This window comes from Streptomyces jeddahensis (assembly GCF_001642995.1).
In the GTDB taxonomy this organism is placed as follows: domain Bacteria; phylum Actinomycetota; class Actinomycetes; order Streptomycetales; family Streptomycetaceae; genus Streptomyces; species Streptomyces jeddahensis.
In genome coordinates this window covers 115344-171797 of the sequence record NZ_LOHS01000088.1, presented here as the reverse complement: position 1 = coordinate 171797, position 56454 = coordinate 115344, and the positions used below count along the sequence as shown (strand labels likewise).

Below are 56454 nucleotides of genomic sequence, written 5' to 3'. Positions count from 1 at the left end.
CGGGCCAGGCCGACGATCGCCCCGCGCGCGTCGGAGCGCCAGTACGGGGCGAAGAGCCCGGAGAAGGCCGGGACGAAGTAGATGCCGCCGCTGTCGTCCACGGTGAGCGAGAGCCGCTCGCTCTCGGCCGCATCGCTGATGATCTTCATCTGGTCGCGCAGCCACTGCACGGCGGAGCCGGTGACGGCGATGGAGCCCTCCAGCGCGTAGACGGGCGCGTTGTCGCCGAACTGGTAGGCCACGGTGGTCAGCAGGCCGCTCCGGGACCGGACGAGTTCGGTGCCGGTGTTGAGGACCAGGAAGTTGCCGGTGCCGTAGGTGTTCTTGGCTTCGCCGGGGGTGAAGCACACCTGTCCGACGGTGGCGGCCTGCTGGTCGCCGAGCACGCTCGTGATCGGGATGGCGGCACGGAGCGGCCGCTGGGTGCGGGTGTGGCCGTACGCCTCGGCGTGGGACGACGGGTTGATGGCCGGGAGCATCGCCCGCGGGATGCCGAAGAAGGACAGCAACTCGTCGTCCCAGTCGAGGGTTTCGAGGTCCATCAGCATGGTGCGGCTGGCGTTGGTCACGTCGGTGGCGTGGACACCGCCCTCGGGCCCGCCCGTGAGGTTCCACAGCACCCAGCAGTCGGTGTTGCCGAACAGGGCGTGCCCCTGCTCGGCGGCCTCGCGGACCCCGTCGACGTTCTCGAGGATCCACTGGATCTTGCCGCCGGAGAAGTAGGTGGCCGGCGGCAGTCCCGCCTTGCGGCGGATGACGTCTCCGCGGCCGTCGCGTTCCAGCGCGGCGGCGATGGAGTCGGTACGGGTGTCCTGCCAGACGATGGCGTTGTAGTACGGGCGTCCGTTGCGCGGGTCCCATACGACGGTCGTCTCGCGCTGGTTCGTGATCCCGATCGCGGCCAGGTCGGACGGCGACAGGTTTCCGTGCCGCAGGGCGTTCTGCATCACGGAGTTGGTCCGCTCCCAGATCTCCACGGGATCGTGCTCGACCCAGCCCGAGCGGGGCATGATCTGCTCGTGCTCCAGCTGGTGCCTCGCCACCTCGGTGCCGTCGTGGTCGAAGATCATGAAACGGGTGCTGGTGGTGCCCTGGTCCACCGCGCCGACGAAGTCCGCCATTGCTTACCGCCTCTCCTCGGAGAATGCGCAGGGTCCTGCGCCGACCGCTCAGGCCTCGGGGCCGGGGACGCGTCCGGTGGGCTGTCCTCCGCTGCCCTCGGGTCCTTCGGGGGCCGGTACGCGGCCTGGAGGCTGTGGCTCCTCGGTCGGCAGGAAGCGGCTGATGAAGGACTTGTAGAACCAGGCGCCGATCAGGCCTCCGATCAGAGGTGCGACGATCGGCACCCACCAATAGAAGCCTCCGTATTGATCTCGCCACGCTAGCCCGTACCCGGTGATGAAGCTCGCGAGCCGTGGTCCGAAGTCACGCGCCGGGTTGATCGCGTACCCGGCCAGGGTGCCCCACGCCATGCCGATGGCCACGACGATGAGGCCGACGATGAACGGGGCGAGGTTCGCCTTCGGGGCCTGGTTCAGCAGATCCGTCACGGCGAAGACCAGGAGGACCAGGATGGCCGTGCCGATGATCTGGTCACGGAAGGCTCCCCAGGTTCCGACCGGCAGATTCGGGTTGCCGTTGGACGGTAGGGTGGAGAACACGATCTGGGTCTTGAAGGTGTGGCCGGGGTCGGACTTCGCCAGCGCCTCGGTGTAGTTCCAGCGCACGATCAGGGCCGCGACGAAGGCGCCCGCGGTCTGGGCGAGCATGTAGGGCGCGACCTTCTTCCACGGGAACCCCTTGAAGGCCGCAAGGGCCAGCGTCACGGCCGGGTTGATGTGGCCACCACTGAGCCTGGCGGCGACGTACACGCCCAGAGTGACGCCCAGACCCCATCCCCAGGCGATGCTGTCATGATCACCGAGCCCGCCGGGCGGATCGGTGAGGGCCCCGCCGGCCACCACCTGGGCCACGACGCCGCAACCGAAGAGTATAAGGATCATGGTGCCGGCGAACTCCGAGGCAAGCTCCCCCACAAGCCCTGAGTTGCGCGATTTCTCAGCCATGGGACCGCTTCCCGCCGGTCCCGTGAAGGGACCGACTTGCTGCGTGCCAGAAAGATCCCGTTTCTCACCATAAGTTCCCCCGGGCTCATCCGCATCATCCGGGTGCGGACGGAGCAGTGGCTGGTGTTCTTCCTGGGGCTCTTGATGCGCCAGCCTGGAGCAATTGATGCGCCGGCCCTGCACGCCGCCGCCCCGACCAGGCGAGCTTGCGAACGCCGCAGAACGGGCGTTACCTGGAAGTATCCGGCGGTGGAGCACATATCACACCGGGCCACGGCCTAGACCGACGGCCCTCGTCGGCTGCCGGCGTCGCACGCTGCCTGTCCCGTGGCCGCGGTCCTGTCCGTCGCCGCCGGTCCCAAGCGTTCGGCGCGGAGGTGACCGAAGGTGAAAGCAGTCGTCTACGAGGAGCCCTTCAAGGTAGCGGTGAAGGACGTCGAGGATCCCCGCATCCAGCACCCGAACGATGTGCTCGTGCGCGTCACGTCGTCCGCGATCTGCGGATCGGATCTGCACATGTATGAAGGCCGCACAGCGGCCGAGTCAGGCATCGTCTTCGGCCACGAGAACCTCGGCATCATCGAGGAGGTCGGCTCAGGCGTGACATCCCTGTCCAAGGGGGACCGCGTCGTCATGCCGTTCAACGTGGCCTGCGGATTCTGTAAGAACTGCCTCGCCGAGTACACCGGGTTCTGCCTGACGGTCAATCCCGGGTTCGCCGGTGGTGCGTATGGCTATGTGGCGATGGGCCCGTTCGTCGGCGGCCAGGCCGAACGGATACGGGTGCCGTACGCCGACTTCAACTGCCTGAAGCTGCCACCGGGCGAGGAGTTCGAGACCGACTTCGTGCTGCTGGCCGACATCTTCCCGACCGGCTACCACGGGTGCGAGCTCGCCCAGGTGTCCCCGGGGGAGACCGTGGCCGTGTACGGGGCCGGCCCGGTGGGCCTGATGGCCGCCTACTCCGCATTGCTGCGCGGCGCGTCCAAGGTGTTCTCCGTCGACCGCGTGCCCGAGCGGCTCGCCAAGGCCGAGGAGATCGGGGCCATCCCGATCGACTTCACCAAGGGCGACCCGGCGGAGCAGATCAAGGAGCAGACCCAGGGCGAAGGAACGGACAAGGGCGTGGACGCCGTGGGCTACCAGGCCCAGGCCCATGACGCCAGCCACGAGGAGCCTGCGATCGTACTCAACACGCTCGTCCAGACGGTACGGCCGACCGGAATGCTCGGCGTGCCGGGCCTGTACGTACCGTCCGACCCCGGCGGTCCGGACGAGCACGCCAAGCACGGCCAACTGCTGGTCTCCATCGGCAAGATGTTCGAGAAGGGTCAGCGGATGGGCACCGGCCAGTGCAACGTCAAGCGGTACAACCGCCAGCTGCGCGACCTGATCATCGCAGGCCGGGCCAAGCCGAGTTTCGTGGTCTCCCACGAACTCCCGCTGGAAGAGGCGCCCAAGGCATACGAGAAGTTCGACAAGCGAATCGAGGGCTACACCAAGGTGGTGCTGCATCCGGCACTCGCCGGCGCGGCAGCATGAAAACCCGGGTCCGGGCGCAACAGCGTCCGGACCCACACATGAATCAAGAAAACTATTCCGTTGAACTGCCAGGTGAGGTGACGGCATTGCCCAGATCGAAGAAAGCCACTGCCTACAAAGGCACTTCACCTGAAGCGATCCGCCATCACTATGATTTCCTGGGCGACTTCTACAAACTGTTCCTTGGTCCCGAGCTCGTCTACTCCTACGGAATGTGGCAGCCCGGAGACACCCTCGAATCAGCCCAGTTGCGCAAGCTCGATCACCACGCCGAGGCCGCACGAGCCACTGGGGCGCAGCGTGTCCTCGACGTGGGCTGCGGCTGGGGCAGTCTCCTGCACCGGCTGGTGGAGACGCACGAGGTCCAGCACGCGGTGGGAATCACGATGAGTCCGGGCCAGGCCGCCTGGGTACGGAACCAGGGCTGGCCACACTGCGAGGTCCGCGTCGAGAACTGGTTCGACCACACACCCGACGCGCCGTACGACGCCATCATCGCCATCGAGGCGATCGAACACTTCGCAGGCAACGCCATGCTGCGGTCGCAGCGCATCGCCCGCTATCGCCTGTTCTTCCAGCACTGCCACTCCTGGCTGCGCCCCGGCGGACGACTGTCCCTGCAGAGCAACGCCTGGGGCGACCGCGGCTGGCTCGCCTCCATCCTGCTGCCCGCCCACGAGCGGAAGTCCGCCGGCTCGAACGGGGGACCGCCGAAACACCTCAGCCCCAAGAGCGTCTACCAGGACATCCACGACACCGTCACCAACATCCGAGAGGGCCTCCACGCCTCCCGGACCGTCTTTCCCGAGACGTTCCTGCCCTCCCTTTCCGAACTGACCACGGCAGCACGCCCCTTGTTCACGGTCCAGCAGATACGCAACGACCCGGAAGACGGCGTGCGGACCCTGGAGAGCTGGCTGGAGCGGGCCGAGGCCAACCGGGCGCGCGGTGCCGAGCTCATCGGCGAGAAGGCCGTCACGGACATCATCAGGGAGCAGCGCATCGGGCTGAAATTCCTGCGCGAGCAGCGCTACACCGTACTGCGCATGGTTCTCGAGAAAGCATGAGCCAGTGTTGCCAGGCCGGTCCTCGCGGGAGTGCGCGAGGACCGGCCTGGCTGCGCTTCAGAGCTGCGGCGCTTTGCGGGCCAGCAGAAAAGCTTGCGGTGTTTTCTCCTGGTCGTTCGCCTCGCGCACCAGGCGTGCCACCTCCCCGAGCCCGTGCCGGCCCAGCAGCCCGGCGATGTGATCCGGCGGCAGCCGGTACACGTCCAGGGACACCGCGTGGCCGTATGCGTGCTCCAGGCATACGCGCTCGTCGCCGACCTTGAAGGCCAGCAGCAGATGGCCGCCTGGGGCGAGGACGCGGTGGAACTCGGCGAACACGAGCGGCAGTTCCTCCGGTGGGGTGTGGACGGTGGAGTACCAGGCGACGATGCCGCCCACCGACTCGTCCTGCAGGTCCAGGGCGGTCATCGAACCCTCGTCGAAGCGGAGGCCTGGGTACGTCCGTCGGGCCACCTCGACCATTCCCGGCGAAAGGTCGACACCGAAGGCGTCGAGTCCGAGGGACGCCAGGTGCGCCGTGACGCGGCCGGGTCCGCATCCGAGGTCCGCGACCGGCCCGGCACCGTCGGCCCCCACGAGCTCGGCGAACGCAGCGAGCATGGCGCGGTCCAGGGGCCCTTCCATGACCCCGGGGCCGAGCAGTCTGGCGTAGTCGACGGCGACGGTGTCGTAGGACGTCCGGGTGGAGTGCAGGTGCGAGGTCTCGGTCATGGACGAGGACGGTGGCCCGGCACGACGACAGGCGGACAGGTCGAGGCGCTCGGCCGGTGGGGGACGAGATCTCCTTCCGAGTCCGCCCCCCCTATTGGAATACCCCCTGGGGGTATATGGTTGGGCTTGGCAGAGCGGGCCTTCGTATGGCCCACACTGGATTAGGGACAGGGAGAAGCGTCATGGATCACCCGACTCACGCGAGCGCCCCCGCCCACGCCGGGCATCACGGCCACGGCGACCACGGCGGGCACATGCCCGGCGGTGCGTCCTGGAGCACCGCCGCGAAGGCCACCCTGCACTGCCTGACCGGCTGCGCCATCGGCGAGATCCTCGGCATGGTCATCGGCACCGCTCTGTTGTGGGGCAATGTGCCGACCATGGCGCTGGCGATCGCCCTGGCGTTCCTGTTCGGCTACTCCTTCACGCTGTTCGCGGTCCTCCGGGCGGGCCTGAGCCTCAAGGCCGCCATCAAGGTCGCCCTCGCCGCCGACACGGTCTCCATCGCCGTCATGGAGCTGGTCGACAACGCCATCATCGCCCTGACCCCCGGCGCGATGGACGCCCACCTGTCCGACGGGCTCTTCTGGTCCGCACTGCTGGGCGGCTTCGCTGTGGCCTTCGTGGTCACGACCCCGGTGAACAAGTGGATGATCGGCCGCGGCAAGGGACACGCCGTCGTCCACGCCTACCACTGACCGCGAGGCACCGCCGGGCAAGGCCTGCTCAGCTGCCGGTCACGCCGGCTTGACCAGCGGATCCCCCCGCACCTTGAGTCCGGCCTTGTCAACTTTCCTCCTCCGCGTTATATAAGTGTGCGTAAGGGCATCGCAGACCCACTGCCGCACGAGAGGAGATGGCCGTGATGCTCATGCGTACCGACCCCTTCCGGGAGCTGGACCGCCTCACCCAGCAGGTCTTCGGGACCGTCGCCCGGCCGGCGGCCATGCCGATGGACGCCTACCGCTCCGGCGACGACTTCGTGGTCCACTTCGACCTTCCCGGCATCGACCCCGACTCGATCGACCTCGACGTCGAGCGGAACGTCCTGACCGTCCACGCCGAGCGCCGCTCCCCGGCCCCCGAGGATGCGGAGATGATCGCGGCCGAGCGGCCGACGGGCTCCTTCAGCCGTCAGCTGTTCCTCGGCGAGAGCCTCGACACCGAGCGCATCGACGCCTCGTACGACGCGGGCGTCCTGACGCTGCGCATCCCGGTGGCGGAGCAGGCCAAGCCCCGTAAGATCCAGATCACCGGAGGCACTGGACCGAAGCAGATCAGCGGCTGAACCACGGCGGCGAGGGCCACGGGAGCGGGCTGCCTGGCTCCCCGTCCGTCCTCCCGGCCCTCGCCCCGTCCACGACGCTTCGGCTCATCGATCTCCCGCTCGGCTCATGCGATCACCGCCCTGAGGCGATCGCTTGCCGTTAGTCCCGCGGGCCCGCGGGTACCCGGCCTCCCCGGCCGGACCTGGGGGAAGACCGGTTGTCCGCTCTCCCCGGCTCCGCCGCAGGCATCACGGCGAGAGGACGACGGTCATGAGCGACGCACAGCAGGAGAACCCCGTCGAGAAGTACCCGCAGCCGGAGTTCCCGCAGCAGGACCAGCCGCACCCCGGGCTGACCGGCAGTATGGCCCCGCGGCCCGATCACGGTGAGGAGTCCTACCGGGGCAGCGGGCGGCTGAAAGGCCGCCGCACCGTCATCACCGGCGGTGACTCGGGGATAGGGCGGGCCGTGGCGCTCGCCTTCGCCCGCGAGGGCGCCGACGTCCTGTTCAGCCATCTGGCCGAGGAGGAGAAGGACGCTCAGGAGACCGCGCAGCTCGTCGAGGACGCCGGGCGGCGGGCGGTGCCGGTGGAGTGCGACATCCGGGAGGAGAGCGCCTGCCGGAGCCTGGTCGACCGTGCGGTCGCGGAGTTCGGCGGCATCGACGTCCTGGTCAACAACGCCGCCTACCAGATGGCGCAGTCCGAGGGGATCGAGGCGATCACCACCGAGCAGTTCGACCGTGTGATGCGCACCAACCTCTACGGGATGTTCTGGCTCTGCAAGATGTCCCTGCCGCACATCCCCGAGGGCGGCAGCATCATCAACAGCACGTCCGTGCAGGCGTACAAGCCGAAACCGCATCTGCTCGACTACGCCACCACCAAGGGCGCCATCGTCACGTTCACCCAGGGCCTCGCCGCACAGCTGGCTCCCCGGGGCATCCGCGTCAACGCCGTGGCGCCCGGCCCGGTATGGACGCCGCTCATCCCGGCGACGCTGCCCGACACCACCGAGTTCGGGAAGCAGTCCCCGCTGCAGCGCCCGGCGCAGCCCGCCGAGATGGCCCCCGCCTACGTCTTCCTCGCATCCGAGGAGGCGAGCTACATCACGGCCGAGATCCTCAACGCGACGGGCGGCGTCCCTCTGCCGTAGCCGCTGCACTACGGTTGGCCGCCGCCGGGCGGGGCGGTTCGTCGCCGCCAGGCTGGGCACTCGTGCGCCGTGGCATCCACGGCGCCGGATCACCGCATCCGCCTCCCGGTTCTGCGAGCAGAGCTGCTCAAACAGACCTTCGTGCACTGGCGTTTCCCGCCGGACGAGGTGCAGAAGCTGCTGCCCGACGGCCTCATCGTGGACGAGTGGGACGGCGCGGCCTGGGTCAGTCTCACGCCGTTCCTCATGGCCGGTGTGCGTCCGGCGTACGTCCCTCTGGCACCGTCCCTGGCCCCTTTCCCCACGACCAACCTGCGCACTTATGTGCGGTGGCCGGGTGGGCGGGACGGGGTGTGGTTCCTGTCCAGCGAGGTCGCCAACCCCGTGATGCTGGCCGCCCGCGTGGTCGGCGCGCCGTACCACGTCGCCGACCTCAGTGTGACCGAGGCGGATGACACCGTGTCCTACGCGGGCACCCGGCGAGGCGGCGGGCCCTCCTACCGCCTGGTCGTCCGCCCAGGCCCGCCCATCAGTCCGACGGAGCTCGACATCTGGCTCTGCGGGCGCTGGCGGGCCTACACCTGGCGACTGGCAACGGTGTTCGAGATTCCCATACGGCACGCCCCATGGGCGCTGAGCAGCGCCACGCTGGAGGACCTGACGGAGAACCTGATCACCGCCGCGGGCCTGCCGCCTCCCGGCGGCGAGCCACTCGTCCACTACTCCGAGGCCATGGGAAACGTCCGCCTGGGGCCGGCGCGCCCCGCCTGGTTGCAGGACCTCGTCTCAGGTGCCTGATACGGGACCAGTTTCGGCAGCAGGCCGACGGGAACCCGGACTTCGTTCGGAGAAGGTAGGTGATCCCCGTGCCAGGCCGTGAAGAGCTCCCTTCGACGCTGCGGCGCTCACCCGAGGACGCGCAGCGCACCTGGATCAAGGCGCACGACTCCGCCGTGGAGACGTACGGGGAAGGCGAGCGGTCACACCGCGTGGCCTACAGCGCGCTGAAGCACAAGTACGAGAAGGTCGGCGACCACTGGGAGCGGAAGGAGAAGGGCCGCAAGGGCCCGTCCGATCCCCGGGCCGCCACGCCGCGGGACAAGGAGGCCCGCAGCGGCGAGGGGGTCGACGAGCAGGCATCGAAGGAGCGGCTCTACGAAGTGGCCGGCAAGCTGGACATCGACGGCCGGTCGCGGATGAGCAAGGCCGAGCTGCTGGACGCCATTCGCAAGGAGAACCGCTCGCGGACGCGCAAGGCGCGCGAGCGCTGAGAACACTCGGGTAGAGCTGAGAGCGCTCACAGCGACGGAGACCCGTGACCCGGGCCGCTGGGCCGGCGGCCCGGGTCACGCTCGTCCCGGGTACGGGCACCGACCGACCGAGCCACGGGGCAAACCGGCGAACCGAGCTGCAGACGCCAGCGCTGTCAGTCCCGTCAGGGTCGGCGCCAGGAGTCGTTCTCCAAGTGGGAACCGGCCTGCGGGCCCATGCGGAGCATGCCGCCGTCCACGACCCAGGACGCGCCCGTGACATAGCTCGCGTCATCGCTTGCCAGGAACGCGATCACGGCGGCGACCTCCCGCGCGTCACCGGGCCGACCGAGGGGTACGCCGGGCCGCCGCTCCGTCCGGACGTCCGTGTCCTCCTGGCCGGTCATCGGCGTGGCGATCTCGCCTGGTGCCACGGCGTTGGCGCGGATGCCGTGTTCGGCCAGTTCCAGCGCCATGACCTGGGTCAGCAGTCCGAGCCCGCCCTTCGCCGCGCAGTACGGCGCGGCGCCCACGCGCGGCTGGTGCTCGTGAACGCTGGTCACGTTGACGACGGCACCCCCGCTCCCCTGACGGATCATGCGGCGGGCCGCCCGCTGGGTGCACAGGAAGGGGCCGACGAGATCGACGTCGATCACCTGCTGCACGGTGGCGTGGTCGAGGTCGAGGAACGGGGTCATGGTGCCGGTGCCCGCGTTGTTGACCAGCACGTCGATGCGGCCGAGTCGATCGGCGAGGCGGTCCACGGCCTCGGCCGCATCGGGCAGCCGGGTGAGGTCCATCTGCTCGAGTTCGGCGCGGCGGCCGAGCTCGCGCACCTCGGCGGCCGTCCCTTCCGCCCCTGCGAGGTCGCGGTGCCAGGTGATGCCGATGTCCATGCCGTGGGCCGCGAGGCGGACGGCGGTGGCGCGCCCGATCCCGGAGTCCGCGCCGGTGACCACCGCGACCCGGGTCACGGCTTCGCCCGTGGCCTCCGGCGGGCTCGTGTCGCTGGGGTTCATCTGCTCAGCCTTCCACTCCGGTCGCATGGTGCGGCGCACCCACGGGCTTGGATTCCGGTGAACCGCGCTGTCGCAGATAGATCGAGAGGATGGCCATGGACGCGATGGCGAGGAATTCGGACTGCCAGTTCTGCAGCGTTCGGCTCCAGAAATCGGCGGAGACGATGTAATCCGGCCAGCTGATGGGCGGCTGAAGCTGCCTCAGCTGTTCCTCGTTGTAGGCGGAGACACCGGTGATCGACTGGGCGAGCCAGGAGAGGACGAAGATGGCGCCCATCACCTGGCCCAGCGAACTCGCGTACACCTTGAGGCGCATGCCTCCGGCGGCCGCCCAGCGTGGGGAGTCCGGTCGTGCGTGCGGGCCGACGCGCTGGTCCTTGTCGGATTCCACACCGATCTTGTCCACGCTCTTGGACTCCGGCGAGCCGCGCTGGACCAGCCAGACGGTGAGGAAGACGTAGAGGAAGAACTGCAGGTATTCGGACTGCCAGTTCTCCATGACGTCGACTCCGAAGTCGGAGGAGGCGATGTAGTCGCCGATGCTGACGGGCTGGAGGCCGTCTGCGGTGAGCTGGTTGTTGAATTCGGCGTGTCCGGCGAAGGCCTGTCCGATCACGGCGAGGAGGAAAGCCGTCCCGAAGGCCAGTCCCAGGCCGTTGTCCCGCAGAAAGCGCCGCACGGTCATCGGCGCAGCACCCCCAGCGTGATGCAGTAGGCCAGGCCGCCCGCGATCACCAGCAGGCACAGCGTGAACATGACGCGCATGAGGCCCTCACCCGCCCTTCAGCGTGCACCGGTAGGGGCGCTGCGGGCGCGGGGTGCACCCGGCCGCGACGACCTTCCAGCCGCCGGGGAACTGCGACAGGAACAGGGTGTCCGCCGGGAACACGACGCGGGCCTGCCGTCCGGCGACGTCGACGCTCTGGACGTCTTCCGGTACCGCGTCGGCGGACGGCACCTCCTCGTCCAGGATTCCCTGCGCGCACGACTTCTTGGCGGACTGCGCGACCTCCTCCCGGGTCTCCGGCGCCAGCGCCTGGCATACGGCGCCTCCGTCCCGCACGCCCAGGGCCCGTTCGAAGTCCAGGGCCGCCGCCATGGCCGCCGTACGCCGCTCCTCCACCGCCCCGCACCCAGTCGTCAGCACCAGGGCGGCTCCGGTCGCCGCCGCTGCCCCCCACTGCCATCGCCATGGCATCCAAATGGCCTCCCGTCCGGCGCTCCACGGGCGTACCGACGGACGGTAACGCCGCTCGGCCGCAGGTCCCGGCTGCCGCGCGTGGGGTGCGGCGGCCGTGTCCCTCCAGTGGCGGACAGGTGGCGGGGCGGCATCCGTCAGAGCCGCCCTTCGGCCATGCGGACGCGGGGCGCGGAGGGCCGGTCGTCCGGTGGACCGGACGGCTGCCGCTGTGGGAGCCGCTCGAGGGCGTCGAGCACTTCGTGCACCGTGATGCGCAGCAGCCGTTCATCCGGGCGGTCCCCGTGGGGGTCCCCCGGACGTACGTCGTCGTCACCCTCATCGGGATGCCACAGGACGCGGTGCATCGGCGAGGGCGGCGGCCCCCACAGCCGCGGTGAGACCGGCCCGAAGAGGACGACGGACGGTGTGCCGAGAGCGGTGGCCAGGTGCCCGAGTCCGGTGTCGCCGACGACGACCGCGCGGGCATGGGCCACGAGGGCGGCCAGCCGGCTGAACGGCACGTCGTCCTCGCCGCCGAGTACGTCGTCGGACGGCAGGCCCGCCTGCCGGGCGACCTCGTGCCCCAGCCGCCCCTCCCCCGCCCCCGCGGTGACGACGATCCGGTGGCCGGCTGCGCGCAACCCCCGAGCGACGGCCGCGAAGCGCTCGGCCGGCCAGCGGCGTGCCGCGGAGTCCGCACCCGGGTGGACGACGACGCAGCCGGGGGCGGACGAGGGCGCCTCGGGGGCGGGGATGCGTAGGTCGTCGGGGTCGGCCGGAATGCCGTACCAGGTGAGCAGGCGGCACCAGCGGGGTCGTTCGTGTTCGTCGGCGCGCCATGCGGGGCCGGTGATCCACGGCGTGTCCGGGTGCGCGTACGCAAGCAGCCTGCCCGGCTGCAGGGTGGCGAGCAGCAGGTGGCTGGGCGGCCCGTTGCCGTGGAGGTCCACCGCGATGTCGGGCGGCGGCCCCGCCCACTCGATCCGGGCGGGCACGGCCCTGCCCGCCGCGGTGGTGGGGAGCAGGCGGTCGACGGCTCCGGTCGCCGCTGCCGCCTCGGCCGTGCGGGCGGGTGCGGCCAGCACGAGTTCGTGACCGGGATGGGCCCTTCGCAGCGCGCGGAGCGCGGGCACGGCGGTGAGCAGATCGCCCAGCCCGAGGGCTCGAAGGACGAGCAGGCGGGGTGGAATGGCGGGCCCCTTGGGGTGTGCGCTCGCTGTCCAGCCGCACCGCACACACTCCGAGCCGTCGCCGACCTGCGGGTACGGAGTGGTGTTGCTGCAGGGCACCGTCATCGGCGGAGCCTCGGTGTGAGAGGGGCCAGTGCCGCGCGGCGGGCCAGTTCTGTGGTGGAGCGGCCGTCCAGGTAGGGCAGAACGATGGCCTGGCCGCCCCACTCCCGCAGTGCGGCTGCCTCGGGCAGTGCGTCGGCGCTGTAGTCGCCGCCCTTGACCCAGAGGTGCGGGCGCAGTTGGCGGAGCAGCGCCTCGGGCGTGTCCTCGTCGAAGACGGCGACGGCGTCCACGCAGCCGAGTCCGGCCAGGACGCGTACGCGGTCGGCCACGGGGTTGATTGGCCGGCCGGGGCCCTTGAGGCGGCGGACGCACGCGTCGGAGTTGACGCAGACGATCAGGCAGTCGCCGGTGCGCCGGGCGTTCTGCAGCAGCCCGACGTGTCCCGCGTGGAGGAGGTCGAAGCAGCCGCCGGTGGCCACGACCGTGCCGCCGCGGGCGCGGACGGACCGGGCGAGGGCGTGTGCGTCGGTGAGATGCCGTTCGTGGCCTTCAGGCGGCGGCGTGCGCTCCGCCGTCTCCCACAGGTCCCGGTTCCCCGCCCCGCCCGCGGCGACGAAGTCCGCCGCTTCGGCCACGGCCCGCACGACGGCTTCCTCGGGCAGGCCGCCGTCGGCGAGGGAGGCCGCGGCCGCGGCGGCGAAGCAGTCGCCGGCGCCGCACGGGTCACCCTGCGCGGGCTGGGGCGCGGGAACGTAGAGCGGGTTGTCGCTTCCGGCACGCGCCAGGATCGCTCCGCGCTCGCCCAGCGTGACGGCGACGGCGGCGGCCCTCCAGCGCTCGGCCAGCCTGGAGCCCCTCCGCGCGTGGGCGCGCAGCGACTCGTCCGCGTCCTCCACACCGATGAGGGAGCGCGCTTCCGTCGAGTTCGGCGTGGCCAGGCGCACGCCGGGGACGGGCGGGCCGCCGCGCGGGTGCGGGTCCCACACGACCGGGACGCGGCGGGCGGCATGGGCGAGTTGGTGCCGGACGGCGGCGGCGGTTCCCCGGCCGTAGTCGGCGACGAGGACGGCGCGGGCCTCGGCCAGTGCGGCGCGCACGGCGTCGCCCGCCCGCCCCGGGGTGCCGCCGCCGCGGTCGATGCGCACCAGCGGGCGGTTCCCGGCCCGTACCCGGGTCTTGACTGCGAGCGTACCGTCCAGGGGGAGTTCGACGAGGCGGAGGCGTGGCTCCAGCATGGCGCGCACGGTCTCGCTCGCGGGGTCGTCGCCCAGCGCCGTGACGAGGACGACCTCGCGTCCGGCCGCCCGTGCGGCCAGGGCGGCGGCGAGGGCGGCCCCGCCGGGACGGCTGTGCTCGCTCACGACGTCGACGACGGGTGCGGGCGCGTCGGGGGCCAGGCGGGTGGCGTCACCGTCGATGTCCTGGTCCAGCAGGGCGTCACCGACGACGACGAGCGGCGGGCGCTGGGCGGTCATGGGGACCTCCTCGGTGTCGGGAGACGACTGCGGTCAGGGGCGGCCGCGCGGGCCGGGGCGCGTCCTCACGCCGCTCCCCAGTGCCCGTGTTCCACCTGCTGCAGGACCGGCTGGGTCGCGGCCGGCACAGCGGAACGGGCGGCTCCCGTCGCCTCGTCGAAGGCCTCGCACAGCAGGTGGAGGGCCACCAGGTGGGCCTCCTGGACGGTGGCGGTGCTGGACGAGGCGATGCACAGGCAGTCGTGCGCATGGGCGGCGAGCGGGTTGGGGCGGGGGCCCGTCATCGCCCACACGCGCAGGCCTGCCTCGTGGCCTGCGGACGCGGCGGCGAGGAGGTTCGGACTGCGTCCCGACGTCGACATCAGCACCAGTACGTCGCCTGGCCGGCCATGGGCGGCGACCTGACGGGCGAACAGCTCCTCGAAGCCGTAGTCGTTGCCGATGGCGGTCACGCTGGAGGTCTCCGCGTGCAGGGCGATCGCGGAGTACGGCGGACGGTCCGCGCGGTAGCGGCCGACGAGTTCGGCGGTGAGGTGCTGGGCCTGGGCGGCGCTGCCGCCGTTTCCGGCGGCCAGCAGCCGGCCGCCGAGCGGAAGGACCGCGGCGAGGTGCAGGCCCCACCGGGTGACCTGGTCGAGGCCGTGCTCCCGGAACCGGGCCAGGGCGTCCTGGATCGACTGGCAGTGCTCGTGCGCCGCGTGGAGGGACGGCGAGTGGAGAGGTTCGGTCATGGCTGGCGGTCCGGCCTGCCGGCGTCCGCACGGACGGCGGCGGTCCCGGCCCGTACCCCCTTCGCGAGTGTGAGGTCGGTCAGCGGCCGGTTGCGGTCCTGCGTCACGCCGCTCCGGGAATTCCCGCCGGGCGCCGTGCCAGGACGTCCCGGTAGACGGCCTCGGTGGCCGCGGCCACCCGGTCCCATCCGTAGCGGGCCAGGACGCGCCTGCGTCCCGCCGCGCCGCAGGCGGCACGCTGCACGGGGTCGTCGAGCAGTTCGCCGACGGCCTGGGCGAGGGCGACGGGGTCGCGCGGCGGTACGAGCCGGCCCGTGCCGGGGTCGGCCACGGTGTCCTGCTGTCCGCCGACCGCGCTGGCGACCACGGGGGTTCCGCAGCCCATGGCCTCGAGCGGCACGATGCCGAAGGGCTCGTAGTACGCCGGGCAGAGCACGAGGTCGGCGCTGCGCAGCAGGGCGGGGACGTCCTCGCGGGGCAGCCCGCCGGTGAAGCGGACGCGGTCGACCACGCCGAGGTCCTGGGCCAGGGCGCGCAGGCGCCGTACTTCTGGATCGCCGTCGAGGTGGTCGGCCAGAGGCCCGCCGGCGATGACGAGTTCGGCGTCCGTCAGCAGGGCGAGCGCGGCGATGGAGACGTCGGTGCCCTTGCGCGGGACCAGCCGGCCGACCTGGACGAGCCGGTGGCGGCCGGGGGTGCGCGGTGCCACCGGTCCCTGCGGTGTAAAGCGTTCGGGGTCGACACCGCACGGCACGATGGCCGTCCGGCCGGGGGACAGTCCCATGGCGGCCAGTTCACGGACCTCGTCGCGGCAGGTCGCGATGATGCGGTCGCAGCCCTCGCCGACGGTGGTCTCCCATCCGATCCGCTCCGGAGGGCTGGTGTCGGCCTCCTTCTGGTGGCGCCGCTTCACCGTGCCCAGTGCGTGATACGTGTGCGTGAAGGGCAGGCCCAGCTCGCCGGCGGCCTGGAGCGTGGCGATGCCGGACATCCAGAAGTGCGAGTGCACCATGTCGGGCGGTTCGCTTCCCCACTGCCCCGCCAGGTGGCGGCCGAACTCGGGCATGTGCGGGAGGAGTTCGTCCTTGGGTATCGATCGGGCGGGTCCGGCGGGTACGTGCCGTACCTCGACTCCCGGCCGCAACGGCACGGATGGTGGCAGCTCCGGCGCGTCGCGGCGGGTGTAGACCGTGACCCGGTGGCCGCGGTCGGCGAGCGCCCCGGCGAGCTGGGCGACGTGGACGTTCTGGCCGCCCGCGTCCACACCGCCCAGGACCGCGAGTGGGCTGGCGTGCTCCGAGACGAGCGCGATGGCCAGACCGCCGGCGCGGTCGTCGCGCGCGTCCTTGCGCAGGTCACTGCCCAGGTCGCTGCGCGTCTCCGTGCGCGGGGTGTTGCGCGTCTCCTTGCGCGGGGTGTTGCGCGGCGTGTTGCGCGTCATCAGCGGGTCACCTCCTCCATCAGCCGCTCCCAGTCGCCCAGGAAGCGCTTGAGTCCGTACCGGTCGAGGGCCGCGCGGCGGGCCCGTGCTCCGTCCTCGGCCGCGGCTTCGGGGTCGTCGAGATAGGTACGGGCGGCCCGGGCGAGGACGTCCGGGCGCGTCGACAGCACCCCCGCGCCGGGCGGCACAGCCTCGACCGCCTCGGTCGTGGCCAGGGCGACGACGGGCATCCCGAGGTGCATGGCCTCGAGGAGGGAGAGCCCGAGCGAGGTCCAGCGCACCGGGTGCAGGTAGAGGCGGCGCTGCGCCATGGCCGTGTGCAGCTGCGACTGAGGGAGGTCCTGGGCGCGGCAGCGGTCAGGGGGCAGTCCGAGGTGCCCGGCGAGCCCTTCGGTCCGCATGCCGAAGACATCGAGGGGTGCCGCCTCGCTCAGCGCGGACAGCAGGTCGGTTCCGGTGTAACGGCCGCGGCGTACGGGCTCGTTGACGACGACGGCGGCACGTTCGAGCCTGCCTGTGTACTGGTGGCCGGGGTCGACGATGCCGTGTTCGATGACGGCGGTGCGGGTGCGGCCGTTGTCCCAGAAGAGCCGGTTGAAGTGGGTGACGTGCACCACGACCAGGTCGTCGCGGTCGGCGCAGGGATGGCGGCTTTCGGGGACGTTCCGGTCTGGAGCGTTGTGCTCAAGGTAGACGGCGGGCACGTCGCGTCCGGGGCGGCGGCCGCCGAGCCAGCGCTCGGCCAGGGCGGCCTCGTGCGGCCGCTGCAGGATGACCAGGTCCACAGGCGTGTCGCGCAGTTGTTCAGGCGCCATTTCGACGGCGGAGGAGGGCCAGGAGAACGTACGGGCCCGGCCGCGGCCTTCAGGGCCGCGGTCCGGCAGGACCGGCAGCAGATAGGTGTGCGGACCCTGGACGAACGACGTGGTCCAGGAGCCGTGCACATGCCAGATCAGGATGTTCATGCGGTCACCTCCGGATGGCTGCAGGACCGCCTTCCGCCGCCACCAGCGAGGCGACGGCATCGAGCACGTCCGCATCGGTCACCGAGTCGAGGCAGGGGTGTCCCGGTACCGGGCAGATGCGGGCGCGGGTGCCTGCGCACGGCGCGTCCTGCCGGCCGAGCAGGACGTGCGGTACGCGGTAGGGCGCCCAGCGTTCTGCCGGTACGACGGGCGCGAAGAGGCAGACGACCGGGGTGCCGACGGCCGCGGCGAGGTGCGAGGGGCCGGTGTTGCCCGTCACCACGGCGCGCGCCCCGGCCAGCACCCCCGCGAGCTCCGGGAAGCCGGTACGGCCGCCGAGGTCGAGGGCGCAATCCGCGGCGACGTCGGCGGTGAGTTCCTTCTCCGCTGGGCCGCCGGTGACCACGACGCGGTGGCCTGCCGCGTCCAGCGCGGCGACGGCGCGCGCGGCCCGCTCGGGGCTCCAGGCGCGGGCCGGCACGGCGGCCCCGGGGTGAACGACGACGTACGGATCGGTGCCGGTGAGGGGCGTGGTGTCGGGAGGCTCGACGATGTGCAGGGCTCCGTCGTCGCCGGGCGGGAGGGCGAAGCCGGCCGCCTCGGCGAGGTCGAGAGCGGCGCGTGCCTCGTGCCGGTGCGGGACTCGGTGGTGCCGCAGGTCGAGGAGCGATCCGGGGTAGTGCTCGCTGTCCGCGCCGACCCAGGGGATGCCGGCCGTTTTCAGGAGCAGGGCGGCGGGGAGCGGGCTCTGGTGGTAGGAGGCGAGGACCAGGGCGCGGTCGAAGCGGCGGGCCGCCACGGCATCGACGAGCGCGTCGACGGTGTCACGCCGGACGGGGCCGGGGTCGAGTCCCACCCACGGTGCGTCGTACACCAGCACCTCGTCCACGCCGGGCAGCAGCCGCGCAGCGCGTTCGCCGAGCGGGCCGCACAGGACCGCGGTGTGCGCGGAGCCCGCGGCGACGGCCCGCACGGCGGGAGAGGCGAGCAGGACGTCGCCGGCGCTGTCGAGCCGGACGACGAGGGTGCGGGGCCGCGCGCGGTTCCCGGCCAGGTGCCCGGTCAAGGGGCACCTCCCGCCCGTACCCGGCGGCTCAGCAGACCCTGCACGGCGGTCAGCAGGTCGGGGGCCGTCTCCGGGGCCTGGGCGATCTCCTGTCGCAGGGTGATCTCCGTGGGGACCAGGACGCCCCGCGCGCCCGCCGCGCGCGCGGCCTCCATGTCGCTGCCGATGTCGCCGATGACTGCGGCCTGGCGCGGGTCGACGCCGAGCCGTGCGCAGACGGCGAGGACGAGACCGGGGGCGGGCTTGCGGCACGTGCAGCGATCGTCGGGGCTGTGCGGGCACACGGCCCAGATGCCGACGGGGCCGAGCAGCTCCTCGACGCGTCGCTGCACGGCCACGACCTGAGGGCGGGCGATCAGGCCCCGGCCGACCCCCGACTGGTTGCTGACGACACCGACCGGCAGGCCGTGGGCTCGTACGGCGTCGAGGGCGGCACGGGCCGTGGGCATGGGCCGTACGCGTGCGGGGTCGCCGTTGTAGGGCACGTCCTCGATCAGCGTGCCGTCGCGGTCGAACAGCACCGCGGACGGCAGGGGCCCTGCCCGGGGACGCGTGTGTGCGAGCTGCCGGTGGCGGGCGCCTGCGGCGAACAGCCACGGACCGCTCTGGGCTGTGGCCCCTGATGCCAGTGGGGCTGATGTGGCCATCACACCCTCCTGGTATCCGTATGAAGCGCCACCAAACGTAGCGTTCGATGACAATCAGCGGAGAAACACCCGAAACCCCTGGCGGGCGCGGGCGTCGCACTACGCGCGCGCATCGAACGCCGTCCGGTCCGGTGCAGCGGTCTGCCGGGGACGAGGGCGGCCGTCGTGGCGCTGGACGAAGCCGTGAGTCCAGAGGCCCTTGACCCAGTGGGCCGCCGCGACCGGCGGGATGAGCACGCTGCTGGCCGCCATCGTGGCGATCTCGTCGCGGGTCCGCGGCCCGGGCAGGATGCGCGCCACGGCGAACTCCGCGGTTCCGGCCAACCACAGCGCCGCTGTCACGGCCGCCGTACGCCGACGGCCCGCCGCGGCGCACACCAGGCCGGCCGCGGCTGCCGCCGTGACGGCGAGGTGCCGGGGCAGGCGGCCCCGCGGCGCGCCGGCCCGCTCCCACCAGTCACGGCCGTGGATGCGGTTCATCAGCACGTCGTCCGCGTTGCCGGCCTGCGTCCTCACCGACACCCAGCGGTCCGCGGGCCGGACCGGATGGGTCGTACGGCGCCGGCCCACGGTGAGCTCCCAGCCCGCATCGGCGATCCGCAGCGCCAGGTCGGCGTCCTCGCGGAAGGCGCGGGGAAAGCGCTCGTCGAACCCGCCGACGGCCTCCAGGCCCGCGCGGCGGTAGGCCATGTCCGCCGTGATCCAGCGGGCCGTGGCCAGCCCGGCGGTGTTCCGTTCCCAGTCGGTGGCGCGCCGGTCCTGCGGGAGCGGGACGCTGATGCGGCCCTGTATGCCTGCCGTACGGGGACCGGCCGCCGCGAGGTCGGCGGCGAGGTCCGCAGCCCAGGTCGGACTGGGCACGACATCGTCGTCGAGGAAGGCGATCCAGGGCTCGGGGGCTGCTGTCCATCCGGTGTTCCGGGCTGCGGCGGGACCGGCGGCGCGGCCCCGGACGATTTCGACGAGCGGCCGGAGCGCGTCGGGTATCGCGTCCGCCGGCGAGGACGGCTCGCCGGGCGGCCGGCGGTCGTCGACCAGCACGATCCGGCGCGGGCGCGGCCCTTGGCCGGTGGCCAGTGCACGCAGGCACACGGACAGGCTGGGGCGGCCCAGCGTGGGGATGACGATCGCGTACGCGGGATCCGGGCCGTCCCCGCGGGGCCGGTGCCCTTGGTGCCCGCTCACCGGCCTCCCCCGTCGTCCGCGGCCGCCCCCTCCGAGCGCCCGCCCGCGAAGAACACCCCGCGGCGGACCACGAACGGGCCGATGGCCAGGAGGTCCACGGGGGCGGATCCGAAGCACTCGAGGGCGTCGCGGGGATCGTCGACCATCGGGCGGCCGGCCGTGTTGAGGCTGGTGTTGACGACGACGGGCAGGCCCGTCAGCCGTTCGAAGCAGCCGAGCATCCGGGCCACCAGCGGTTCGGTGGCCGGGTCGACGGTCTGGATGCGGGCCGTGCCGTCCACGTGCACGACGGCCGGGATGCGCTCGCGCCATTCGGAAGCCACGTCGTGCACGAAGAGCATGTACGGGCTGGGCAGCGGGCCGTCGAAGATCTCGGCCGCGCGGTCGGCCAGCACCATGGGCGCGACGGGCCGGAACTGCTCCCGCCCCTTGACGTCGTTGAGCCGCTCGAGGTTGCCCGAGCGCCCGGGGTGGGCCAGCAGGGAACGGTGTCCGAGGGCCCGCGGACCGTATTCGGCGCGGCCCTGGAACCAGGCGACGATGGCGTCGTCGGCGAGCGCCTCGGCTACCGTCTCGGCGACGTCGGCGGGGCGCTCGTAGGGCACGGCGGCGGTCTTCAGCCAGGCCTCCAACTCGGCGTCCGACCAGCCGCGCCCGAGATCGGCGCCCGCCATCGGCTCGGTGTGCTCGCCGCCTTCCGCCGCCAGGTACAGGGCGCCTCCGAGCGCGGTCCCGGCGTCACCGGCGGCGGGCTGCACCCACACCCGGTCGAACGGACCTTCCCGCGCGATACGGGAGTTGGCGACGCAGTTGAGCGCCACTCCCCCGGCCATGGTGAGGACCCGGTCGCCGGTCTGCCCGTGCAGCCAGCGGACAAGATCCAGCAGCGTCTCCTCCAGGCACACCTGGGCGCTGGCCGCGAGGTCGGCGTGGTCCTGCGACCACGCCTCGCCGGGCCGTACCGGACCGCAGAACTCCGTCCACGGCACCCCGGTGGCATGGAAGCCGCCGTCGCCGGTGGCGTACACGTACTTCCGGAGCTCCGGCAGCATCCGCGGGGTGCCGTAGGAGGCCAGGGCCATCACCTTGTACTCGTCGGAGGAGCGCAGGAAGCCCAGGTGCTCGGTGAGTTCCTCGTAGACGAGGCCGAGGGAGTGCGGCAGCCGCTGGCCGTGGAGGGGTTCCAGGTGGTCGCCGACACGCCGGGCGGCCAGGTGCGATGTGGCTTCGCCGCGGCCGTCGAGGACCAGTACGGAGGAGGGTTCGGCGTCCGGGGCGGCCAGTGCGCTCGACGCGGCGTGCGCCATGTGGTGGGGGACGAACCTCACCTTGCGGGGGTCGAGCCCGGGAAGCGCGGTGCGCAGGAAGCGGGGAGCCTGTTCGGCGTACATGAGCCGCAGGTGGTCCCAGGGGTCGTCGAGCCCCATCTCGCCAGCCGGGCGGGCCAGGGCCGGGGAGAAGGAGTACGCGACGGCGTCCAGGTCCTCGGGCCTGAGACCGGCCTGGCGCAGACACCATGAAGCCGATTTCTCCGGGAGTTCCCAGGCGGAGAACGGCACCGGCCGCTTGCCGTGCTTGCGCCGCGTGAACCGTTCCTCCTCCGCCGCTGCAACGGTGTGCCCGTCGATGACGAGAGCGGCGGCCGGGTCGTGGAAGAGAGCGTTGATGCCGAGAACGCGCATAGGGGTGCCCTTTCGGCGGCCCGGTGGCCGCGGTCGGTCACTGACGGCGTGAGGGGGCGGGCGGCTCGGCGGATCAGCCGGCCTTCTGCCCGCGGTACCAGCCGATCGTCCGGGCGAGGCCCTCGTCGGCGGAGATCTGCGGCTCCCACTGGAGCTTGTCGCGGGCAAGCGTGATGTCCGGGCAGCGCACGGCGGGATCATCGGCGGGTCGCTCGATGAAGCGGACGGTGGAGTCCGATCCCGCCAGTTCAATGATCTTGTACGCCAGGTCGAGCATCGTGATCTCGTCGGGATTGCCGATGTTGACGGGCCCGGGCAGATCGGATGCGGCCATGGCGAGGATGCCGCGCACGGTGTCGTCGACATAGGCGAGGGAGCGGGTCTGCCCCCCGTCGCCGGTGACGGTGAGCGGTTCGCCGGCCAGCGCCTGGCGGACGAAGGTGGGCACCGCGCGGCCGTCGTACCCGCGCATGCGCGGGCCGTAGGTGTTGAACAGCCGCACGATGCCTGTTGCGGTGCCGTGCACCCCCGCCTCGGCTGTGGTGAGCGCCTCGCCGAACCGCTTGGCCTCGTCGTACACACTGCGCGGTCCGACCGGGTTGACGTTGCCCCAGTAACTCTCACTCTGCGGATGCTGCTGCGGATCGCCGTACGCCTCCGAGGTGGAGGCGAGCACGAAGCGTGCTCCGTGACGGCGGGCGAGCATCAGCGCGTTGCGGGTGCCCAGACTGCCGGTCTCGAGCGTGTGCAGCGGCAGGCGCAGATAGTCGGCGGGCGAGGCCGGGGACGCGAAGTGCAGGACGAGGTCGGTGGGCCGTGCGATGTCGAACGGCTCGGTGACGTCGGCCCGCAGCAGGCTGAACTCCGGCCGGCCCGCGAGCTGGGCCACGTTCTCGGGCGTACCCGTGCAGAAGTCGTCGACGCAGGTCACAGCGGTTCCCTCGGCGATCAGCGCGGTACACAGGTGCGAGCCGACGAAGCCGGCTCCGCCGGTGACCACGGCGTGTTCCCAGCGAGGGGAGGGTGCGGCAGCCATGGAATCTCCCTCCGGCGACGGTGACTCAGGTGCCCTTGCCCTTGAAGACGGCCTGCTGGACCTTGTCCGGGCCGTCGAACTCCTTCTCGCGCAGATGGGAGATCGTCTCGACGACCTTCTGGTCGGCCTTGTTCTTCTTCGCGAGCTCGGTCAGGTGCTCCCGGTCAGTGGGATAGGTGGCGCCTTTCAGGGCCTTCTGCAGATCGGTGGGGTTGATCTCGGCCATGAGGTCCTCCGAGAGTGCGGACTCTGTGCGCCGGGCGGACCCGTGAGGTTCCGCTACGCACTGTTGCGCTCCGCCGAGTACCCCCACCTCTGTCATGAAATCACGCTTCTGACACTTCTACCCCTTAGGCCACTTTCGCCCCTTTTTCCTGAGGGTGTTCGTGGAGGTGGTAGACGGCGAAGGCCCGCCGGATGACCGGCTGGGCGACGTTGCGGACCCGTATGCCGCCGCTGGTGATGCCGTGCTCCGTGCCCTGGTGGGCGTGGCCGTGGACGGCCAGGTCGGCCCCCGCCTCGTCCATCGCCTCGGCCAGCAGATAACTGCCGAGGAAGGGATAGATCTCCAGCGGCTCCCCGGCCAGCGTGTCCGGCACCGGCGAGAAGTGCGTGAGCGCGATACGGAAGGCGCAGCCTGCCTGCTCCAGCTGCTCGAGGGCGGTGCGCAGACCGTCCGCGCAGCTGCGGGTGCGGCGTACGAAGGACTTCATCTCGGGCTCGCCGAACTCGCTGCCGCAGCGCCCCGCGAACCCTCCGCCGAAACCCTTGGTCCCGGCCACGCCAACCAGCGCGTCGCCCACCTGGAAGACGGCGCCCTCGCCTTCCAGCACGGTCACGCCCGCGCTGCGCAGGATGTCCGTCACCTCCTCCGGCCGCTCGTCGTGGTGATCGTGGTTGCCGAGCACGGCGACCACCGGCACCGGCAGCCCGGCCACCTCGTCGGCGACGATCTGCGCCTCGTCGGGCTTGCCGTGGTGGGTGAGGTCTCCGGCCAGCAGCAGCAGGTCCGCGCAGTCGTGCAGGGTGTCGAAGGCCGGGCGGAACAGTCCGCGGCTGTCCCGCCCCATGTGGATGTCCCCGACCGCCGCGACCCGGATCATGAGATCTCCTCGGAGTGGTCTGGAGCGGTGGCGTCGGCCAGCGCGATGTCGGCTCGTACCGGCATGTCCGGCAGCTCCTCGGCGGCGAGGCGGAGGATCGCCTCGCGTTCCTCCGCGGTGGGCGCGGTACCGGTGATGTGGATCGTGTCGCCCCGGGCCTCGATGCGCATGCCGAGCTCGGCCAGCTCCTCGCCGACGAGCCGCTCCTGAAGGCGGGCGATGCGGTACTCGGTGTTCCGCGCCGTCGCGCCGGGCTTGCCGGCAGCCGCGTCAGGTCCGGTCGCCATGGCTGTCCTCCTCCGGCTCGATCACGGTCTCCGGCTCGATCACGGTCTCCGGATCGATCACCTTCTCGGGCTCGATCACGTGCAGACGTTCCAGCAGGTACAGGAAGGCGTCGGGCATGGGTTCGTCGCCGCACTCGCGCCGTATCCGCGACCAGTCGATCTTCTCCCGAAGGGTGCGGGCGATCGGCAGAACCGCACTGAAGTCGCAGTGGTGCTCGCTGAACGCCTTGAGCCGCCCGAGCAGCAGGTCGGTCGCGGTCAGGACGGGCATGCGGACCGACTCCACCATCAGCTCCTCGGCCCCGTTCAGCAGTTCACGGCTCACCGGAGCGCGTGCCATCTGGAAGATCAGGTCGATGTGCTGTCCCCGGCACCGGGCCTTGAGCAGCCAGTCCTCCGGCGGCTGGAAGACCTCCAGGCCGGCCTTGCGCAGCGTGGCGGCGACGGCCTCGGCGTCCTCGGGCAGCACACAGAAGTCGACGTCGTGCTGGAGCGTCGCCGGGCCGCCGTGGGCATACGCCGCCACGCCGCCGGCCAGCGCGAAGGGGTGCTCGCCCGCCTTCAGGAGGGCGGCGACCTCCTTGGCCGCCTCCAGGATGGCCTGCGTGCGGTCCGGGGGCAGCTCGTCGGCGTCCGGGCCGGCGTCGTCGCCACCCGCCCGACCTGCGCCCCGTACCTTCATGGCGTCACTCCCGTGCATCGCTCGTGACTCCCCTGCTCCCGCTCCATGCCGGCGTCGCCTCGTCCCCCGTCCCTGCCCTGGCCTCCCTGTCCCGGCCTCAGGGCCAGGACGGCTCGCTCCGCGGCACCACCACGAGCTCCGGCACCACGCTGCCCGCCGGTACGGACAGGGCGTACAGGACGGTGTCGGCGACGATGTCCGGGCTCTGCAGCTTCGAGGTGTCCGCGTCGGGGAAGCGCTCGAGCACGAACGGGGTCTCCATGCCGCCCGCGATGATCCCGGTGACACCGATGCCCAGGCAGTCCCGCTGGGCTTCCTTGAACAGCGTGTGTGTGAAGGCCCGCAGCCCCGACTTGCTCGCCGCGTACGGCCCGGCCTCGGTCCACGTGCGGTTCGACGCCGTGGAGAGGACGTTCACGATATGCCCGTGGCCCCGGGCGACCATCCGCCGGTACGCCTCCAGGCACAGGTACATCGGCCCCAGCAGGTTGGTGGCGACCACGCGGGTGACCTCGTCGGCCGTCAGATGCTCGACCGGTTTGGAGACGTCGACGGCGGCGTTGTTCACCAGGACGTCCACCGGCTGCGCCCGGCCGTCCAGCTCCCGGAACAGCTCCGCGGCAGCGGCGGCGTCGCGCACGTCCAGCTCCGCGAACCCGGCGTCGTACCCCTTCTCGGTGAGGGCGGCGCAGAGTTTCTCCGCCTCGTCCCGGCGGACGTCCGCCACCGTCACCGACGCGGCGGCTGCCGCCAGGCGCCGCGTGATCGACGCACCGAGACCGCGGGCACCGCCGGTGACCAGCGCGTGACGGCCGCCGAGACCCGGCCGGTCCGCCCCGCTCACCGTTCCTCGTCCTGCTTCTCGACGCCCTTCAGGGCTTCATCGTGCGCGGTACCGCCCTCCGTCTGGTAACCCTCGCGGGAACTGGCGGTCCCGGGGATCGCACGGTCCTGCGCCGTGCTCTCCGCCCCCGAGTGGGCGCCGGGCTCCTCCTGGCTCCGCGCCCGCTGTCGCGCTCGAGCGCCCGCACGGGGCTCCTTCGGGTCCTTCGAGGACTTACGGCTCATGGCGTGCTCCTCACGTACGACGCGTACGACCGGAACGCAGCACGACGCAGCGCCTACGACCGGCCGGTACGACCAGCCGTCGAGTTGCCCGCGGGAGGGGCTTGAAACGGGACGGGGTTGTCACAAGCCCGTCCGGCGTGGCAACAAGCCCGTCCGGCGTTTGAGGACGAGCATGAGCGGCACCACCAAGCCCGTCCGGCGTTTGAGGACGAGGCCGTCAAGGCCGAAAGGGGGCCCGGGGGCAGAGCCCCCGGGACGGGAAGGGAAGGGGCGGAGGGGGCGAAACCCAGGATCCCCGCCGGGGGGCGTGGGCCCCCTGCGCTGAGGGGGCGGGACCCACGCAGCCCGGCAAGGTCTCGGCCAGAGCGCTGACCGCCGCGCTCAGGCCGCAGTCGAAAGCTCGCGCACCGGAGCGGACGCAGCCGCCGGGCCATCGAGGCCTGCGGCGCCCCTGCGACCCGTGTGAAGACGCGTCTGAAGCACCCCGCCCGCACCGATCGCCCCCACGATGACCAGGCCACCCGCAACGAGGGCCCCCCGAGGCCCGGCCCACTCCATGAGCAACCCGAGCAGCGGCGGCCCTGCCAGCCCCCACCCGGTGCTGGCGCTGCGCCAGACACCGAGCACGCGGCCGCGCATGTGCGGCGGCGGATCGGTCTGCAGCAGCGTCGTACCGGCCGTGTCGGAGACCGACTCGACCACAGCCATGGGCGCCACCAGCAGGATCAACAGGAAGAGGCTGGGCGAGAGCCCGGCCGCGACCTGGAGCAGCGCACCGGTGGCGGCCAGCCCGGCCACCAGGCGGACGGAGGGCCGCTGCATACGCCCCGCGATCACGGCACCGGCGATACCGCCGACGGCCAGCACCGTCGAAACGGTCCCGAACTCCTCGGTGCCTCCGGCCAGCGGCCCGGTGACCAGGACCGCGAGGGTGAGGCTGTAGTTCCGGCCGAAGACGGCGCTCACCGCCGTGATGCCGGCGAGGGCGACCAGCCGCGGTCTGCGCAGAAAGAACACCAGGCCATCGCGGGAGCCGGTACCGGCACCGGACGAGGGGCGCTTGCCCCGTCGTGCCGGCCGCCGCGCCGCGCGCGGCGCGGGAGCCGTGCGGGTGCGTGTGGCGGGATCCGCCGGGCGCAGAAAGGGGATGACGGCCGCGACGAAGAGGAAGGACAGCCCGTTGGCCGCGTAGGCGACCGCCGTACCGAAGCCTGCCACCGCCACACCGGCGAGCGCGACGCCGATGAGCCGCCCGGCGCTGTGCACGACGGAGCCGAGGGCGATGGCGGACGGCACGTCCTTGGTGGGTACGAGGTCGTTGCCCAGCAGGGCCGTGGCGGGTCCGTCGACCGTGGCGATCAGGCCGGTCACGGCGGCCAGCACCATGAGCAGGGGCATGGTGAGCAGGTCGAACGCCACCAGGGCCGCCGTGGTGAAGGCGACGGCGCCCAGCACCGCCTGGCTGGCCGCGGCCGTGAGCTTGCGCGGCCAGGCGTCGACCGCCGCGCCGCCGGCCAGTCCGAGCAGCAGACCGGGCGCGGCCTGCACCGACAGCGACAGGCCGGTGGCGGCGGCGGAGCCGGTGATCTGCAGCACGAGCAGGTTCTGCACGGTCAGCTGCATCCACGTCCCCGTGTTGGAGACGAGGTTGGCGAAGGACCACCACCGCATGCTGCGGTGGCGCAGGCTGCGCCACGGGGCACGGTCCTCGCCCCTGTCGGGGCCGGACCGGCGCCGCTTACTCCGACCGAAGAACGACCGGGACTCCGGCTCGCCGGAGACGGATCGTGACTCGCGCCGGCCGGGCGCAGAGCGGGGCTCGGGCACCGAGCCGGACTCGGGCACAGAGCGGGGCTCAGGCACAGAGCCGGACTCGGGTGCAGAGCGGGGCTCAGGTATCGCAGGCAAGGCTGAAGGCTTCATCGCAAAGGCACGTCAGGGCTCGGGTCGCGGATGCGGGGGCAGAAAAAAGACCCCGGTTCGCGGGGCGGCTGACGACTGCGGCAGCGATGCCCCATCCTCACAGACCGAGCAGCCGCGCGACTCACCCGCGACACCGCCGGACCTGCACGCCGGCCCGAACTCACCACCCCCACCGGCGCTTTGGCACTGCTCGTGGCTTTGCTCACAAGAAGTGGTGCTGCGCCCGGACGACTGGCCCGCCCGGAAGAGGGAACCCGGGATTCCCAACCAGGCCGTGGGAAGCGTCACATGAACGACCAGTGGATGCGCGACAACGCGCTGCGGCCGGCCGATCTCGAGGAGATCTCCGCAGCGCTCACCGAGCGGGCCGGGCGGCTACGCGAGGAGATGGCCGCGTCGGACGTGGCCGCGGCGGCACTGCGCGCCGACTGCGACCTCGACGCCGCCGATGCGGCGATCAGGAGCACCACGGAGCAGCAGCTCCGCGTGCGCAGAGAAGAGGCGCGCGGCCTGCTGGAGCAGACCCTCGCAGCCCTGGACCGCCTGCGGAACGGCAGCTTCGGCGTCTGCACGTCCTGCGGCCGCCCGATAGCGGCAGCGCGCCTGCGGGCCGTCCCACACGCGGACCGGTGCACCGCCTGCACCCGTACGAGCGAGCCGCCGCGTAACCGGTGAAGGTGACCTGCTGTTTCGGCCGAGGCGAAACGGGTTACCGGCATGAGGTCCGTTCCGGAACGGAAGGCCTGACCCCATGGACCGGCTGAACCATATGTCTCACATGTCCCATACGTCGGCAGTGACGCTGCACGTGAACGGGGTGCCGCAGGAGCTGGTGGTCGACCATCGCACCACCGTCCTCGACGCGCTCCGCGAGCACCTGGGTCTCACCGGAGCGAAGAAGGGCTGCGACCACGGGCAGTGCGGCGCCTGCACGGTCCTCGTGGGCGGCAGGCGGATGAACAGCTGTCTGCTGCTCGCCGTGGCTCAGGACGGCACCGAGATCACCACCGTCGAAGGGCTGTCGGACGGCGAACGGCTACATCCGGTGCAGGATGCCTTCCTCGAACGTGACGCCTTCCAGTGCGGCTACTGCACCCCGGGCCAGATCTGCTCGGCCGTCGGCGCACTGGCCGAGATGGCGTCGGGTTGGCCGAGCGCGGTCACGGACCCGGGCCCGGCCGGTGCGGCGCCTGCGCACGACTCGACCAGCGCCGTGCCTCTGGACGGCCTGGCCGACCTGGACGACAAGGAGATCCGGGAGCGCATGAGCGGCAACATCTGCCGCTGCGGCGCGTACGCCAACATCGTCGCAGCAGTGCGCGACGCAGGGAGACGCGCAGGACACGCCGTCGGCGCCCCCGCCGTCGACCCCGCCCTCGACCCCGCCGCCCACCGCGCGGAGGCTTCGCGATGAAGGCCTTCCGGTACGAGCGGCCCACGCAGGCCGGAGCAGCCGTCGCCGCCCACGGTGGCGCTCCCGACGCCCGGTACCTAGGCGGCGGCACGAACCTCGTCGACCTGATGAAGCTCGGCGTGGAGTCGCCCGGCCTCCTGGTCGACGTGAGCGGACTCCCCCACGGCCTCATCGAGACCACAGCCGACGGCGGTCTGCGCATCGGGGCCGCCGTACGCAACAGCGACCTCGCCGCTGACCCGCGCGTCCGCGCCCGCTACCCGGTCCTCTCCCAGGCCCTGCTCGCGGGCGCCTCCGGGCAGCTGCGCAATGCCGCCACCGTCGGCGGCAACCTCCTGCAGCGCACCCGCTGCCTCTACTTCCAGGACGTCGGCAAGCCGTGCAACAAGCGCGAACCCGGCTCGGGCTGCCCGGCGCGGGAGGGTGTGCACCGCGACCTGGCGATCCTCGGCGCGTCACCGCACTGCGTCGCCACCCATCCCTCCGACATGGCCGTCGCCCTCGCCGCGCTGGAAGCCGCCGTACTGGTGCACGGGCGGCACGGCACACGGACCGTACCGCTCACCGAGCTGCACCGGCTGCCGGGCAACCATCCGGAACGGGACACGGTCCTCGAGCCCGGCGATCTCATCACCCACATCGAGCTGGGGCCGGTGGAGGAGGCCGCGCGCTCGGTCTACCGCAAGGCCCGCGACCGCGCCTCGTTCTCCTTCGCTCTGGCGTCGGTCGCCGCCGCCCTGGACGTACACGACGGCACCGTGCGGCGGGTACGGCTCGCCTTCGGCGCCGTGGCCGCCAAGCCGTGGCGGGCGTGGACCGCCGAGGAGCGGCTACGGGGCGCCCCGGCCACCCCGGAGTCGTTCGCCGCGGCCGTCGACGCGGAACTGGAGGCGGCAGAGCCCCTGCGTGACAACGGCTTCAAGATCCCGCTCGTCCGGAACCTCGCCGTCCGGGCACTGACCGACCTCGCCTCCGAACGCTCCAGCGCCGGGGGCCGTGACCCGGAGCCCTCGCGATGAACTGCCCGACGAGCCCCACCCCGCAACGCACCACCACCGCGACCGGCGCCCCCGTCCGCGCGGAGGGCCGCGACAAGGTCACCGGCGCTGCCCGGTACGCGGCCGAGTACGCCCCCGACGCGCGCCTGTACGCCTGCCCGGTCCCGGCTGCGATCGCCCGGGGCAAGATCGTGGCGATCGACTGCGGCCGGGCACTCGCCGAACCCGGCGCCCTCGCCGTCCTCACCCACGAGAACGCGCCCCGCCTGGGCGAGACCGGCGACCGGACCCTCGCAGTCCTGCAAAGCCCCTGGATCGCACACCGCGGCCAGTACGTCGCCCTGGCCGTCGCCGAATCGCTGGAGGCCGCCCGGGCGGCCGCGACAGCCGTACGAGTGGAGTACGCGCCCGAGCACCACCAGGTGCTGCCCGGCCCCGACCACCCGGATTCCTCCGTCCTGGAGGAGGCGGACGACGACGCTCCGGAAGGCTGGCAGCGCGGCGACGTCGACCGCGCGCACGCGGCGGCGGAGGTACGCGTCGACGCCGTCTACCGCATTCCCGCCTTGCACAACCACCCGATGGAGCCACATGCGGCGACGGCCCTCTGGACGGATGGAGGCCGGCTCGTCGTGCACGACTCCAGCCAGGGCGCGGGATGGGTGCGCCAGACGCTGTCGGAGCTGTTCGAGATGGACCGGGACCGGATCACCGTCGTCTCCGAGCACGTGGGCGGGGGCTTCGGTTCGAAGGGCACGACGCGGCCGCACGCCGTGCTCGCGGCCATGGCGGCGCGCCACGTGGGCCGCCCGGTGACGCTGGCGCTGCCCCGCAACCAGATGGCGGCCGTCGTCGGCTACCGGGCCGCGACGGAGCAGCACGTAAGGATCGGCGCGACAGCCGACGGCCGGATCTCGGCGCTGGCCCACGAGGTGGTCTCGTACCACTCCACCATCGGGGACTTCGTGGAGCAGGCGGCGAAACCGGCACGGTCGATGTACGCGAGCCCGCACAGCCGCACCTCGCACCGCGTCGGTCCTCTCGATGTGCCGCCGCCCTCGTGGATGCGGGCACCCGGCGAGTGCTCGGGGATGTTCGCGCTGGAGTCGGCCATGGACGAACTCGCCGTCGCCTGCGGCCTCGATCCCGTTGAACTGAGGATCCGCAACGAGCCGGACCGCGACCCCGCATCGGGACTGCCCTACAGCAGCCGTCACCTGGTCGAGTGCCTGCGCGAGGGTGCACGCCGCTTCGGCTGGACCGCCGGCCCCCGGCGCCCCGGCACCCGGACCGAGGGACGCCTGCTGATCGGCACCGGCGTGGCCGCCTCCACCTACCCCGCCGATGTCGAGCCGTCGGAGGCCGAGGCCCACGCCGACGCGTCCGGGAACGTGCGGATCCTGCTGAACGCCACGGACATCGGCACCGGCGCGCGCACGGTCCTCGCCCAGATCGCGGCCGACGTACTCGACGTGCCTCTGGACCGGGTCCGCATCGAGATCGGCAGCAGCGACCTTCCGTACGCACCGATCGCGGGCGGATCCACGGGGACGGCGTCCTGGGGCTGGGCCGTGCACAAGGCGGCGGTCGCCCTGGCGGCACAACTCGCCGACCACCAGGGCCGCTTCCTGGCAGGTGGCCTGCGGGTGTCGGTGAACACGGAGGACGATGTGGCGGCCCGTTCGGCGCAGTACGCCCGGCGGTCCTTCGGAGCGCAGTTCGCCGAGGTCCAGGTGGACCGGGACACCGGCGAGACGCGCCTGCGCCGCCTCCTCGGCGTGTTCGCCGCGGGCCGCATCCTCAACGCCCGCACGGCCCGCTCCCAGTTCATCGGCGGCATGACGATGGGCGCGTCGATGGCCCTGCTCGAACACAGCACGATGGACCCGGCGTTCGGCGACCACGCCGAGCGAGATCTCGCGTCGTACCACGTCGCCGTGGCGGCGGACGTCCCGGACATCCAGGCGTACTGGATCGAGGAGGAGGACCCACACCTCAACCCGCTCGGCGTGAAGGGCATCGGCGAGATCGGCATCGTGGGCACGGCGGCGGCCGTCGCGAACGCCGTCTACGACGCGACGGGGGTGCGGGTGCGGACGCTGCCCATCCGGGTCGAGTCGCTGCTGACCCGTATCGACGCACCGTAGGGGGTCGCAGGAGCGCCGAGCGCCCCGATTGGAAATGGGATCCGTTTTCAAATAATCTCTGCGGCGACCCACCCAGAGAGGACCGGAACCCATGGCCGTACCCAAGCGAAAGATGTCCCGCAGCAACACCCGCCACCGTCGCGCCCAGTGGAAGGCCACCACCCCGCAGCTCGTGCCGGTCACGGTCGACGGCGCCACCCATCTGGTGCCGCAGCGCCTGGCCAAGGCGTACGAGCGCGGTCTGCTGACCCCCGAGGGCCGAGGGGTATGACCGCTCGCCTGCCGGTCACCGTTCTGTCCGGCTTCCTCGGGGCGGGCAAGACCACGCTGCTCAACCACGTCCTCGGCAACCGCGAAGGCCTGCGTGTGGCGGTCATCGTGAACGACATGAGCGAGGTCAACATCGATGCCGCGCTCGTGCGCGGCGGCGAGGCCGCGCTGTCACGGACCGAGGAACGCCTGGTCGAGATGACGAACGGGTGCATCTGCTGCACGCTGCGCGAGGACCTGCTCGAGGAGGTCGACCGGCTCGCCCGCGAGGACCGCTTCGACTACCTGCTCATCGAGTCGAGCGGCATCTCCGAGCCGATGCCCGTCGCGGCGACGTTCGCCTTCCCTCGCGACGACGGCGCCACGCTCGGCGATCTCGCCCGCCTGGACACCATGGTCACGGTCGTCGACGCCGCCAACTTCCTGCCCGAACTGGAGGGCGGTGACGGGCTCGTGGAACGCGGACTCGACCAGTACGAGGATGACGAACGCACCGTCAGCGACCTGCTGATGGACCAGATCGAGTTCGCTGACGTCATCGTGCTCAACAAGCTCGACCTCGTCGACACGGCGAGCGCCGACCGGCTCCGGGCAGCCCTGACCCGTCTCAACCCGGTCGCACGGATCGTGCCCGCCACCCACGGGCGCGTCGGCCTCGGCGAGGTCCTCGGTACCGGGCTGTTCGACATCGAGCGTGCCCAACAGGCCCCGGGCTGGGTCATGGAGCTGAACGGCGACCATGTCCCGGAGACGGAGGAGTACGGCATCTCCAGCACGGTGTTCCGCTCCGGGACGCCGTTCCATCCAGACCGTCTCTGGACGTTCGTGACCGAGGAGCTCGACAGTGGAGCCTTCGGACAAGTCCTGCGCTCCAAGGGCTTCTTCTGGCTGGCGAGCCGTCCTCAGGTGACCGGCCTGTGGTCGCAGGCGGGCTCCGTCGCGCGCTTCGAACCCTCCGGTGCCCGAGACGCCGAGAGCCCGGACGGCCAGGAACTGGTCTTCATCGGCACCGGACTGCGGGCAGAGGCACTTCAGGCCGCCCTGACCGACTGCCTCATGAAGGAAGGCGAGGTCGTCCCGGCCCACGATCGGTTCCCCGCGTGGGAGACCCATGGGATCGACGACGCCTGTGAGCACGAACTCGCCGAAACCGCACCGCTGAAGTGACCACGCCGTCCGCGGGGCCCCGGACAGGCCCCGCGGACGTGTCGTCAGACCTCGCACAAGGGTCCGCCTCGAGCCTTCTCGACACCGGCGCGACTTGACGTGGCCGCGCCACACCAATGGATACGTCACTGGCATGACCTTGTAACACTCCTGACGGAGGCTCGTGGGGCATCACCGGTCCCACGAGCGACTCACCCCCCACGTGGCCGGTCGACGGAACCGATGCGCCCCGGCCGCCTCTTGAGCCGTGGGCCCGGGTGAGGAGGAATCTGATGGCTCAACAGGCATCCCGCCGCGACTTCCTGAGATCCGTCGGGATCGCGGGCGGCGCCGGAGTGATGTACTCGGCGATGGGCGCCCTGGGTCTGGCGCCGGTCCCCGACGTACGGGCGGAGGAGTACCGGGCGCCCCAGCGGGGCGACTTCGCGCTGACCGGGCGGAGCGGCAAGAAGGTCCTCATACTCGGCGGCGGCATAGCCGGCCTGGCGACGGCCTACGAGCTGGGCAAGGCGGGCTACGACTGCCGGATCCTGGAGGCCAAGGACCGCCCGGGCGGCCGCAACTGGACGGTCCGCGGCGGCACCACGCTGACCGACCTGGACGGGCGCACCCAGACGGCGTCGTTCTCCAAGGGCCAGTACATGAACGCGGGCCCTGCCCGGCTGCCGCAGTCCCACGTCACCCTCGAGTACTGCCGTGAACTCGGCGTACCACTCGAGGTGTTCACCAACCAGAACGCCAACGCGTACATCTACCACGAGAACAGTGCCGCCCTCGCGGGCGAGGCCATTCGCTGGCGTACCGCGAAGGCCGACGTCTACGGCTACGTCTCCGAGCTGCTCGCCAAGGCCACCGACCGGGGCGCCCTGGACAAGGAGCTCACCGCCGACGACAAGGAACGGCTGATCGCCTTCCTGCGGAACTTCGGCGCCATCAAGGGCAAAGCCGACGGTTACGCCTACGCGGGCACCGACCGGCGCGGCTACTCGGCCGAGCCAGGCGCTGCCTTCGAGGAGGGCACGGTGCTCGGCCCGGTTCCGTCGATGGCGGACGTCATCGCGAGCGGCGTCGGCCAGCGCTTCTCGTTCGAGCTCGGCTACGACCAGGCCATGCTGATGTTCCAGCCGGTGGGCGGGATGGACGCGATCCCGTACGCGCTGGCGAAGGCGATCGGCCAGGACCGGATCACCTACGGCGCCAAGGCGCTGGAGGTCAACGATCTCCAGGACGGCGCCGAGGTCACCTACGAGGACGCGCAGGGCCGCACCCGCACCCAGCGCGCCGACTTCGTCGTGGCAGCGGTCCCGCCCATGATCATGGCCCGGCTCCGGCACAACCTGGGCGCGGACATCACCGCGGCCCTGAAGTACGCCGTCCCGACGCCCGTCGGCAAGATCGGGCTCGAGTACCGCAGCCGCTGGTGGGAGACGGACGAGCACATCTACGGCGGCATCACGCCGACGGACATGGACCTGGCGACCATCTGGTACCCCTCGTACGGCTACCAGGGCCGCCGCGGCACGCTCATCGGCTACTACAACTTCGGCGCCAACGCGATCGCGTACAGCGACCTGCCGCACGCCGAGCGACTGGAGCGCGCGGTGAGCCGGGGCGTGAAGATCCACGGCGACAAGTACCGCACCGAGCTCGACAAGTCCTTCAGCGTGGCCTGGCACCGTACGCCCCACATCGAGGCCGGATGGGTGGGCTGGCCCTCGCAGACGGGCCCCGAGTACGCGCTGCTCAACAAGCCCGCGGGCCACGTCTACTTCGCCGGCGACTGGCTCAGCCATGTCATCGCCTGGCAGCACGGCGCGTTCACCTCGGCCCGCAAGGTCGTGACGGACATCCACGAGAGGGTGATGGCTGCATGAAGCGGTCTTCGAAAGTGCTGATCGGTACGGCCCTGACCGGGTCCCTCCTCACGGGCGGCACCGCGCTGGCGGACGCCCAGGGCTGGTGGCCCGGCCCGAAAGAGGTACGCGTGATGCTGCCCGACGGGCAGTCCAACCCGGCGATCGCGAACGGTGTGGCGACCGGCGGGGAGGTCGCCGCCTACCAGAGCAGCGGCCTCGGGCCGACCGCGCTCAACCCGTCCGCGCCGGAGGGTACGCCGGAGCGCTACACCGACCCCTCGCTCACCGAGGGGGCCGAGGGCGTCACGGTCACCGAGGCGCAGGCGCTCGTCGTGCTGCGCAACATCAAGGCGAACCTCGAGGCCGCGGGCCTGACACCGGCCGACGTCATCACGATGAAGTGCTACCTGATGAAGCCGCCGGGAGCCGAGAGCGCCGACTACGCGGGCTGGAACCGCGCCTACCGTCAGTACTTCGCCAACGTCGACCTGAAGTCGAACGAGGTGGTCTCGGTGCCGATGGGCACCTCGCCCGCGAAGCCGCCGCTGCTCGCCAACAGGGCCCGCCCGGCGCGCGCCACGATGGAGGTCGCCTCGCTGGCCGTGAAGGGATGGCTGGTGGAGGTAGAGGTCACGGCGGCGTACAAGAAGCGCTGATCGGCGCGCGCAGTCGCTGCGGGGGCGCAGCCCGTGATCGGGCTCGGCCCCCGCAGGGGCGCGTTTGCGCATGTGCGGGGTTCCAATAGGGTGCTGGTGGGAACTCGTGTCGACGTCACCATGACGGCGAAGGTGGTGGGCACGATGGAGTTGCCGCTGGTCGTGGGCGTCGACGGATCGGCCTCGAGCCTTCGCGCCACGGACTGGGCCGTCGATCACGCCCTGCGCCACGGGCTGGCGTTGCGGCTGGTCAACGCCTCCCTCTGGGAGCGCTACGAGGTCGCGCAGCACCGCGCGGAACGCCCGTCCGGAGAGATAGCCGCCGAGAACATCGTCGCGGCAGCCGCCGAACGCGCACGGTACCGCAATCCTGATCTGAAGATCTCGACCGAGGTGGTGCGCGAGGACCCGGTGCGGGCGCTGCTGCAGGAGGCAGAGGACGCATCCGCGCTGGTCCTCGGCTCGCACGGGCGCGGCGAGGTCGCCGATCTGCTGCTCGGCTCGGTCGGTCTGGCGGTGGCGGCGCGCGCCCACTGCCCGGTGATCATCGTGCGGGGCGACGACTTCAGTGTGCGGTCCGGGCACGGGCACATCCTGCTGGGTGTCGGGGACCGCTCCGCACCGGCGGCCGTGCACTTCGCCTTCCGCGAGGCCGAGGCACGCCGCTGCACCCTCGATGCCGTACGTGCCTGGCGCACCCCCGCCCTCGAAACCCTGGAGCACCCTCTCGAGGCAGCCGCCGGACACCCGCGCTCTGCCGCCGAGCACGCCCGGCTCCACGAGAACGAGGCGTCGGCCCGGCTCGACGAGGCGCTGCGGGAGGCCGCCCGGGAGCATCCGGGGGTGCGTGTGCGCCGCGCCACCGTCGAAGGCCCGGCCCGCAAGGTGCTGGTACGCCGCTCGGCAGCGGCTGACCTCCTGATCGTCGGAGCCCAGCGCCGCCCGGGGCATCTCGGTCTCCAGCTCGGTGTGGTCGGCCATGCCGTGCTGCACCACGCCGAGTGCCCGGTCGCCGTCGTACCCCAGCCGGCGTAGCGCCTCCGAGAAGGGAATGCGGCCATGCGACAGAGCGGGACGGTCGGATTCTGGCGGTGGCGGCGCAATCCGCTCAAGCGCCGCTCCGACGTCGTCGAGGCGTGGGTGCTCCTGATCGTCGCCGTGCTGATGCTGTGCGGTCTGCCCCTGGCGGGCGTACTCGCCGGTCTGCACGTCGACGACGAACTGCAGCACCAGCGTGAGGAGCGGCAGCGCACCACCGCGGTGCTGGCCGAGGACGCGAGGGCGTGGCAGGCGGGCAGGTATGCGCGCTACCAGGCGACCGTGCGGTGGAAGGCATCCGACGGCACGGAGCACACGGCGGTGGCGGACGTCGGGCCGGAGAGCAGGGCCGGTTCCACGACCTCGATATGGACGGACGGGAAGGGCGAGCTCACCGGCGAGCCGCCCACCGAGGCCCAGGCGGCGAGCGCTGCCGCCCTGGCCGGGGTGCTGACCATGGGCGGAGCGGGTGCGCTCGTGCTGGGTGCGCACTGGGTGGTGCGGCTGAGCCTCGACCGGCACCGCGCCGTCGCGTTGGACCAGGAGTGGGCCCGTGTCGGACCTCAGTGGGGCACGCGGCACGCCTGAGGCAGGTGTCAGACCTGCACGCCCGGTACGCCGTCCTCGACCACGACACTGGCCCGCGTGCTGATGGGCGCCCCGGGCCTGGTGACGTACGGCAGTACCCGGAAGTCGCTCGTCCAGCGCTCCCGGTCGACGTGGACGCGCACATAGCCTCGCTGGCTGTTGAACAGCTTCATGTGCGGGTTGGCCGCCAGGAACTGCTCGCCCTGGGGCGTCATGTCGGCCCCGTCACCGCCGCTGGTGAGGGACGTGCCGACGAACTCGCTGCCCACGGTGCGGGATTCGGGGTCCGCGAAGTCGCGCTTGAGGTCGACGGCGTAGTTCTGGTGGCGGTCGCCGGTGATGACGACGAGATTGCGTACGCCGCGCGCGTCGGCCTCGGCGAGCAGCCGGTTCCGCTCGGCGACATAGCCGTCCCAGGGGTCGAGCCAGACGAGGGTTTCCGGGCCCGGATCGTGGTCGGTCTGCCCCATCGGTGCCTGGTTGCCGAGGATCTGCCAGCGGGCGGGCGAGTGGCTGAAGCCCTTGAGCACCCAGTCGCGCTGCCGTGCTCCGAGGAGGGTGCGGTCGGGGTCGAAACGGTCGGTGCAGGTCGCGGACATGCCGTTGCCGCAGGGCTGGTCGTCGCGGTACTGGCGGGTGTCGAGCATCGTGAAGTCGGCGAGCCGGCCGTAGGCGAGCCTGCGGTACATCTGCACGTCGGGGCCCTGCGGCAGCTGGGTGTGGCGCAGGGGCGCGTGCTCGTACAGGGCCTGGAATGCGGCGGCCCTCCGCAGCAGGAAGGTCTCGGGATTCTCGTTGTTCTCGGAGATCTCGTCGGCCCAGTTGTTCTCGACCTCGTGGTCGTCGAACGTCATGATCCACGGGAAGCGGGCATGCGCCAGCTGCAGCGGCTCTTCGGACTTGTACAGCCCGTACTGGAGGCGGTAGCGGGCCAGATCGACGGTCTCCGTGTGGAACCGTGGATCGGTGGTCACGCCGCGCTTGTTGGTCTTGATCCCGTACTCGTAGAGGTAGTCGCCCAGGTGCACCACCAGGTCCAGGTCCTCTTCGGCCATGTGCTCGTAGGCGGTGAAGTAGCCGTCCTGCCATGCCTGGCAGGACGCGAAGGCGAACTTCAGCTCGCGGGGATCAGACCCGGCTGCGGGAGTGGTTCTGGTACGGCCGACGGGCGAGAACTCGCCGCCCACCCGGAAGCGGTAGAAGTACGCGCGGTCCGGCTCCAGACCGGTGATCTCCGGGTGCACGGAGTGGGCGAGTTCGGGCGTGGCGACGGCGCTCCCCCGGCGCACCACGCGACGGAACCGCTCGTCCGCGGCCACCTCGTAGTGGACCCGTACGGGCGTGGCGGGCATGCCGCCCATGCCGTCCTCGGCGAACGGGTCGGGCGCCAGGCGCGTCCACAGCACCACGCCGTCGGGCAGCGGTTCGCCCGACGCGACGCCGAGCGTGAACGGGTTGCCGGTCAGCGCGGGCGCGGCGTACGCGGAGCCGGAGCTCCACGCACCCGTACCGAGCATGAGGGCGGCGGCACCCGCACCGCCGTAGCCGAATATCTGCCGCCGGGACACGGGACGTACGACCACAGGGTCCTCCTTGGCTGTTCGTTGCGAACCGCCAGAACCCTGGTGTCAGTCGATGTCATGCGCACGCCGCAGGCGTGTCCGATGGCGGAGGAATACGTGAACATGGCAGCCGTCTCGCCCGCGTGCCTGCACACGCGGCCATGACGGCCTCTCAGGAGCGGCCGCCTCCGCGGTAAAGGTCCAGTTCGCCGTCGAGTTCGACCGCGAGCACCGTCGCGTGCTCGTCCAGGTCGGCGGCGGCCGGGGCGTCGATCCACAGCACGCCGGGTGCCTCGTGCAGGCCGCCGATGACCTGGTGGCCGAGTCCGGTGCCTGTGCCGAGCACGCTCACGCGGTGTACGGGCGTGCGCAGGCCGCGTACGCCGATCGGGCCGCGGGGGATGTCGAACAGCACCAGATAGAGGGTGCGGCCGTCGGCGGACAGGGTGCTGGGACCGTAGTGGTGCCCGGCGGGCAGGCCCCGGACCGTGCCGTACACCGCGTCCGCGTGCCTGGCGATCCACGCGCCCAGGCCTTCCAGGCGCTCGACCTGCTCGGCCGGGATGGTTCCGTCCTCCTTGGGGCCCACGTCGAGGAGCAGATTGCCGCCCGCCCCGATGGTCTCGGTGAAGTAGCGGACCAGCTGGCCTGTGGACTTGTGGTTGTGGTCGTGGTGCTGGTAACCCCACGAGTCGTTGATCGTCAGGCACAGCTCCCAGGGGCCGTCCGGGGGCACGATCGGCACGCCCTGCTCGGGTGTCGCGTAGTCGCCATGGCTGAGCATCCGTGCGTTGAGCACGCACTCGGGGACCTCGGAGCGGATGAGGTCGGCGAGCTCGCGTATGCGCCACTGCTCCTCGGTGCGCTCCCACTCGCCGTCGAACCAGAGGAGGTCGGGGCGGTAGCGGGTGCACAGTTCCCGGACCTGTCCGTCGCGGTAGTCGAGGTAGCGCGCCCAGGCCTCGAGGTCCTCCTGTTCCTTGGGGACTTCGGCGTACGGGTTGTCCTCCTGCTCGGGCGGGCGGCCCTCGTAGCGCGTGGAGGCGTAGTCCGGGTGGTTCCAGTCGCTGTGGGAGTAGTAGAGGCCGACCTTGAGGCCCTGCTCGCGCAGGGCCTCGGCGTAGGGGCCGACGAGGTCGTGTCCGGCCGGGGTGTGCCGGACGACGTTCAGGTCTCCCAGGGCGGTGTCCCACAGGGCGACGCCGTCGTGGTGACGGCTCGTCAGGACGGCATAGCGGGCTCCGGCGCGGGCGAAGAGGGCGGCCCACTCCCGCGGGTCGTACGCGGCGGCCGTGAAGCGGTCGAGCTGCGCCATGTACTGGTCGTGCGGAACGTCCCCGTCGAAGAACGACCATGACTCCTGAACACCGTCGACGGCGTAGATGCCCCAGTGGATGAAGATCCCGAGTTTGGCGTCGGGGAACCACGGCTGCATGGCCATGTATCAGGCCCTCCCGAACCGCAGGGTGAGGACCTGGAAGGGGCGGAGGTCGACCGTGACCGTACCGTCCTCGGCGGTGGTCGGCGGCTGGGCGTCGGCGAGCGGGCGCTCCAGCAGGTCGGTGACCGTGACACCGGTGTGCTCGAAGCCGGGGCGCACGGTGGTGCGGGTGCGGCCGCCGAGCGATTCGTAGAGGCGCACGATCACGTCGCCCGAGCGGTCGTCGGCGAGCTTGACGGCCTCCACCACGGCGGCCGCGCCGTCCGTGGTGACCAGCGGCTCCACGGCCGTACCCCCCTCGGCGACGCGCAGCGGCAGGTTGAGCGCGTAGCCCTCGGCGATGGCGTCCTCGACGGTCGCGCCGGGGAGCAGGGCGTACGTGAAGCGGTGCCTGCCCTGGTCGGCCTCGGGGTCGGGTACGCGCGGGGCGCGCACCAGGCTGAGGCGGACGGTCGTCGTCGTGCCCCCGTCGTCGCGGGTCGTGCGGCTGACGTCGTGTCCGTACGTGGAGTCGTTGATGATCGCGACGCCGTACCCGGGCTCGGCGACGTGCACCCAGCGGTGGCCGAACACCTCGAAACGGGCCGCTTCCCAGCTGGTGTTGGTGTGGGTCGGGCGGTGTACGTGGCCGAACTGGATCTCGGCCGTGGAGCGGTCGGCGTGGATGTCGATCGGGAAGGCGGCCTTGAGGATCTTCTCGGCCTCGTGCCAGTCGATCTCGGTTTCGATGTCGATACGGCGGCTGCCGGCGCGGACCGTCACCGTCTGCACGATGCGGGAGCCCTTGCCGAAGGTGCGCTCGACTCGTACGGCGCCGAGCAGGGGGCCCTGCTCGGTGACGGTGACCGACTCGGCGTCGAGGAGGTCGGTGAAGCGGTGCTTGTAGTGCTTGTCGATGTCCCAGGCGTCCCAGTAGTTGGGGAGGTCGGTGTGGAGGCGGAGGAGGTTGCCGGCCGCGTCCGGGGCCAGGACCTCGCGGTCGGCTGTCAGATCGCGTACGGACGCCAGTGTGCCGTCCTCGGCGAACTCGACGCGGACGAGGCCGTTGTCGAGGACTCCGTCCTCGGTCACCGTCACCTTGTGAGGGGGCTCGGCGTTGCCCAGGGGGGCGGTGCCGCTGGGTGGGACCTCGACGTAGGTCGTGGTGCCCTCGGGTGTGCGGATGACCTCTGCGCGGTCGAAGGGGCTCGTGTTGTACGCGAACGCACCCGCCGTCGTGGGCTGTGCCCACCCTCCCCCAGCTACCGCTGGGGGTGCCCCCAGCCCTGCGGAACGATTGCCCACAGCGGTAGCGGCTGCCAGCGCCTTGATCGCCTCCCGCGTGAGGTACTCCAAGTCCTTCGCCACGCGCGCGTACTCGGCCTCCGCCTCCCTGTGCACCCACGCGATCGATGAACCCGGCAGGATGTCGTGGAACTGGTGGAGGAGGACCGTCTTCCAGAGGCGGTCGAGCTTCTCGTACGGATAGGCGTAGTCCGGCGCGTGGAGTGCCGCCGCCGTCGCCCACAACTCGGCCTCCCGCAGCAGGCGTTCGCTGCGGCGGTTGCCCTGCTTGGTACGGGCCTGGGACGTGTACGTGGCCCGGTGGAGCTCCAGATAGAGCTCGCCCGACCACACCGGCGCGTCCGGGTATTCGGCGCGGGCGGCCGCGAAGAAGTCGTCCGGGTGCTCGACGACGACCTTCGCCGAGCCCTCCAGGTCGGCGAGGCGGCGGGCGCGTTCCATCATCTCGCGGGTGGGGCCGCCACCGCCGTCGCCGTGCCCGAAGGGCGCGAGTGAGCGCGTGCCACGGCCCTTGTCCTGGTAGTTGCGGACGGCGTGGGCCATCTCCTTGCCGGAGAACTCGGCGTTGTAGGTGTCGACCGGCGGGAAGTGGGTGAAGATCCGCGTGCCGTCGATGCCCTCCCACCAGAAGGTGTGGTGGGGCAGTTTGTTGGTCTGGTTCCAGGACAGCTTCTGGGTCAGGAACCACTCGTTGCCCGCCAGCTTCGCGAGCTGCGGATACGCGGCGGTGTAGCCGAACGAGTCCGGGAGCCACACGCCCTTGGTCTCGATGCCGAACTGGTCCATGAAGAAGCGCTTGCCGTGCACGAGTTGGCGGGCGAGGGCCTCTCCGCCGGGCAGGTTGCCGTCGGCCTCCACCCACATGCCGCCGACCGGCGCCCACTGGCCGTTCTTCACGGCCTCGTGAATGCGCTCCCAGACCTTCGGGTAGTTGTCGCGGACCCACTCGTACTGCTGCGCCTGCGAGCAGGCGAAGATGAACTCCGGGTACTCCTTCGCCAGCGCGGTGACGTTGGAGAAGGTCCGGGAGGTCTTGCGCTTGGTCTCGCGGATGGGCCACAGCCAGGCGCTGTCGATGTGCGCGTGGCCGACGGCCGACAGGGTGTGGGCGCTGGCGTGCGCGGGCCGCTCCAGGACGCCCTTCAGCAGCTCCCGCGCGTCCCCGGCCGTGCCCGGGACGTCGTCCAGGTCCAGCGCGTCCAGGGCCCGGTCCAGCGCGTACATGATGTCGTGGCGCCTCGGGTCGTGCTCGCCGAGCTCCAGCATCAGTTCGCGCAGTACCTGGAGATCCAGGGAGAGGTGCCAGACGTTCTCGTCGAGCACGGCCAGGTCGGCGCGGGCGAAGGTGTAGAGGGGCTGGCGTCCGGCGGTGGACTTGTCGCCGAACCATGTCGGGCGGAAGCCGTTCGCGAGGATGTCGGGGTTGGAGGCGGCCTCGATGAGGAAGTCGACCTGCTCGCCGCCCGCCGCCGGGTGCGCGATCGGTACGTACTGGTTCTGCGGGTTGACGGCCTTGAGCGGGCTGCCGTCGAGTGTGTGGACGAGGGCCTCGGCCTGGCCGCCCGGCCAGTCGCCCACGAAGCCGAGGTCGAAGACGGCCTCGACCCGCTTGCCCGCCCACTCGGCAGGGACCTCACCCCGGACCCTGAACCAGGTGGTGCCCCACGGCGGTCCCCATGGGGTCCCTACGGCGAAGGGCTCGTACGTCGCGGACTGCGCCTCGGCGAAGGGCACCGGCTCGTCGGGCACCTCCCAGGCCTCGACCGCGAAGGGGACGGAAGCGGCGTGGACGGCGGGCTGGATGCGCTGTTCCAGGAGGCGCTGCACGCGCTCCTCGATACGACGGCGTTCGTCGTGCATGAGAGGGCTCCTACTTCCGGTTCAGGTAGGCGAGGCCGGGGTGCTCGCGCGTGTAGCGGTCGACGAGGCGGCGGGCGACGGTGACGGAGTCGACGAGCGGGTGCAGGGCGAAGGCCTTGACCGCGGTGGCGCGGGAGGCGCTCTCAGCGGCGGCCATGACCTCGCGCTCGACGGCCTTGACGCTGCACACCAGGCCCGTGGCGTGGTCCGGCAGGGGCGCAACGGACACGGGATGGGCACCGCCCGCGTCGACGAAGCACGGCACCTCGATGACGGCGTCCGCGTCGAGAGGGGACAGGGTGGTGCGGTTGCGGACGTTGAGGATGAGCGTGGTGCGCTCGTTCCTGGCGATGGCGCGCATCAGGGAGAGCGCGACCTGCTCGTAGCCGCCGGACTCCAGGTCGCAGGCGTCCCGCTCGCCGACGCCCGCGACCTCGCGGTTCTCCGCCATGTACGTCGCTTCACGCTCGGCGCGGGTCCGGTCCCAGGTGGCGAGGGCGGGCGCTGCGGGGTCCTTCATCTCCTCGTAGAAGCGCGACTGCTGGTCGTGGAGGAAGGCGCCGCGGGTCTGAGCAGCGCACTTGTAGGCGCTGACGGCTTCGCGGTTGAAGTAGTAGTAGTGCAGGTACTCGTTGGGGATCATGCCGAGGGACTGCAGCCATTCGGCGCCGAAGAGCTTGCCCTCCTCGAAGGACTCGAGGAGCGCCGGGTCGGCGAGCAGGCGCGGCAGCGCGTCGCGGCCGTCGAGGTACAGGCCGCGCACCCAGCCGAGGTGGTTGAGGCCGACGTAGTCGATCCACGCCTTGTCCGGGTCGCCGCCCAGGACGCGCGCGATGCGGCGGCCGAGGCCCACCGGCGAGTCGCAGATGCCGATGACGCGGTCGCCGAGGTGGCGCGACATGGCCTCGGTGACCAGACCGGCCGGGTTGGTGAAGTTGATGACCCAGGCGTCGGGCGCAAGCCGGGACACGCGCTGGGCGATGTCGACGGCGACGGGCACCGTGCGCAGGCCGTACGCGATGCCGCCCGCGCCCACCGTCTCCTGCCCGAGGACGCCCTCGGCCAGGGCCACGCGCTCGTCGGTCGCACGCCCTTCGAGGCCGCCGACGCGGATCGCGGAGAAGACGAAGTCGGCGCCGGTCAGCGCCTCGTCGAGGTCGGTCGTGACGGTGACCTCCGGGGCGTCCGCGATGCCTTCGGCCTGTTCGGCGAGCACGCGGGCGACGGCGGCGAGGCGTTCGGCGTCCAGGTCGTGGAGGGTGAGACGGGTGACGCGGCCCTCGGCGTGATCGCCGAGAAGTGCCCCGTAGACCAGCGGCACGCGGAATCCTCCGCCGCCGAGAATCGTCAGCCTCATGCCTGAACCACCTTTGCGCCGGCCTCCTCGAACGCGGCGCAGGTGGCCGCGTCCGCGGAGGCGTTGGTCACTACTACGTCCAGCTCTTCGGGCCCGCAGACCTTCGCCATGCCCGTACCGGGGAACTTCCCCGCGTCGGCGAGGAGCACCACCTTCTCGCTGGCCTTGATCATCGCTCGTTTGACCGGGACCTCGACCACCGTGGTGTCCATGACCTGGCCGCCGGGGCGTACGCCGCTGGTGCCCATGAACAGCCAGTCGGCGTGCAGCTGGCGGAGGTTGTCCTCGGTGAGGAAGCCGACGAGGGAGCGGTACTCGCGGCGGACCATGCCGCCGAGCAGCACCAGTTCGATGGCGGTGTCGTCGGCCAGCTCCTCGTACACGACGAGGTTGGACGTGATCACGGTCAGCCTGCGGCCGTGCAGCCGGCGGGCGAGGCGGTAGGCGGTGGTGCCTATGTCCAGGAGCACCGACTGGCCGTCCTCGATCATCTCCGCCGCGCGCGCCGCTACCGCGTCCTTCTCGGACACGCGGATCTCGGCGACCTCGGCGAAGGGCTGGTCGCCCTCCTCGACGACCGCGCCGCCGTGGACACGGGTGAGGAGCCCCATCTCCTCCAGCTTCACCAGGTCGCGCCGCACGGTGGCGGGGCTCACGCCCAGTTGCTCGGAGAGATCCGCGACGGCCGCCGGGCCGCCGGATCGCAGGGCACGCAGGATCAGTTGGTGTCGTCGCTCAGCCAGCACGCGATGAACACTACTCGTCAATCGCAATCATTTCTATGCTCATCTTCGCTCAACTCTTGCCAAGCAGCCGAGCAGGGCGCACGATCCTGTGCACGCACTTGCAGATAGTTGACGAGAGGATGCGGTCGTGCATGAGCCGCCCCTGCTTTCGGACCGGGTCGAGGACGCCCGGCCGGACGTGCTTCTCACCGGGCTGCTCTTCTACGACGTCGTCATGACGGGGCTGCCCAAGCCGCCGACCCCGGGTGAGGAGATCTGGACGGACGGCATGGGCTCCGGCCCCGGCGGCATCGCCAACCTCGCGGTGGCCGCCGCCCGTTACGGCCTCGCCACCTCGCTGGCCACCGTGTTCGGCGACGACTTCTACGGGACGTACTGCCGCACCATCCTCGCGGAACAAGAGGGCATCGATCTGTCCCTGTCCCGTACGGCGCCGGGCTGGAACACACCCGTCACCTTCTCGCTGGCGCAGGGCCACGACCGGGCCCTGGTCACCCACGGCCAGGAACCCCCGTACGCGCAGGACGAATTGATGGAGGGCATGCCGCCCGCCCGGTCCGCGATCGTGCACATCGGCTCCGAACCGCAGGAGTGGATCGCGAAGGCCTCGGCGGCCGGGACCCGGATCTTCGCCGATGTCGGCTGGGACCCCACCCAGCAGTGGTCCACCGGCATCCTCGACCAGCTCTCCCTGTGCCACGCCTTCCTGCCCAACGAGGGCGAGGCGATGGCCTACACGCGTACGGACACCCCGGGCGCGGCTCTCCGTAGGCTCGCCGAGCTCGTGCCGGTGGCCGTGGTCACCTGCGGCCGCGACGGCGCCCTCGCCATCGACCAGACGACCGGCGAATACGCGCAGGTCCGGGCCCTCGACATCGACGTCCTGGACGCGACCGGCGCCGGCGACGTCTTCGGTGCGAGCTTCGTCGCCGCGACCCTGGGCGGCTGGCCCCTCGCCGACCGGCTGCGCTTCGCGGGCCTCGCGGCGGGCCTGTCCGTACGGCACCACGGCGGGGCGCTCGCCGCGCCCGGCTGGTACGGCATCGACCAGTGGTGGCGGACCACCGGCAGCAACGACCCCGAGCTCTCCCGCGCCTACGGGTTCCTGGAGGACCGCATTCCGGCGCACCCCGGCGCACCCGTGGCCCACGCACCTGTCACCCCCCACTCCCCCAGCGATTCCGTCTCGTAGACATTCAGCGCATACGCAGACATTCAGCGCACACACCCGAAAGGCGGTGGGAGCAGTGCACCTCTCGCGAAGAGGGCTGCTTCGAGCGGGCCTGGCCACCACGGCTGCCGCGGCGCTCGGCGGCACCACAGCCGGCTGCTCGGTACCCAGCGGCTCCACCGGCCGCGACATGACCCTCTGGTACTGGACGGGAGGTCTCAGCGACAAGGTCGTCGCCAAGGCCACGTCCCGCTTCACGGACGTCGACCTCAAACCGGTGCAGATCGGCGGCTACTTCCGCTCCAAGCTGCTCACGACCATGGCGGGCCGCGCCTACGTACCGGACATCACCGGCCTCAAGGGCGAGGACATGGCCTCGTACCTGCCCGACGCCGACCAGTTCGTGGACCTGCGCACGCTGGGCGCCGACAAGCTCAAGGACCAGTACCTGACGTGGAAGTGGGAGCAGGGTGCCACGCCCGACGGCCGTCTGATCGGCTTCCCCATCGACACGGGTCCCGTCGTCCACTTCTACCGCGCCGACGTCTTCGACAAGGCCGGGCTGCCCACCGAACCGGCCGACGTCGCCAAGGAGATGGACACCTGGGAGAACTACTTCGCTGCCGGTGATCGACTGCGCAAGAAGATACCGGGCGCCTTTCTGCTCATCGACGGACTCGCGGTGTTCGAGAACGTGATCAATCAGGGCACGCAGCGGTACGTCGACGAGGACCGGCACTTCATCGGCGACCAGGAGCATGTGCGGCGGGCCTGGGCCCTCTCGCTCGAGGCCGACCGCCGGGGCCTGCTCTCCGACATCGTCAGCGGTACGCCGGACGGCAACGCGGCTCTGGAGAAGGGCCTGCTGCCGAGCCAGATCGGCGCCTCCTGGGCGGCCGGCGACCTCAAACTGAACGTGCCCAAGACGAAGGGCAAGTGGCGGGCGGCCGCCATGCCGGGCGGATACGCCAACAACGGCGGCTCGTTCCTCGCCATCACCAAGACCTGCCGGGAGCCCGAGCAGGCCTTCGAGATCATCACGTGGCTGCTCAACCCGGACAACCAGACGCGCGGCTTCGTCGACGCCTCGCTCTTCCCGTCGACCCCGGCCTCGTTCGAGCAGAAGGCCATGCGGGAGCCGGACCCGTTCTTCGGCGGCCAGGTCACGATCGACGTCATCGGCCCCGCCGCCGAGAAGATCCCCGTCGCCTACAACAGCCCCTACGACGTCGCCCTCGGCCAGCCCATCAAGGACGAGCTGAAGAACGTCACCGCCCTCGGCAAGAACCCGGACCGCGCCTGGAGAGACGCCATGAACAAGTGCCGGCGCATCGCCGACCACCTGGGGGTGAGCTGACATGGCCACCGCACCCACCGCGCCTGTGATCGAGACTCCTGGCCCGGCCGTCACCGGGGCGGGCGCCATACGCCCCAAGCCGCGCTCCATCCTCGGCTACTGGCGGCTGTACCTCGCCATCTCGCCCTTCTATCTGCTGTTCCTGTGCTTCGGCCTCATTCCGGTGGGCTTCTCGCTCTACCTGTCCTTCCACCGGTGGGACGGCCTGGGGCACATGGAGTACGCGGGCCTGTCGCAGTACCGCTATCTGCTCGGCGACGCGCAGTTCTGGCACTCCATCAGCAACACGCTGATCATCTGGGCCATCGCCACGCTCCCGATGCTCTTCATCGCGCTGGTGGCCGCGGTGATGCTCAACTCGGCGGTGCGCTTCAAGAGCGTCTACCGCTTCGCGTACTTCCTGCCGAACGTGACCTCGGTCGTCGCCATCGCGATCATCTTCGGGTCGATCTTCAGCACGAACTTCGGCCTGGTCAACGCCGTACTACAGGGTCTCGGCCTGGACCAGATCGCCTGGCTCAACACGCCCTGGGGCATCAAGGTCGCGATCGCCTCGCTGATGACCTGGCAGTGGACCGGCTACAACGCGATCATCTTCCTCGCCGGCCTGCAGACCATCCCGGGTGAGCTGTACGAGGCCGCGCGGGTGGACGGGGCCGGGCCCGTGCAGACGTTCTTCCGGGTCACCGTGCCGCTGATGCGGCCGGTCATCCTCTTCACTCTCGTCGTGTCGACGGTCACCGGCCTGCAGTCGTTCTCCGAACCGCAGGTGCTGCTGCAGACCACCAGCAACACCTCGACCTTCGCGGGCGGTCCGGACAACGCCGGCCAGACGATGGTCCTCTACTTCTTCCAGCAGACCTTCGACAACAACGACTTCGGCTACGGCGCCGCGATCGCCTGGGGCATCTTCCTGATCGTCGGCATCTTCTCGATCATCAACTGGCGCCTGGTCCAGCGCCGGGAAAAGTAGAGGGAGACCGGCCATGACCGTCACGGCAGACGTCATGAAGGACGCACAGGGATCGCAGGACGCCCCAGGAACGCGGGGCACGAGGCCCATCAAGGGTGCACGGCCGCGAGGGATCGCCCTGCACCTCACGCTGATGCTCGGCGTCCTCGTCTCGCTCTTCCCGTTCTACTGGACCGTCGTCATGTCGACACACACGTCGACCGAGATCTTCCAGTTCCCGCCGAAGCTGCTGCCCGGCTCGCACTTCGACGACAACCTCCGTCACCTCTTCGACAGCATCGACTTCTTCGGATCGATGCTGAACTCCCTGATCGTCGCTTGCTCGGTGACGTTCCTGGTGCTGTTCTTCGACTCGCTGGCCGCCTTCGTCTTCGCGAAGTTCCAGTTCCCCGGCCGCCGGGCGCTGTTCGTGATGATGATGGCGATCTTCATGGTGCCCGCCCAGCTCAGCGCCATCCCGCAGTTCGTGATCATGGCGCGGATCGGCTGGATCGGCTCGCTCACGGCGCTCGTCGTGCCCGCGGCGGCCAACGCCTTCGGCATCTTCTGGATGCGCCAGTACATGAAGAGCGCGATCCACGACGAGCTGATGGACGCCTCCCGGCTGGACGGCTGCGGCTTCATGCGCCAGTACTGGCACGTGGCGCTCCCGGTGGTCCGCCCGGGCCTCGCGTTCCTGGGCATCTTCACCTTCATGGGCCAGTGGAACGACTACGCCTGGCCGCTGATCGCGCTGGTCAACCCGGACCATGTGACGCTCCAGGTCGCCCTCTCCCAGCTCAACGGCGTCCACGGCACCACCGACTACGGAATGGTGATGACCGGCGCCCTGCTCGCTCTGATCCCGCTGCTGATCGTCTTCGCCATCGGTGCGCGCCAGATGATCGCCGACCTCGCCAAGGGGGCCATCCGCTGATGGACGGGCAGCCGCTGTTCCCCGTACGCCCTTGGGAATCCCCCGAGACCACGGGCTGGCGGCGGCTGCCCATGCACGCGGTGGACCGCAGGTCCGGCAGTGTCCCGCTGGACGGCATATGGCGCTTCGAGCTGCTGCCGACCCCATCCTGCAGGACCTGTCCGACGGGCGCCCCGCCGGACCCGGCACGGTCGGCACGGGGAGCGCGTTCACCGAGGGGGTCGCCGCTCCCGGCTACCCCTGGGCGTACGGCGGCGACTTCGGCGACGCACCCACGACGGCGCCTTCTGCGCTGACTGCCTGGTCTCCCCCGACCGCACCCCGAAGCCCGCGATGTACGAGCACCTTGGATCCTCCCCTCCCTGAAGGGAGGGGATTCCTGGCTCAGGCTGCCTCCTGGAGCAGCGCTCCAGGAGGTCTTCCGCCATCAGCACCAGCCGGGTTGAGACCAGCCCGGACGAGCATCACGTGTGCGGAGTTCTTGTCCCTCGGGGAAGAGGCTCCGCACGCGGTGCAGGTGTAGGTGCGCTCACCCAGCGGCTGGGGGTCCCCCCACGCCCTTAAGGCAGTGGGGGAGCGTGCTTGGCTCTCGCATCGCAGTGCGCGCAGTCCATCGTGGTGTGCGCGGGATGTACGAGGCGGATGTCCCGCCCATGCTTGCGGCCCATCTCGATCAGAGCGGCCTTGGTGGCGCCGATGGCGGCGTCAGCGGCCTTGCGGGCCATGGTGCTCTTGGCCAGGAACTTCGGACGGAAGTCCTCGACCGCGATGGCGTCGTGGTCGCGGACAACCTTCTTGGCCCACTTGCGGCCGGTGTCCTCACGCTGCCTAGCGACCTTTTTGTGGGCCTTCGCCCGCACTTTCTTCGCCTCGCGGTAGCCCTTCGAGGCCGCCTGGCCCTTGTTCGGCTTGCGGCGGGCCATCATCCGGTCGTACCGGGTCAGCTTCGTCTGGGCCTTCCTGCCGTGCTCGGCATGCGGCAGGTCGTGCGCGTCGGACGTGGTGGTCGCGGTCTCCTTCACACCCCAGTCGACGCCGAGTGCGCGGCCGGTCTCCGGCAGGGGCTGGACCTGGGCGGGGACGACAACCGAGCAGTACCAATGCCCGAGGCTGTCCTGGTACACGCGCACCGAGGACGGCTCAGCCGGCAGTGCCCGCGACCACACCACGGTGACGACGATGCCCCCGGCCAGGTGCAGCCGGCCGTCCTGCAACCGGAACCCGCGCCGGGTGTAGTTGAGGCTCGGCAGTGCCTCGCGCTTGATCTTCCACTTCGGCATCCCGGACCGCCGTGCCATAGGCAGGCGTGCTGTGATGTCCTTCTGCGCCTTGCCGCGGGAGCGGCCGAAGTCGCGGATGATCCGCTGCTGGGGAACCGACGAGCCCTCACGCAGCCACGGCGTACGGGCGCGGGCTTCGGTCAGCATCTTGTTGAGTTGAGCCGGGCCGCACGTGGCCTTGTTGTGCAGGTGTACGGCCCTGGACTTGGCGACACATTCGTTCCACACCCACCGGCATCGGTCCCACTCCGCCGCCAGGGCGGTGCGGGCGGTGGACGACACGCGAAGCCGGTAGGTGTAGCGGGCATGCCCGGCCTCCACAGCCGCCCTCAGCTCCCCCATCTCGCCCCCTCACGGTCCCCGGCCCAGACGCCACGGCATCCCTAGCCCTCCATGACCATAGGTACGACGGCCGCACACACGTACCCCGATCCCACGACCATCACCCCGACCAGCGATCACAGGTACGCGCGTTCGCATCACCCCAGCGGTGCCGGGCAGCGGTACGGACGCTCCGCGCCCTTCACCGGATGCGATTCCCTCCCCGGCGTGAACGCCGGGGCCTCCTCGCAAGAAACAGGTGAACTCGCCGCCCCCGTACGGCTGTCGTACGACGGCGGGCACCTGCGGATCCACAACCGTCAGCACTTCCGCGATCTGTCCTGGCTGGCTGCCGAGTGGGTGGTCTCCGACGAGGAGTCCGGCAGGCGGACCGCCCCGGCCGCACTGCCGCATGTGCCGCCGGGCGGGTCGGCCGTCGTCGAGCCGCCCGCGGAGTTCGGCGCGGACCACGGCGGCGGTGGCGAGGCCTGGCTGACGCTGCGCGTGACGACAGCGGGAGTCGAACCGTGGGCGGGCCCGGGTACAGAGGTGTGCACGCCGCAGGTGCGGCTGCGGGAACGCCCCTCCGCGGACGTACCGGTACCGCTCCCGGCATCGTCCGGTCCCGCCGTCGACGTCGACGCCGAGGGCCGTCTTGTCCATCCGCTGATGACCGCCCCACCCGTACTCAGCCTGTGGCGCGCGCCCACCGACAACGACCACCTGGGCGGAGTCGCACGGCGCTGGCAAGAGCTGGGCCTCGACAGACTCGTACGCAAGCCGCTCTCGGCAGAGAGCCGGGCCGGCCGCGTCACGGTGCTCGCCGCATACGCGACCGCCGCGGGCACGGTCGAGCACCAACAGGTCTTCAGCCTGCTCCCCGACGGCGGCCTGCTCATCGAGGAGACCGCCGTCCTTCCCGAGGCGCTGACCGATGTCGCGCGGGTCGGCACGGTCTTCGAGACGGTGGAGGGTCTCGACCGGATGGAGTGGTACGGGCAGGGCCCCTGGGAGACGTATCCGGACCGGGCAGCGGGCGGCGCGGTCGGCCATCACAGCGCCCGCGTGGACGCCCTGTTCACTCCGTATCTGCGGCCGCAGGAGAGCGGGGGACGGTACGGCGTACGCGGCTTCTCGTTGCGGTCGGACGCGGATGCCGGTCTGTCCGTTCGGCTGGACGCCCCCTGGCAGGTCTCGGTCACGCACTACCGGGCCGCGGATCTCGCTTCAGCCTCGCACCACGACGAGCTCGTCCCGCTGCCGCACTGCGTGGTCCACATCGACGCGGCCCACCGCGGCCTCGGCACCGCGTCCTGCGGACCGGACACCCTGCCGCGCTACCGGGTGGGCTCCGGCGTCCATCGGTGGGCGTGGGTGCTTCGCGTGCTGTGAAGGCAGCAGCCTCAGCCAGGAAAGCCAGGAAGGCGAGCGGCCCAGGGCACGAAGGGTGGCAGCCCTCAGCCAGGAATGAAGTGCGCATACTAGGTCATACGTAGGTATCCCGCGTTCGTCTTTCGGCGAGAGTGAGGCGGCGATCATGAACAACGGCCAGGTGGCGATGGCCTTCACCAGCGGCTACCTCATGGGGCGCAGCCACAGGATGCGGTGGGCACTCGCGCTTGCCAGTGCCGCGGCCGGCAGGCGCCTCGCGGCCGGTCACAGCCCACTGGACACCAAGAAGCTGATGGGCTCCGAGGTCGGCAAGCTCACCGAGGACTTCCGCAGCCAGTTGATGGCCGCGGGCAGGCAGGCGGCCGTGGCCGCGGTCAGCCAGCGTATGGACGCGCTGAGCGACCGTCTGGAAGAGCGGACCTCGGCGCTGCGCACACCGGGTGGCGGCGGGAAGGCCGAGAAATCGAAGGCGCGAGACACGGAGCAAGCGGAGAAGTCGGGGCCTGGGCCTGAGCTGGCGGAAGAGGCCGGCCTCGGGCAAGTGGAGAAGACGGCGCGCCAGCAGGCGAAGAAGACGCGGCCCGCGGACGAGGTCAGGAGGGTGAAGCACGCCGTCGGCGACACGGCGGGGAAACCAGCCGGCCGCACTGCCAAGGCCGTGAAGAAGGTCGCCACCAAAGGGACGCACCGGCGAAGCCAGGGGTGAGACACCATGGCTGGGCAATCAGTCGAACAGCGCGCGACCGGCGGGCTCGGCACCCTTGCCAGGGATCTGCCGACCGAGCGCCTGATCCACGACACTCAGGAGCTGATCGGCGCGCTGAGCGGGCGAGCCGTGAGCAGACTGACCGAGCGTGCGAAGGGCGGCACGCTGGCGGGCAAGGCCGTACTGAAGCCGCTCCTCAAAGCCGGCGTGCGCCAGGCCGCGGACAAGGCCAAGGAGGCCGTGTCGGGCGCCCGGCCTGCTCGCAGCGGGAGGAACGCACTCAAGGCCACCAATATCGTCGAGGAGATCGATGTCGGCGTGCCGGTATCCGTCGCCTACAACCAATGGACCGAGTTCGAGGAGTTCCCCTCCTTCATGAAGAAGGTCCGGACGGTCGAGGAGACCTCCGCCACGGAACTCGACTGGAAGGCCAAGATCTTCCTCTCCACGCGCGAGTGGCATTCCGAGATCATCGAGCAGGTGCCTGACAAGCGGATCGTGTGGCGCTCAAAAGGGGTGAAGGGATACGTGGACGGTGCAGTCACCTTCCACGAAGTAGCCCCCGACCTCACCAAGATCCTGCTGGTGCTCGAGTACCACCCCAAGGGACTGTTCGAGCACACCGGAAACCTCTGGCGAGCCCAGGGCCGCCGGGCTCGTCTCGAGATGAAGCACTACCGCCGTCACGTCATGACCCGGACCCTGCTGCACCCCGAGAAGGTCGAGGGCCGGCGGGGCGAGGTGCACGCGGGCAAGGTCGTGCACCGGGACGAGGCGGAGCGCGAGCAGGAGCCCGAGGAGGAGTACGCGGAAGACCAGGAAGAGGAAGAGGAGCCCGAGGGAGAAGAGGAAGAGGAAGAAGAGCTCGAGCGCGACTACGGAGAAGAGCCTGGCGACGCATACGAAGCGGAGCCGGAGGAAGGGCCGGAGGACGAGGCGGAAGAAGACGAGTACGAGGACGAGGCCGAGGGCGAAGCTACGCCAGAGGACGAATATCCCGAGGACGAAGACGAAGACGAAGAGGTCTACGCCGAGGAGGAGCGCCGGTGACCGAGAACCGGCGCAGTGCTGGGCAGGTGGCCGCCGCCTGCCCAGCACTCTCGTGGTCCTCCACCCACGGAATCAGTAGGCGAACGCGTCCACCCCGGTGAGCTCGGCGGACAGCGCCCACAGGCGCGCGGCCTGCTCCGGGTCGGTCGCGTAGTCGCGTACGCCGACCCACTCGCCGTCGTCCTGGGCGGGCTCGGCGATGTCGCAGTCCTCGCAGTAGACGCCGCCCATGCCCTGCAGCTGCGGGGACGTCGCCGCCCACACCTGTGTCGCGGCTCCCTGCTGGGGCGTCTTGAAAGCCGTCGGATCGACCAGTTCGCCGGACTCGTCGATCCAGCCCCGGTCGATCATCTCCTGCTGGTCGAGGTGACGCTGCAGCGGAGTGAGGATGCCACCGGGGTGCAGCGCGAACGCCCGTACACCGGCGTCCCGGCCAAGCGCGTCGAGATGCACGGCGAACAGCACGTTGGCCGTCTTCGCCTGTCCGTAGGCCTCCCACTTGTCGTAGCCGTGCTCGAAGTGGATGTCGTCCCAGCGGATGCCCGACAAGTGGTGGCCTGCGGAGGACACGGCGACGACGCGGGCCCCGCCGGGCGCGATCGCCGGCCACAGCCGGTTGACGAGCGCGTAGTGCCCGAGGTGGTTGGTCGCGAACTGGGCCTCCCAGCCGGGGCCGACCCGGGTCTCGGGACAGGCCATGATCCCGGCGTTGTCGATGACGATGTCGATCGTGCGGCCGGAGGCGAGGAAGCGGTCGGCGAAGGCGCGCACGCTGTCGAGGTCGGCGAGGTCCAGTTCGTCGACCTCCGCACCCTCGATGCCCGCGACCGCCTCACGGGCGGTCGCGGGCCGACGGGCCGGTACGACGACATGGGCGCCGGCGCGGGTGAGCGCACGCGTGGTCTCGAGCCCCAGGCCCGAGTAACCGCCGGTGACGACCGCGAGCTTGCCGGAGAGGTCGATTCCCTGCAGGACGTCGTCGGCGGTGCTCCGCGCGCCGAATCCCGAGCCGATCTTGTGCTGAGGAGTTGCCATGCCCGGGATGCTACGAATGTGAGTGCACTCCAGGGCAAGCCGAACCGCGGCACCGGCACAGGACGCCGCGCGGATCCTCGATCAG

General features: G+C 71.1%; 52 protein-coding genes and 3 pseudogenes (1 of these 55 cut by a window edge). 25 read left to right on the top strand and 30 right to left on the bottom strand.

Annotation, left to right across the window (positions count from 1 at the left end):
* Both glpK and STSP_RS19900 read right to left on the bottom strand, forming a co-directional pair.
* On the bottom strand, positions 1-1121 hold the 5' portion of the coding sequence (gene glpK / locus STSP_RS19905) for a glycerol kinase GlpK (protein ID WP_067279716.1). It extends 397 nt beyond the left edge of the window; 1121 of the gene's 1518 nt are visible here — the first part of the coding sequence; it begins with the start codon at positions 1119-1121; the stop codon falls past the left edge of the window.
* A gap of 48 nt (positions 1122-1169) precedes the next feature.
* Positions 1170-2066, bottom strand: coding sequence for an MIP/aquaporin family protein (locus STSP_RS19900; protein ID WP_067279713.1), 897 nt, complete (start codon positions 2064-2066; stop codon positions 1170-1172).
* A gap of 387 nt (positions 2067-2453) precedes the next feature.
* Between STSP_RS19900 and STSP_RS19895 the strand changes: the two genes are divergently transcribed.
* Both STSP_RS19895 and STSP_RS19890 read left to right on the top strand, forming a co-directional pair.
* Positions 2454-3608: a glutathione-independent formaldehyde dehydrogenase gene (locus STSP_RS19895; RefSeq protein ID WP_067279711.1), complete on the top strand. Its 1155-nt coding sequence runs from the start codon at positions 2454-2456 to the stop codon at positions 3606-3608.
* An 86-nt stretch (positions 3609-3694) separates the two neighbouring features.
* Entirely contained in the window at positions 3695-4675 is a 981-nt protein-coding gene (locus STSP_RS19890; protein ID WP_408646332.1) for an SAM-dependent methyltransferase, read from the top strand.
* 57 nt (positions 4676-4732) lie between these two features.
* Here STSP_RS19890 and STSP_RS19885 read toward each other — a convergent pair whose 3' ends face one another.
* Complete coding sequence (locus STSP_RS19885; RefSeq protein WP_067279706.1) at positions 4733-5386, bottom strand: class I SAM-dependent methyltransferase; 654 nt, start codon at positions 5384-5386, stop codon at positions 4733-4735.
* Positions 5387-5568: 182 nt separating this feature from the next.
* Between STSP_RS19885 and STSP_RS19880 the strand changes: the two genes are divergently transcribed.
* From STSP_RS19880 to STSP_RS19860, 5 genes are all read left to right on the top strand, one after another.
* Entirely contained in the window at positions 5569-6084 is a 516-nt protein-coding gene (locus tag STSP_RS19880; RefSeq protein ID WP_067279705.1) for a DUF4396 domain-containing protein, read from the top strand.
* A gap of 167 nt (positions 6085-6251) precedes the next feature.
* Complete coding sequence (locus STSP_RS19875) at positions 6252-6674, top strand: Hsp20/alpha crystallin family protein (protein WP_067279822.1); 423 nt, start codon at positions 6252-6254, stop codon at positions 6672-6674.
* Between the two features lie 250 nt (positions 6675-6924).
* Positions 6925-7809 (top strand): SDR family oxidoreductase, encoded by an 885-nt coding sequence (locus STSP_RS19870; protein ID WP_067279702.1) that lies wholly within the window; start codon positions 6925-6927, stop codon positions 7807-7809.
* 69 nt (positions 7810-7878) lie between these two features.
* Positions 7879-8607 (top strand): YqjF family protein, encoded by a 729-nt coding sequence (locus tag STSP_RS19865; protein ID WP_067279701.1) that lies wholly within the window; start codon positions 7879-7881, stop codon positions 8605-8607.
* Between the two features lie 68 nt (positions 8608-8675).
* Complete coding sequence (locus STSP_RS19860) at positions 8676-9080, top strand: ChaB family protein (RefSeq protein WP_067279819.1); 405 nt, start codon at positions 8676-8678, stop codon at positions 9078-9080.
* A 164-nt stretch (positions 9081-9244) separates the two neighbouring features.
* Here STSP_RS19860 and STSP_RS19855 read toward each other — a convergent pair whose 3' ends face one another.
* From STSP_RS19855 to STSP_RS19760, 20 genes are all read right to left on the bottom strand, one after another.
* Positions 9245-10078, bottom strand: a complete 834-nt coding sequence (locus STSP_RS19855) for an SDR family oxidoreductase (protein ID WP_078067339.1) — start codon at positions 10076-10078, stop codon at positions 9245-9247.
* A 4-nt stretch (positions 10079-10082) separates the two neighbouring features.
* Positions 10083-10763: a DUF6766 family protein gene (locus STSP_RS19850; RefSeq protein WP_067279699.1), complete on the bottom strand. Its 681-nt coding sequence runs from the start codon at positions 10761-10763 to the stop codon at positions 10083-10085.
* 87 nt (positions 10764-10850) lie between these two features.
* Positions 10851-11276 (bottom strand): hypothetical protein, encoded by a 426-nt coding sequence (locus STSP_RS19845; RefSeq protein ID WP_067279697.1) that lies wholly within the window; start codon positions 11274-11276, stop codon positions 10851-10853.
* 137 nt (positions 11277-11413) lie between these two features.
* On the bottom strand, positions 11414-12553 hold the full coding sequence (locus STSP_RS19840) for a glycosyltransferase family 9 protein (RefSeq protein WP_078067331.1): 1140 nt from the start codon (positions 12551-12553) through the stop codon (positions 11414-11416).
* Positions 12550-13968 carry a D-glycero-beta-D-manno-heptose 1-phosphate adenylyltransferase gene (rfaE2, locus tag STSP_RS19835; RefSeq protein ID WP_067279696.1) on the bottom strand — a complete coding sequence of 473 codons (1419 nt, stop codon included), beginning with the start codon at positions 13966-13968 and terminating at the stop codon, positions 12550-12552. The genes STSP_RS19840 and rfaE2 overlap by 4 nt, the downstream gene beginning before the upstream one ends.
* A gap of 65 nt (positions 13969-14033) precedes the next feature.
* Positions 14034-14699: a D-sedoheptulose-7-phosphate isomerase gene (locus STSP_RS19830; protein WP_067279691.1), complete on the bottom strand. Its 666-nt coding sequence runs from the start codon at positions 14697-14699 to the stop codon at positions 14034-14036.
* Positions 14700-14802: 103 nt separating this feature from the next.
* Positions 14803-16140 carry a glycosyltransferase gene (locus STSP_RS19825; RefSeq protein WP_078067330.1) on the bottom strand — a complete coding sequence of 446 codons (1338 nt, stop codon included), beginning with the start codon at positions 16138-16140 and terminating at the stop codon, positions 14803-14805.
* On the bottom strand, positions 16140-17105 hold the full coding sequence (locus STSP_RS19820; protein WP_067279689.1) for a glycosyltransferase: 966 nt from the start codon (positions 17103-17105) through the stop codon (positions 16140-16142). Before STSP_RS19820 ends, STSP_RS19825 begins: the two co-directional genes overlap by 1 nt.
* Positions 17106-17109: 4 nt before the next feature.
* Positions 17110-18171 (bottom strand): glycosyltransferase family 9 protein, encoded by a 1062-nt coding sequence (locus STSP_RS19815; RefSeq protein WP_232789718.1) that lies wholly within the window; start codon positions 18169-18171, stop codon positions 17110-17112.
* Positions 18168-18818 (bottom strand): D-glycero-alpha-D-manno-heptose-1,7-bisphosphate 7-phosphatase, encoded by a 651-nt coding sequence (locus tag STSP_RS19810; protein WP_078067329.1) that lies wholly within the window; start codon positions 18816-18818, stop codon positions 18168-18170. Before STSP_RS19810 ends, STSP_RS19815 begins: the two co-directional genes overlap by 4 nt.
* 99 nt (positions 18819-18917) lie before the next feature.
* Positions 18918-20003, bottom strand: a complete 1086-nt coding sequence (locus tag STSP_RS19805) for a glycosyltransferase family 2 protein (protein ID WP_107441348.1) — start codon at positions 20001-20003, stop codon at positions 18918-18920.
* Positions 20000-21685 (bottom strand): carbamoyltransferase family protein, encoded by a 1686-nt coding sequence (locus STSP_RS19800; protein WP_067279687.1) that lies wholly within the window; start codon positions 21683-21685, stop codon positions 20000-20002. The genes STSP_RS19805 and STSP_RS19800 overlap by 4 nt, the downstream gene beginning before the upstream one ends.
* Positions 21686-21758: 73 nt before the next feature.
* The gene (locus tag STSP_RS19795; RefSeq protein WP_067279686.1) at positions 21759-22721 is read right to left on the bottom strand and encodes an NAD-dependent epimerase/dehydratase family protein; all 963 of its coding nucleotides are present in this window, start codon (positions 22719-22721) and stop codon (positions 21759-21761) included.
* 25 nt (positions 22722-22746) lie between these two features.
* A complete protein-coding gene (locus tag STSP_RS19790; RefSeq protein WP_067279684.1) occupies positions 22747-22947 on the bottom strand; it encodes a DUF2795 domain-containing protein in 201 nt (66 codons plus the stop codon).
* A 124-nt stretch (positions 22948-23071) separates the two neighbouring features.
* Positions 23072-23824 carry a metallophosphoesterase family protein gene (locus tag STSP_RS19785; protein WP_067279682.1) on the bottom strand — a complete coding sequence of 251 codons (753 nt, stop codon included), beginning with the start codon at positions 23822-23824 and terminating at the stop codon, positions 23072-23074.
* Positions 23821-24111, bottom strand: coding sequence for a hypothetical protein (locus STSP_RS19780; protein ID WP_067279681.1), 291 nt, complete (start codon positions 24109-24111; stop codon positions 23821-23823). Before STSP_RS19780 ends, STSP_RS19785 begins: the two co-directional genes overlap by 4 nt.
* Entirely contained in the window at positions 24095-24793 is a 699-nt protein-coding gene (locus STSP_RS19775; RefSeq protein WP_067279680.1) for a nucleotidyltransferase family protein, read from the bottom strand. Before STSP_RS19775 ends, STSP_RS19780 begins: the two co-directional genes overlap by 17 nt.
* Before the next feature lie 97 nt (positions 24794-24890).
* On the bottom strand, positions 24891-25637 hold the full coding sequence (locus STSP_RS19770) for an SDR family oxidoreductase (protein ID WP_067279678.1): 747 nt from the start codon (positions 25635-25637) through the stop codon (positions 24891-24893).
* Positions 25634-25861 carry a hypothetical protein gene (locus STSP_RS19765; protein ID WP_067279677.1) on the bottom strand — a complete coding sequence of 76 codons (228 nt, stop codon included), beginning with the start codon at positions 25859-25861 and terminating at the stop codon, positions 25634-25636. Before STSP_RS19765 ends, STSP_RS19770 begins: the two co-directional genes overlap by 4 nt.
* 381 nt (positions 25862-26242) lie before the next feature.
* The gene (locus tag STSP_RS19760) at positions 26243-27532 is read right to left on the bottom strand and encodes an MFS transporter (RefSeq protein ID WP_067279676.1); all 1290 of its coding nucleotides are present in this window, start codon (positions 27530-27532) and stop codon (positions 26243-26245) included.
* A 540-nt stretch (positions 27533-28072) separates the two neighbouring features.
* Between STSP_RS19760 and STSP_RS19755 the strand changes: the two genes are divergently transcribed.
* From STSP_RS19755 to STSP_RS38550, 10 genes are all read left to right on the top strand, one after another.
* Positions 28073-28459, top strand: a complete 387-nt coding sequence (locus STSP_RS19755) for a TraR/DksA family transcriptional regulator (protein WP_067279672.1) — start codon at positions 28073-28075, stop codon at positions 28457-28459.
* Between the two features lie 76 nt (positions 28460-28535).
* Positions 28536-29198, top strand: coding sequence for a (2Fe-2S)-binding protein (locus STSP_RS19750; protein ID WP_078067327.1), 663 nt, complete (start codon positions 28536-28538; stop codon positions 29196-29198).
* Positions 29195-30217 carry an FAD binding domain-containing protein gene (locus STSP_RS19745; RefSeq protein WP_067279670.1) on the top strand — a complete coding sequence of 341 codons (1023 nt, stop codon included), beginning with the start codon at positions 29195-29197 and terminating at the stop codon, positions 30215-30217. Before STSP_RS19750 ends, STSP_RS19745 begins: the two co-directional genes overlap by 4 nt.
* The gene (locus STSP_RS19740; protein ID WP_067279668.1) at positions 30214-32343 is read left to right on the top strand and encodes a xanthine dehydrogenase family protein molybdopterin-binding subunit; all 2130 of its coding nucleotides are present in this window, start codon (positions 30214-30216) and stop codon (positions 32341-32343) included. The genes STSP_RS19745 and STSP_RS19740 overlap by 4 nt, the downstream gene beginning before the upstream one ends.
* A gap of 91 nt (positions 32344-32434) precedes the next feature.
* On the top strand, positions 32435-32614 hold the full coding sequence (gene rpmF / locus STSP_RS19735; RefSeq protein WP_067279665.1) for a 50S ribosomal protein L32: 180 nt from the start codon (positions 32435-32437) through the stop codon (positions 32612-32614).
* On the top strand, positions 32611-33780 hold the full coding sequence (locus STSP_RS19730) for a GTP-binding protein (RefSeq protein WP_067279662.1): 1170 nt from the start codon (positions 32611-32613) through the stop codon (positions 33778-33780). Before rpmF ends, STSP_RS19730 begins: the two co-directional genes overlap by 4 nt.
* Before the next feature lie 272 nt (positions 33781-34052).
* The gene (locus tag STSP_RS19725) at positions 34053-35654 is read left to right on the top strand and encodes a flavin monoamine oxidase family protein (RefSeq protein WP_067279661.1); all 1602 of its coding nucleotides are present in this window, start codon (positions 34053-34055) and stop codon (positions 35652-35654) included.
* Positions 35651-36292 carry a Rid family hydrolase gene (locus tag STSP_RS19720; RefSeq protein ID WP_067279658.1) on the top strand — a complete coding sequence of 214 codons (642 nt, stop codon included), beginning with the start codon at positions 35651-35653 and terminating at the stop codon, positions 36290-36292. Before STSP_RS19725 ends, STSP_RS19720 begins: the two co-directional genes overlap by 4 nt.
* 144 nt (positions 36293-36436) lie before the next feature.
* Positions 36437-37327 (top strand): universal stress protein, encoded by an 891-nt coding sequence (locus STSP_RS19715; protein ID WP_198547390.1) that lies wholly within the window; start codon positions 36437-36439, stop codon positions 37325-37327.
* Positions 37328-37351: 24 nt separating this feature from the next.
* Positions 37352-37918, top strand: a complete 567-nt coding sequence (locus STSP_RS38550) for an Rv1733c family protein (protein ID WP_067279655.1) — start codon at positions 37352-37354, stop codon at positions 37916-37918.
* Positions 37919-37926: 8 nt separating this feature from the next.
* Here the strand turns inward: STSP_RS38550 and STSP_RS19705 are convergent, their stop codons facing one another.
* The 5 genes from STSP_RS19705 to STSP_RS19685 form a co-directional block, all read right to left on the bottom strand.
* Positions 37927-39501 carry an alkaline phosphatase D family protein gene (locus STSP_RS19705; RefSeq protein ID WP_067279653.1) on the bottom strand — a complete coding sequence of 525 codons (1575 nt, stop codon included), beginning with the start codon at positions 39499-39501 and terminating at the stop codon, positions 37927-37929.
* Positions 39502-39652: 151 nt separating this feature from the next.
* Positions 39653-40921, bottom strand: a complete 1269-nt coding sequence (locus tag STSP_RS19700; RefSeq protein ID WP_067279651.1) for an alpha-L-fucosidase — start codon at positions 40919-40921, stop codon at positions 39653-39655.
* Between the two features lie 3 nt (positions 40922-40924).
* Entirely contained in the window at positions 40925-44065 is a 3141-nt protein-coding gene (locus STSP_RS19695; protein ID WP_067279648.1) for an alpha-mannosidase, read from the bottom strand.
* A gap of 10 nt (positions 44066-44075) precedes the next feature.
* Entirely contained in the window at positions 44076-45422 is a 1347-nt protein-coding gene (locus STSP_RS19690; RefSeq protein WP_067279646.1) for a 6-phospho-beta-glucosidase, read from the bottom strand.
* Entirely contained in the window at positions 45419-46189 is a 771-nt protein-coding gene (locus STSP_RS19685; protein WP_456300508.1) for a DeoR/GlpR family DNA-binding transcription regulator, read from the bottom strand. The genes STSP_RS19690 and STSP_RS19685 overlap by 4 nt, the downstream gene beginning before the upstream one ends.
* Positions 46190-46382: 193 nt before the next feature.
* Between STSP_RS19685 and STSP_RS19680 the strand changes: the two genes are divergently transcribed.
* From STSP_RS19680 to STSP_RS40325, 5 genes and pseudogenes are all read left to right on the top strand, one after another.
* The gene (locus STSP_RS19680) at positions 46383-47360 is read left to right on the top strand and encodes a PfkB family carbohydrate kinase (RefSeq protein WP_067279805.1); all 978 of its coding nucleotides are present in this window, start codon (positions 46383-46385) and stop codon (positions 47358-47360) included.
* 55 nt (positions 47361-47415) lie between these two features.
* Positions 47416-48696: an extracellular solute-binding protein gene (locus STSP_RS19675; protein ID WP_067279642.1), complete on the top strand. Its 1281-nt coding sequence runs from the start codon at positions 47416-47418 to the stop codon at positions 48694-48696.
* A 1-nt stretch (position 48697) separates the two neighbouring features.
* Positions 48698-49669 (top strand): carbohydrate ABC transporter permease, encoded by a 972-nt coding sequence (locus STSP_RS19670; RefSeq protein WP_067279640.1) that lies wholly within the window; start codon positions 48698-48700, stop codon positions 49667-49669.
* Between the two features lie 34 nt (positions 49670-49703).
* On the top strand, positions 49704-50585 hold the full coding sequence (locus tag STSP_RS19665) for a carbohydrate ABC transporter permease (protein ID WP_067279803.1): 882 nt from the start codon (positions 49704-49706) through the stop codon (positions 50583-50585).
* 145 nt (positions 50586-50730) lie between these two features.
* A pseudogene (locus tag STSP_RS40325) lies at positions 50731-50948 on the top strand (glycoside hydrolase family 2 TIM barrel-domain containing protein); the annotation flags it as partial.
* A gap of 21 nt (positions 50949-50969) precedes the next feature.
* On the opposite strand, the pseudogene STSP_RS19660 reads toward STSP_RS40325, so the two are convergent.
* A pseudogene (locus STSP_RS19660) lies at positions 50970-52207 on the bottom strand (RNA-guided endonuclease InsQ/TnpB family protein).
* A 231-nt stretch (positions 52208-52438) separates the two neighbouring features.
* Here STSP_RS19660 and STSP_RS19655 point away from each other — a divergent pair.
* The 3 genes and pseudogenes from STSP_RS19655 to STSP_RS19645 all read left to right on the top strand — a co-directional run.
* Positions 52439-53578: pseudogene (locus STSP_RS19655) on the top strand (beta-galactosidase small subunit family protein); the annotation flags it as partial.
* A gap of 145 nt (positions 53579-53723) precedes the next feature.
* Positions 53724-54284 carry a hypothetical protein gene (locus STSP_RS19650; protein ID WP_067279637.1) on the top strand — a complete coding sequence of 187 codons (561 nt, stop codon included), beginning with the start codon at positions 53724-53726 and terminating at the stop codon, positions 54282-54284.
* A 6-nt stretch (positions 54285-54290) separates the two neighbouring features.
* Positions 54291-55334 carry an SRPBCC family protein gene (locus STSP_RS19645; RefSeq protein WP_067279634.1) on the top strand — a complete coding sequence of 348 codons (1044 nt, stop codon included), beginning with the start codon at positions 54291-54293 and terminating at the stop codon, positions 55332-55334.
* 72 nt (positions 55335-55406) lie between these two features.
* On the opposite strand, the gene STSP_RS19640 is transcribed toward STSP_RS19645, so the two are convergent.
* Positions 55407-56369, bottom strand: coding sequence for an SDR family NAD(P)-dependent oxidoreductase (locus STSP_RS19640; protein ID WP_067279631.1), 963 nt, complete (start codon positions 56367-56369; stop codon positions 55407-55409).
* Positions 56370-56454 lie beyond the last annotated feature (85 nt).

Excerpts from the sequence above, each read along its gene's own strand:
- STSP_RS19880 (WP_067279705.1), top strand. The coding sequence starts at position 5,569 with ATGGATCACCCGACTCACGCGAGCGCCCCCGCCCACGCCGGGCATCAC.
- rpmF (WP_067279665.1), top strand. The coding sequence starts at position 32,435 with ATGGCCGTACCCAAGCGAAAGATGTCCCGCAGCAACACCCGCCACCGT.
- STSP_RS19845 (WP_067279697.1), bottom strand. The coding sequence starts at position 11,276 with ATGCCATGGCGATGGCAGTGGGGGGCAGCGGCGGCGACCGGAGCCGCC.
- STSP_RS19755 (WP_067279672.1), top strand. The coding sequence starts at position 28,073 with ATGAACGACCAGTGGATGCGCGACAACGCGCTGCGGCCGGCCGATCTC.
- STSP_RS19825 (WP_078067330.1), bottom strand. The coding sequence starts at position 16,140 with ATGACGCGCAACACGCCGCGCAACACCCCGCGCAAGGAGACGCGCAAC.
- STSP_RS19875 (WP_067279822.1), top strand. The coding sequence starts at position 6,252 with ATGCTCATGCGTACCGACCCCTTCCGGGAGCTGGACCGCCTCACCCAG.
- STSP_RS19780 (WP_067279681.1), bottom strand. The coding sequence starts at position 24,111 with ATGGCGACCGGACCTGACGCGGCTGCCGGCAAGCCCGGCGCGACGGCG.
- STSP_RS19885 (WP_067279706.1), bottom strand. The coding sequence starts at position 5,386 with ATGACCGAGACCTCGCACCTGCACTCCACCCGGACGTCCTACGACACC.
- STSP_RS19645 (WP_067279634.1), top strand. The coding sequence starts at position 54,291 with ATGGCTGGGCAATCAGTCGAACAGCGCGCGACCGGCGGGCTCGGCACC.
- STSP_RS19740 (WP_067279668.1), top strand. The coding sequence starts at position 30,214 with ATGAACTGCCCGACGAGCCCCACCCCGCAACGCACCACCACCGCGACC.
- STSP_RS19665 (WP_067279803.1), top strand. The coding sequence starts at position 49,704 with ATGAAGGACGCACAGGGATCGCAGGACGCCCCAGGAACGCGGGGCACG.
- STSP_RS19855 (WP_078067339.1), bottom strand. The coding sequence starts at position 10,078 with ATGAACCCCAGCGACACGAGCCCGCCGGAGGCCACGGGCGAAGCCGTG.
- STSP_RS19840 (WP_078067331.1), bottom strand. The coding sequence starts at position 12,553 with ATGACGGTGCCCTGCAGCAACACCACTCCGTACCCGCAGGTCGGCGAC.
- STSP_RS19725 (WP_067279661.1), top strand. The coding sequence starts at position 34,053 with ATGGCTCAACAGGCATCCCGCCGCGACTTCCTGAGATCCGTCGGGATC.
- rfaE2 (WP_067279696.1), bottom strand. The coding sequence starts at position 13,968 with ATGACCGCCCAGCGCCCGCCGCTCGTCGTCGTCGGTGACGCCCTGCTG.
- STSP_RS19820 (WP_067279689.1), bottom strand. The coding sequence starts at position 17,105 with ATGAACATCCTGATCTGGCATGTGCACGGCTCCTGGACCACGTCGTTC.
- STSP_RS19690 (WP_067279646.1), bottom strand. The coding sequence starts at position 45,422 with ATGAGGCTGACGATTCTCGGCGGCGGAGGATTCCGCGTGCCGCTGGTC.
- STSP_RS19870 (WP_067279702.1), top strand. The coding sequence starts at position 6,925 with ATGAGCGACGCACAGCAGGAGAACCCCGTCGAGAAGTACCCGCAGCCG.
- STSP_RS19850 (WP_067279699.1), bottom strand. The coding sequence starts at position 10,763 with ATGACCGTGCGGCGCTTTCTGCGGGACAACGGCCTGGGACTGGCCTTC.
- STSP_RS19900 (WP_067279713.1), bottom strand. The coding sequence starts at position 2,066 with ATGGCTGAGAAATCGCGCAACTCAGGGCTTGTGGGGGAGCTTGCCTCG.
- STSP_RS19650 (WP_067279637.1), top strand. The coding sequence starts at position 53,724 with ATGAACAACGGCCAGGTGGCGATGGCCTTCACCAGCGGCTACCTCATG.
- STSP_RS19800 (WP_067279687.1), bottom strand. The coding sequence starts at position 21,685 with ATGCGCGTTCTCGGCATCAACGCTCTCTTCCACGACCCGGCCGCCGCT.
- STSP_RS19720 (WP_067279658.1), top strand. The coding sequence starts at position 35,651 with ATGAAGCGGTCTTCGAAAGTGCTGATCGGTACGGCCCTGACCGGGTCC.
- STSP_RS19670 (WP_067279640.1), top strand. The coding sequence starts at position 48,698 with ATGGCCACCGCACCCACCGCGCCTGTGATCGAGACTCCTGGCCCGGCC.
- STSP_RS19765 (WP_067279677.1), bottom strand. The coding sequence starts at position 25,861 with ATGAGCCGTAAGTCCTCGAAGGACCCGAAGGAGCCCCGTGCGGGCGCT.
- STSP_RS19640 (WP_067279631.1), bottom strand. The coding sequence starts at position 56,369 with ATGGCAACTCCTCAGCACAAGATCGGCTCGGGATTCGGCGCGCGGAGC.
- STSP_RS19790 (WP_067279684.1), bottom strand. The coding sequence starts at position 22,947 with ATGGCCGAGATCAACCCCACCGATCTGCAGAAGGCCCTGAAAGGCGCC.
- STSP_RS19810 (WP_078067329.1), bottom strand. The coding sequence starts at position 18,818 with ATGGCCACATCAGCCCCACTGGCATCAGGGGCCACAGCCCAGAGCGGT.
- STSP_RS38550 (WP_067279655.1), top strand. The coding sequence starts at position 37,352 with ATGCGACAGAGCGGGACGGTCGGATTCTGGCGGTGGCGGCGCAATCCG.
- STSP_RS19830 (WP_067279691.1), bottom strand. The coding sequence starts at position 14,699 with ATGACCGAACCTCTCCACTCGCCGTCCCTCCACGCGGCGCACGAGCAC.
- STSP_RS19785 (WP_067279682.1), bottom strand. The coding sequence starts at position 23,824 with ATGATCCGGGTCGCGGCGGTCGGGGACATCCACATGGGGCGGGACAGC.
- STSP_RS19795 (WP_067279686.1), bottom strand. The coding sequence starts at position 22,721 with ATGGCTGCCGCACCCTCCCCTCGCTGGGAACACGCCGTGGTCACCGGC.
- STSP_RS19700 (WP_067279651.1), bottom strand. The coding sequence starts at position 40,921 with ATGGCCATGCAGCCGTGGTTCCCCGACGCCAAACTCGGGATCTTCATC.
- STSP_RS19730 (WP_067279662.1), top strand. The coding sequence starts at position 32,611 with ATGACCGCTCGCCTGCCGGTCACCGTTCTGTCCGGCTTCCTCGGGGCG.
- STSP_RS19745 (WP_067279670.1), top strand. The coding sequence starts at position 29,195 with ATGAAGGCCTTCCGGTACGAGCGGCCCACGCAGGCCGGAGCAGCCGTC.
- STSP_RS19775 (WP_067279680.1), bottom strand. The coding sequence starts at position 24,793 with ATGAAGGTACGGGGCGCAGGTCGGGCGGGTGGCGACGACGCCGGCCCG.
- STSP_RS19760 (WP_067279676.1), bottom strand. The coding sequence starts at position 27,532 with ATGCGGTGGTGGTCCTTCGCCAACCTCGTCTCCAACACGGGGACGTGG.
- STSP_RS19715 (WP_198547390.1), top strand. The coding sequence starts at position 36,437 with ATGGAGTTGCCGCTGGTCGTGGGCGTCGACGGATCGGCCTCGAGCCTT.
- STSP_RS19695 (WP_067279648.1), bottom strand. The coding sequence starts at position 44,065 with ATGCACGACGAACGCCGTCGTATCGAGGAGCGCGTGCAGCGCCTCCTG.
- STSP_RS19680 (WP_067279805.1), top strand. The coding sequence starts at position 46,383 with ATGACGGGGCTGCCCAAGCCGCCGACCCCGGGTGAGGAGATCTGGACG.
- STSP_RS19750 (WP_078067327.1), top strand. The coding sequence starts at position 28,536 with ATGGACCGGCTGAACCATATGTCTCACATGTCCCATACGTCGGCAGTG.